The organism is Pseudomonas purpurea (assembly GCF_039908635.1).
GTDB lineage: Bacteria > Pseudomonadota > Gammaproteobacteria > Pseudomonadales > Pseudomonadaceae > Aquipseudomonas > Aquipseudomonas purpurea.
The window spans coordinates 5520362-5577534 of sequence record NZ_CP150918.1 but is presented as its reverse complement, the minus strand read 5'-3'; the positions used below and the strand labels follow the sequence as shown (position 1 = coordinate 5577534).

The following is a 57173-nucleotide window of genomic DNA, read 5'->3' as shown; positions in this document are numbered from 1 at the left end:
GCGCAATTCATGTGGGCGCGAGCTTGCTCGCGAATGGGGAGTGTCAGTTGATACTAATGTGACTGATACGCCGCCTTCGCGAGCAAGCCCGCTCCCACAGGTTCTGTGTTTTGGCTAACTAACCGTATAAATTGCCAGTGCCCCAACCCGTATTCATGAGGAGAGCGAGCGTGTCGCCAAGCCTGTTCCGACGATAACCATCAGCCCGCTGTGCGTTCAGTTTTGTCCTTTTATCGGCTGCTATTTATTACAGGCGCAGGTGTTATGCCCGAATACGTCAATTGGCTTCGTCACGCTTCCCCTTATATCAACGCTCACCGCGATTGCACCTTCGTCGTCATGCTGCCTGGCGACGGCGTGGAGCATCCGAACTTCGGCAATATGGTCCACGACCTGGTGCTGCTGCACAGCCTGGGTGTGCGGCTGGTGCTGGTTCACGGTTCGCGCCCGCAAATTGAAACCCGCCTCGCCGCGCGCGGCTTGACCCCGCATTACCACCACGGGATGCGCATCACCGATGCCGCGACCCTGGAGTGCGTGATCGACGCTGTCGGCCAACTGCGCATCGCCATCGAAGCTCGGCTGTCGATGGACATGGCGTCCTCGCCGATGCAGGGCTCGCGTCTGCGGGTGGCCAGCGGCAACCTGGTGACCGCACGGCCGATCGGCGTGCTGGAAGGCGTCGACTATCACCACACCGGCGAAGTGCGTCGGGTCGACCGCAAGGGCATCAACCGCCTGCTGGACGAGCGCTCCATCGTGCTGCTCTCGCCGTTGGGCTACTCACCGACCGGGGAAATCTTCAACCTGGCCTGCGAAGACGTCGCCACCCGCGCCGCCATCGACCTGGGTGCCGACAAGCTGCTGCTGTTCGGCGCGGACCTGGGGTTGATCGACGAGAACGGCCGTTTGGTGCGTGAACTGCGTCCGCAACAGGTGCCCGCGCACTTGGCGCGCCTGGGCGGCAACTATCAGGCGGAACTGCTGGATGCGGCGGCGCAGGCTTGCCGTGGCGGTGTCGGCCGTAGCCACATTGTCAGTTATGCCGAAGACGGCGCGCTGCTGACCGAACTCTTCACCCGTGACGGCGGCGGTACGCTGGTGGCGCAAGAGCAATTCGAACTGCTGCGCGAAGCGGCCATCGAAGACGTCGGCGGATTGCTGGATCTGATCAGTCCGCTGGAAGAGCAGGGGATTCTGGTGCGGCGCTCGCGTGAAGTGCTGGAGCGTGAGATCGAGCAGTTCAGCGTGGTCGAGCGTGAGGGCATGATCATTGCCTGCGCGGCGTTGTATCAGATCGCCGACTCCGAGGCGGGTGAGTTGGCGTGCCTAGCGGTGAACCCTGAGTACCGTCATGGTCGCCGGGGTGATGAACTGTTGGAACGGATCGAAACCCGTGCCCGCGCCCAAGGCCTGAAAACCCTGTTCGTTCTCACCACGCGCACTGCCCACTGGTTCCGTGAACGCGGGTTTGTGCCCAGCAGCGTCGAGCGCCTGCCGTCGGCCCGGGCGTCGTTGTACAACTATCAGCGTAATTCGAAGATCTTCGAAAAAGCCCTCTGATCCGATAACCGCAGCCTGCCTATCCCCTGGGTAGGCTGCGGTTTTCTGTGCCGTGCGCGGGCGTGAAAATGCGCAAAAGCGCGGCTCCCGGACAGGCAAACAAAAATTTCCGACGATATACAAACTGTAACAATTTGACGGGATCATGCGCGCTTCGCCATGATGGCGTCGCATTTTTGATCGGGATTGACGTATGCGGGATGTATCAATCCATAACGATCTAAAAAGCATCGGACGAATAGCATTTAGGAATTAGCTTGTTAGCCGATACGCTATGCCTCGGTCCGGTTAAGTTGTGCCGAGCTATATTCCTTAATGGTATGAAAAAGAATGAAATAATTCTTTTTGGGTTTATGAGAAATTCATTACCCTGCAAGGACCAAATTACGGTGGTTAGACCAAGGTCGTAGACACGATTGGTTACGATTGACTAATCAGTCACGGTCTGGCGCTAATCGCGCATCTGTGGATCCAGGGCATTCGACTCCGGACCAAAGAAACACAAAAATTAGAAACGAGAGGAGCGAAACATGAATAAGTCCACCTTGGCCCTGACTGTGGCCCTAGGGGTTTTGGCGCAGCAGGCAAGCGCCGCCGGTTTCATCGAAGACAGCAAGGCTACCTTGGGTCTGCGTAACTTCTACATCAACACTGACAACCGTGACTCCGGCACCAAAGCCGCAGGCGCGCAGAACAAGCAGGAAGAATGGGGCCAAGGCTTCCAGCTGAACTTCACCTCCGGTTACACCCAAGGCACTGTAGGCTTCGGTGTTGATGCCATTGGCCTGTTGGGCGTTCGTCTGGATTCCGGCGGTGGCACCAACGGCGCAAGCCCGAAGACCAAGACCAACTATGGTTCTTATGGCGGCACAGTTTTCCCGAGCGAGTCCAACGGCGAGGCAGTGAACGAGTTCTCCAGCCTGGGCCTGACCGCCAAAGCCAAGGTTTCCCAGACCGAACTGAAGCTCGGCACCCTGATGCCGAAACTGCCAGTCATCTCCTACAACGATGGTCGTCTGCTGCCGCAAACCTTCCAGGGCGGTCAGATCACCTCGAACGAGATCAAAGATCTGACCCTGGTCGGTGGTCAGATCGAGCACGTTAAAGGTCGTAACTCCAGCAACAACGAAGAGTTGTCGATTGCCGGTGCCAACGGTCGCACTGCATCGGGCCGTGACAGCAACAAGTTCATCTACGGTGGCGGTGACTACAAGATCACCAAAGACCTGACTGCCCAGTACTACTACGGCAACCTGGACGATTTCTACAAGCAACACTTCCTGGGCCTGGTACACAACTGGTCGATCGGCCCGGGCGTGTTGAAGTCGGACTTCCGTTACTTCAACAGCCGTGACGACGGTGCGAATGGTCACGACAAGAACTACTTCACTTCCGGCTACTACGGTGGCACCACCACCAAGGGTAAGGTCGACAACAACCTGTACAGCGGCTTGTTCCTGTACTCGGTTTCCGGTCACACCTTCGGTGGCGGTTACCAGGTCAGCAACGGTGACAGCGACTTCCCGTGGCTGAACCAGGGTGACGGTTCGTCGGCGTACCTGACGACTGACATGCAGATATCCAAGTTCGCCCGTGCCGGCGAGCGTACCTGGCAAGCTCGTTACTCGTACGACTTCGCCAAAGTGGGCGTCCCTGGCCTGACCGCTGGCGTGATTTACCTGCGTGGTGACAATGTTGACACCGCTGCAACGGTTAACAAGAAAACAGTTGTTGGCTCCGGCACCAGCGAGTGGGAACGCGACCTGACCGTGGCTTACGTGATTCCGGAAGGCCCGTTGAAAAACCTCGGCCTGACCTGGAAAAACGCCATGTGGCGCAACGACATCCCGGGTCAACGCGACCAGGATGAAAACCGCCTGATCGTCAGCTACTCGATCCCGCTGTTGTAAGAGCGACTTCGTGTAACGCTGCATCAAAAAGCCCCGCCCGGCGCAAGCCGTGCGGGGCTTTTGCGTTTGCAGCCGGGCCCGCCCCCGCAAGCCCTCCCTCGGTTCTCTCTTCTCAGCTGCTCAAGGCCTTCTCGAACCCTGCGAAGCAGGATCGTCTGCACGCATTCGCAGGTCCAGTGAACAGGTTTTTAATATTCCTTTTGGATCTTAATAAATCGATATTTATTCTTTTTAATAAATTCATGCGGCAGGCACAGTAGGCTCATCACGCACTCACCAGGAGCAGCACCATGAGCCTCAGACTTGGCGACATCGCCCCCGATTTCGAACAGGATTCCAGCGCCGGCACCATTCGTTTTCATGAGTGGCTGGGCGACAGCTGGGGCGTGCTGTTTTCCCATCCGGCGGACTTCACGCCGGTCTGCACCACGGAGCTGGGCTTTACCGCCAAGCTCAAGGACGAGTTCGCCCAGCGCGGGGTCAAGGCCATCGCCCTGTCGGTGGACCCGGTGGACTCGCACCACAAGTGGATCGAAGACATCAACGAAACCCAGCACACCCTCGTCAACTTCCCGATCCTTGCCGACGCCGACCGCAAGGTGTCCGACCTTTACGACCTGATCCACCCCAACGCCAACGACACCCTGACCGTGCGTGCGCTGTTCGTGATTGATCCGAACAAAAAGATTCGCCTGACCATCACCTATCCGGCCAGCACCGGGCGCAATTTCAATGAAATCCTGCGGGTGATCGATTCGCTGCAACTCACCGACAACTACAAAGTGGCCACCCCGGCCAACTGGCAGGACGGTGACGACGTGGTGATCGTGCCGTCGCTCAAGGACGAAGACGAAATCAAGAAACGCTTTCCCAAGGGCTACCGTGCGGTGAAGCCGTACTTGCGTCTGACCCCGCAACCCAATAAATAAGCTTCAACGACTTCGCTGAGGCTGAAATCCAATCGCGAGCAAGCTCGCTCCCACAGAGTTTTGTGTTTGGCTTGAAATCTGTGGTCAGGCTAAATCCACTGTGGGAGCGAGCCTGCTCGCGATAGCGCCATACCAGGCACCGCAAGATTCAGAGTCAACCACATCCACAAAGCAGGGGATTTCAGGCCGTTTCGACGGCCTGTTTTTTTTGCCTGGTGTTCAGTTTTTCTTATATTCATTTAACGAATAACCAAATGAATAAATATGATTTATAGATATATAAATCGGCTGTTAAGGTCTACCCGACACCGCGAGATCGCAAGCCGCGAATCGCCAACACCGCTTAAGGAATCGCCACATGTTGGTCGTCTCACTCGGTGGCAGTCCCAGCCAACGCTCCCGTTCCGGGGTGCTGCTGGATCGCTCCCAACGCTGGCTGCAACAGCACGGGGTGGAGGTGGTGAGTTACCAGGTGAGGGACTTCCCGGCCGAAGACTTGCTGCACGCCCGCTTTGACAGCCCGAAGGTCATCCATCTGCTGCAACAGATTGAAAACGCCGATGGCCTGCTGATTGCCACACCGGTCTACAAGGCTTCGTTCTCCGGCGCGCTGAAAACCGTGCTGGACCTGCTGCCCGAACGCGCCCTGAGCCACAAGGTTGTATTGCCCATGGCCACGGGCGGCAGCATCGCCCACATGCTGGCAGTGGATTACGCGCTAAAACCGGTGCTCTCGGCCCTCAAGGCCCAGGAAATGCTCCACGGGATTTTCGCCGAAGACAGCCAGATCGCGTACGGCGAAGGCAGTGCCCAGGCAAAGTTGGCTCCCGAGCTGGAGCAGCGTTTGAGCGAAGCCCTGGAGCAGTTTTTGAGCGCCATGGCCCGACGGCCAAAACCGCTCGACCCTCATCTGTTGAATGAACGTTTGTTGAGCGCTCGCTGGAGCATCTGAGCCCCAGCCGAACGTGATGTACTGGCCTTACTCGCCCGACAACGGGCAAGCAGGTGCAGCCAAAACCCAACTGCAAAAAGGAGAGCGCTATGCGCCCTGTCATTTTGCGTCGTGGTCTGGTCGCTCTGTTTGCTGCGGCTGTGTCCTTCGGCGTCATTGTTCAAGCTCAAGCGGCCGAGACCTTGCGTATCGGCTACCAAAAGTATGGCACCCTGGTGCTGCTCAAAGCTCGCGGCACACTGGAAAAACGCCTCGCCGCCCAAGGCGTGGACGTGCAATGGACTGAGTTCCCTGGTGGCCCGCAGTTGCTCGAAGGGCTGAATGTCGGCTCCATCGATTTTGGCGTGACCGGCGAAACCCCACCCGTATTTGCCCAGGCCGCTGGCGCCGATCTGCTCTACGTCGCCTACGAGCCACCGGCGCCGACCAGCGAAGCGATCCTGGTGCCGAAGGACTCCACGATCCAATCGGTGCAGGACCTCAAGGGCAAGAAAGTCGTCCTCAACAAAGGCTCCAACGTGCACTACCTGCTGGTGCGCGCCCTGGAAGACGCCGGCCTCACGTACACCGACATCCAAACCGTGTTCCTGCCACCGGCCGATGCCCGCGCCGCGTTCGAGCGTGGCAGCGTCGATGCCTGGGTGATCTGGGACCCGTACCAGGCGGCTGCCGAACAGCAACTGCAAGCACGTACCCTGCGTGATGGCAGCGGCATCGTCGACAACCATCAGTTCTATCTGGCGACCAAGCCCTACGCGCAAAAAAATCCGCAGGTCATCAAGACGCTGGTGGAAGAAGTGCGCGCCGTGGGCGAGTGGTCCAAGGCCAACCCTGTCGAGGTGACCAAACAAGTCGCGCCGCTGCTCGGCCTGTCGGCAGACATCACCCTGACCTCGGTGAAACGCCAGGGCTACGGCGCGTTGTTCCTCACGCCCGACGTGGTCGCGGCCCAGCAGAAAATCGCCGACAGCTTCTATCAGCTCAAGTTGATTCCCAAGCCCTTGAGCATCAAAGACGTGATCTGGACGCCGCCGGCAGCCGTTGCCACCGCGCCGTAATTCGATTTCCTTAGGAGACAACTCCATGAGCCTCAATATTTTCTGGTTCCTGCCTACCCATGGCGATGGCCATTACCTGGGCACCTCCGAGGGCGCTCGCGCCGTTGATCACGGTTACTTGCAGCAGATCGCCCAAGCGGCGGATCGCCTGGGCTTCGGCGGGGTGCTGATTCCCACCGGGCGTTCCTGCGAAGATTCGTGGCTGGTGGCCGCGTCGCTGATTCCGGTCACCCAGCGGTTGAAGTTTCTGGTCGCGCTGCGCCCCGGGATCATTTCCCCGACGGTGGCGGCGCGTCAGGCGGCGACCCTGGATCGCCTGTCCGGTGGCCGTGCGTTGTTCAACCTGGTCACGGGCGGCGATCCTGATGAACTGGCCGGTGATGGTCTGTTCCTCAGCCATGAAGAGCGCTATCAGGCCTCGGTGGAATTCACCCGCATCTGGCGCCGGGTGCTGGAAGGCGAAACCGTCGATTACGACGGCCAGCACATCAGCGTGAAGGGTGCGAAATTGCTCTATCCGCCGATTCAGCAACCGCGTCCGCCGCTGTACTTCGGCGGCTCCTCGGAAGCCGCTCAGGACCTGGCCGCAGAGCAGGTCGAGATGGTCCTGACCTGGGGCGAGCCACCGGCCGCCGTCGCCGAGAAAATCGAACAAGTGCGAGCCAAAGCCGCGAAGCTCGGCCGCACCGTGCGCTTCGGCATTCGGCTGCATGTGATCGTGCGTGAAACCAACGCTGAAGCCTGGCAGGCGGCGGACCGTTTGATCTCACATCTGGACGACGACACCATCGCCCGCGCCCAGGCTTCGTTGGCGCGCTTCGATTCGGTGGGTCAGCAACGCATGGCTGCCCTGCACGGCGGCAGCCGCGACAACCTGGAAGTCAGCCCGAACCTGTGGGCCGGTGTCGGCCTGGTGCGCGGCGGTGCGGGTACGGCACTGGTCGGCGACGGTCCGACCGTGGCGGCGCGCATGCAGGAATACGCAGACCTGGGCATCGACACGTTCATCTTCTCCGGTTATCCGCACTTGGAGGAGGCGTACCGGGTGGCTGAATTGCTGTTCCCGCACCTGGACATCGAGCGCCCGGAGCTGCCGAAAACCGGTGGTTACGTCAGCCCGTTCGGTGAAATGGTCGCCAACGACATCCTTCCCAAAGCCGCGTCGCAGAGCTGAGGCGCGTCATGAAGAGGGAAACGGTTATCCACAGCCTGGCGCCCTGGGCGTTGCCGGTGCTGCTGCTGGCGGTGTGGCAGTTGTCGGTGTCGGCGGGCTGGTTGTCGACGCGCATCCTGCCGGCCCCCAGCGCCGTGATCGAGGCTGGCGTGAGCCTGGTGCGCAGCGGTGAAATCTGGAAACACCTGGCTATCAGCGGTTGGCGCGCCGGCATCGGTTTTGTGATCGGCGGCGGTATTGGCCTGGTGCTGGGCTTCATCACCGGTCTGTCGAAGCGGGGTGAACGCCTGCTCGACAGTTCGGTGCAGATGATCCGCAACGTGCCGCACCTGGCGCTGATTCCACTGGTGATTCTGTGGTTCGGCATCGACGAGTCGGCGAAGATTTTTCTGGTGGCGCTGGGCACGTTGTTTCCGATCTACCTCAACACCTATCACGGTATTCGCAACGTTGACCCGGCGCTGGTGGAGATGGCGCGCAGTTACGGCTTGTCCGGTTTCAGCCTGTTCCGCCAGGTGATTCTGCCGGGGGCGTTGCCCTCGATTCTGGTAGGCGTGCGCTTCGCACTGGGCTTCATGTGGCTGACGCTGATTGTCGCGGAAACCATATCCGCCAGCTCCGGCATTGGTTACCTGGCGATGAACGCCCGGGAGTTCTTGCAGACCGACGTGGTGGTGCTGGCGATTGTTCTGTACGCGGTGCTCGGCAAGTTGGCCGACCTCGCGGCCCGTGCGCTGGAACGCATCTGGTTGCGCTGGCATCCGGCCTATCAAGTGGCCAAGGGCGGTGCAGCATGACGGCTCAACAACCACCGCGCTTGCTGCGCGGGATTCCGCTGGCGGTGCACACGCTGCAAAAAATCTTCGGGGCGCGGCAGGTGCTGCGCAAGATCGACCTGCACATTCCGGCCGGTCAGTTCGTCGCGGTGGTCGGGCGCAGCGGTTGCGGTAAAAGCACCTTGCTGCGGCTGCTTGCGGGCCTTGATCAGCCCACGGCCGGTGAGTTGCTGGCCGGTGCCGCCCCGCTCAGCGAAGCCCGGGAAGACACCCGGCTGATGTTCCAGGAAGCGCGTTTGCTGCCATGGAAAAAGGTCATCGACAACGTCGGCCTCGGGCTCAAGGGCCACTGGCGTCAGCAGGCACTGGATGCGCTGGACGCCGTGGGCCTGGCGGATCGCGCCGATGAGTGGCCGGCGGCGTTGTCCGGTGGGCAGAAGCAGCGTGTTGCACTGGCCCGGGCGCTGATCCACAAGCCGCGTTTGCTGTTGCTCGATGAGCCGCTGGGCGCGCTGGATGCGCTGACCCGGATCGAGATGCAGCAACTGATTGAGCGTCTCTGGCAGCAGCACGGTTTTACCGTGTTGCTGGTGACCCACGACGTCAGCGAAGCGGTGGCGATTGCTGACCGGGTGCTGCTGATCGAAGAGGGCGAGATTGGCCTGGACCTGCACGTCGAACTGCTGCGTCCTCGCGTCCGTGGCTCCCATCGGCTGGCGGCGCTGGAAACCGAAGTCCTCAACCGTGTTCTGTCGCTGCCTGGCGTACCGCCAGAGCCGGAACCCGTTTCACCGTTGCCCACGCAATTGCGCTGGGCTCAATAACCGTACTTCATCCTCAAGACAGGAATCAGCCTCATGACTATCAAAGCCATCAACGTCCGCAACCAGTTCAAAGGCACCATCAAGGAAATCGTCGAAGGCGATGTGTTGTCGGAAATCGACGTGCAGACCGCGTCCGGCATCGTCACCTCTGTGATCACCACGCGCTCGGTCAAAGAGCTGGAACTGGTGATCGGCAGCGAAGTGATTGCCTTCGTGAAATCCACCGAGGTGTCGATCGCCAAGTTGTAAGTCGTGCATAACGAACAACCCCGAAGGGTGTGAGCCCTTCGGGGTTTTTTCATGTGTGCCTGTCATGGAATCAGTGGTGTGGCCATCGCGAGCAAGCACGCTCCCACAGGGGATTTCTGTCGTACACAAAATCTGTGTCCGCTGAAGCGCTAATGTGGGAGCGAGCTTGCTCGCGATGAGGTCCGAGAAAACAATAGAAAATCAGGCCGCAATAGCACGTCTGGGCAGATAGGGCGGCAGGTACAGGCCCAGATAGGCATCAAATACGCGCATTCCTTCCTCGGCCATGCGCGGGGTGATCTGCCCATGTTGCTGCACCGAGCGGGCATAAACGCGGTCGCCCAGTTCCATGGCCAACGCAAAGACATCGACATCGTTGGGCAACGTCGGCAACTCGAAATGCTGATCGAACAGCTTGTGCATCAGATCGCCCAGTTCGATGTCGTGCTGACGGTCTGCCTGGGTGACTTCGGTCAGGCCATGCTGGGCGAGGATCAGTTGGCGGGCGGCGGCGTCTTCGTCGTAGATGGCGAGCATGCGCTGCTCGACCAGCCGCGACAGGTCGCGCCAATGGCTCAGTGAATCCGCTTGGATAGGCGCCAGCAGGCACGCGCGAAACGCGGCGTGGACGTCCGCGGTCAGGGCTTCAAGCAGCGCCGGGACGCTGGCGAAAAAGTGGTAGACGGAGGAGGGCGGGATCTCGGCGCGCTCGGCCACGCTATAGATCGACAAACTGGCCACGCCTTCGGCGGCCAGCAGCGTGCGGGCGGCATCGAGTATCGAATCGATCCGGGCCTGGCTGCGTGCGCGAGGCTTTCGAACAGTGGCGGTGCGCGTCATTGAAGTCTCCTGCGGGGCAGCGGGCATTGTACGCAGAGCGGGCAGATGTTCCATATCCCCTGTGGCGAGGGAGCTTGCTCCCGCTGGGTCGCGAAGCGGCCCTAAATCCGTCCATGCGGTGTGCCTGGCAGAACCGTATGGCCAATACAGAGAGTCCTTCGGCCTCCAGCGGGAGCAAGCTCCCTCGCCACAGGTTTGATGCCGGCCATAAAAAACGCCGTCGACCTTATCAGCCAACGGCGTTGTTTTTTACTGCAGCCGCTTACACGGTATGCAGGTACCAGTTGTACTCGAGGTCGGATATGGAGTGTTCGAACTCCTCCAGCTCGCTCTCTTTACAGGCGACAAAAATGTCGATGTATTTCGGATCGATGTACTTGGCCATGACTTCGCTGTCGTCCAGCTCGCGCAGTGCATCGCGCAGGTTGTTCGGCAGGCTCTGCTCGTTCTGCTCGTAGCTGTTGCCTTCGACCGGGGCGCCAGGTTCGATCTTGTTGACCAGGCCGTGGTGCACGCCCGCCAGCACCGAAGCCATCAGCAGGTACGGGTTGGCGTCGGCACCGGCCACACGGTGCTCGATGCGTACGGCATCGGAGGAACCGGTCGGTACGCGAATCGCCACGGTACGGTTGTCCAGGCCCCAGCACGGCGAGTTCGGCACGTAGAACTGTGCGCCGAAACGACGGTACGAGTTGACGTTCGGGCAGAGGAAAGCCATCTGCGCCGGTAGGGTCTCGAGCACACCGCCGATCGCGTGACGCAGTGCGGCGTTCTGCTCGGGATCCTCACTGGCAAAAATGTTCTTGCCGTCTTTATCAAGGATCGAGATGTGGACGTGCAGACCATTGCCCGCCTGGCCCGGGTAAGGCTTGGCCATGAAGGTGGTGTCCATTTCATGGTCGTAGGCGATGTTTTTGATCAGACGCTTGAGCAGTACCGCGTAATCGCAGGCCTTGATCGGGTCGGCTACGTGGTGCAGGTTCACTTCGAACTGCGCCGGGGCACTTTCCTTGACGATGGCGTCGGCCGGGATGCCTTGTTCTTTGGCACCTTCCAGAATGTCCTGGAGGCAGTCGACGTATTCGTCGAGGTCGTCGATCAGGTAGACCTGTGTCGAGTGCGGACGTTTGCCGGAGATCGGCGAGCGCGGAGGTTGTGGCCGGCCATTCACGTTCTCCTGGTCAATCAGGTAGAACTCCAGCTCGAATGCGGCGCAGATGGTCAGGCCCAGTTCGTCGAACTTGGTTACCACTTGACGCAGGACTTCGCGAGGGTCGGCGAAGAAAGGTTCACCTTCAAGTTCGTGCATGGTCATCAACAGTTGCGCGGTAGGGCGCTTCTGCCAGGGTTCATTGCACAGGGTGTCAGGGATTGGATAACAGATTCGGTCAGCATCGCCGATGTCCAGGCCCAGGCCGGTGCTTTCCACCGTCGAGCCATTGATATCCAGAGCAAATAAAGAGGCCGGCAGGTTGATGCCTTTCTCGTAAACCTTGTGGAGGCTGGTGCGTTCGATGCGCTTGCCGCGCACCACACCATTCATATCCGCAATCAGAAGGTCAACGTACAGAACCTCAGGATGTTCCTTAAGGAACGCGTTCGCTTCGTTAAGCTGAACGGCACGCGGGGGTACCGACATGATGCAACACCTTTGTTGTTAAAAATATCAATCATTGATCTCTTCAGATTCCAGTCAACCCGAACGGCATGCCGAAGTCAAGCGAGGCATTTTTTGCCCTGAAAAAGCGCCGCGAGGGCATTTTTGGGGCGGTTTAAGCCTTTTTTATGCCGTTGCCATCGTGGGCGCCCGCAGGCTTGAGCGGGCCGTGTTGTATTTTTTACGGGGGTGTTGTGTAAAAAAATGAACAAGGCTAAGCTCGATTCAAACCCATAACAGCAATAATACCGGGGTGCTTCATGTCTCGCCTGCCGTTAATCGGCGTCACCGCCTGCTCCAAACAGGTCGGCTTGCATGCTTATCACATCAGTGGCGACAAATACGTCCGAGCAGTGGCCATCGCTGCCAAGGGCTTGCCATTGATCCTTCCGTCACTGGCGGAGTTGTTCAGTCCGACCGATATTCTTGACGGTCTGGACGGCATCCTCTTTACCGGCTCTCCTTCCAATGTAGAACCTTTTCACTATAGCGGTCCTGCCAGTGCGCCGGGGACTGCTCATGATCCTGCACGTGATGCCACTACCCTCCCGTTGATTCGTGCCGCCGTTGTGGCCGGCGTTCCGGTGCTCGGCATCTGCCGGGGGTTTCAGGAAATGAACGTGGCATTCGGCGGCAGCCTGTATCAGAAGGTCCACGAGGTGCCTGGCTTCATGGACCACCGTGAAGACGATAGCCAGCCAGTCGAGGTGCAATATGCCCCGGCCCACGGGATGCACATCCAGCCGGGCGGCATCCTTGAAGGTCTGGGCCTGCCGAGCGAGATACCCGTCAACTCGATCCACGCCCAGGGCGTTGAGCGCCTGGCCCCGGGCCTGCGTGTCGAAGCCGTGGCGCCGGATGGCCTGATCGAGGCTGTCTCGGTCACCGAAGGCAAGGCTTTTGCTTTAGGAGTGCAATGGCACCCCGAATGGCAGGTAAGCTCCAACCCGCACTACCTCGCCATCTTCCAGGCATTTGGCGATGCCTGTCGAAAGCGTGCAGCACAACGCGACGCGGATGCGTCAAACAACGCCTGACTTATAAAAGTCAGGAAACTCAGCCCAGAGGCATTTATGAGTAACAACCTCGACCAGCTCACCGATTGGTTGAAAGACCACAAGATCACAGAAGTCGAATGCATGATTGGCGACCTGACCGGGATCACCCGCGGCAAGATCTCGCCGACCAACAAGTTCATTGCCGAAAAAGGCATGCGTCTTCCCGAAAGCGTCCTGTTGCAGACCGTGACGGGCGACTATGTTGAAGACGACATCTATTACGAGCTGCTCGACCCGGCCGACATCGACATGATCTGCCGCCCGGACTCGAACGCGGTGTTCCTCGTGCCGTGGGCCATCGAGCCGACCGCCCAGGTAATTCACGACACCTACGACAAGCAGGGCAACCCGATCGAGCTGTCGCCGCGCAACGTCCTCAAAAAGGTGTTGAAGCTGTACTCCGACAGAGGCTGGCAGCCGATTGTGGCGCCGGAGATGGAGTTCTACCTGACCAAGCGCTGCGAAGACCCGGACTTCCCGTTGCAGCCGCCGATTGGCCGCTCCGGTCGCCCGGAAACCGGTCGGCAGTCGTTCTCTATTGAAGCGGCCAACGAATTCGACCCGTTGTTCGAAGACGTCTACGACTGGTGCGAACTGCAAGAGCTGGACCTGGATACGCTGATCCATGAGGATGGCACGGCGCAGATGGAAATCAACTTCCGTCACGGCGATGCCCTGTCCCTGGCCGACCAGATCCTGGTGTTCAAGCGCACCATGCGTGAGGCAGCGCTCAAGCACAACGTGGCGGCGACCTTCATGGCCAAGCCCATGACCGGCGAGCCGGGCAGTGCGATGCACTTGCACCAGAGCATCATCGACATCGCAACCGGCAAGAACGTCTTCTCCAATGAAGACGGGAGCATGAGCGAGCTGTTCCTGCACCACATCGGCGGTTTGCAGAAGTTCATCCCCGAGTTGTTGCCGCTGTTCGCCCCCAACGTCAACTCGTTCCGTCGCTTCCTGCCCGACACCTCGGCGCCGGTCAACGTGGAATGGGGAGAAGAGAACCGCACCGTGGGCCTGCGGGTTCCAGACGCCGGCCCGCAAAACCGTCGGGTGGAAAACCGCCTGCCGGGCGCGGACGCCAACCCTTACCTGGCGATTGCCGCGAGCCTGCTCTGCGGTTTCATCGGCATGGTCGAAGGCATCAACCCGAGCGCACCGGTGGTCGGTCGGGGTTACGAGCGACGCAACCTGCGTTTGCCGCTGACCATCGAAGACGCACTGGAGCGCATGGAAAACAGCGCCACCATCGAGAAGTACCTGGGCAAGAAATTCATCACTGGCTACGTCGCGGTCAAGCGGGCCGAGCATGAAAACTTCAAGCGCGTGATCAGTTCGTGGGAGCGGGAATTCCTGCTGTTCGCCGTCTGACAACGCCGGGTGCGGCGGTCAAACGCCGCACTCTCACCTTATCAAGGAGAGCTTTATGACCAGCAACAACCCGCAAACCCGTGAATGGCAAACCCTGAGCAGCGAACATCACCTGGCGCCGTTCAGCGATTTCAAGCAGCTCAAAGAGAAGGGCCCGCGCATCATCACCCGCGCCAAGGGCGTGTACCTCTGGGACAGCGAAGGCAACAAGATCCTCGATGGCATGGCGGGGTTGTGGTGTGTGGCGATTGGTTACGGTCGCGATGAGCTGGCCGATGCCGCCAGCAAACAGATGCGCGAACTGCCTTATTACAACCTGTTCTTCCAGACCGCCCACCCGCCGGTGCTGGAGTTGGCCAAGGCAATCTCTGACATCGCGCCGCAAGGCATGAACCACGTGTTCTTCACCGGTTCCGGCTCCGAAGGCAACGACACCATGCTGCGCATGGTCCGCCACTATTGGGCGATCAAGGGCCAGCCGAAGAAGAAAGTCATCATCAGCCGCAAGAACGGCTACCACGGCTCCACCGTGGCCGGCGCGAGCCTGGGCGGCATGACCTACATGCACGAACAGGGCGACTTGCCGATCCCGGGCATCGTTCACATCCCGCAGCCTTACTGGTTCGGTGAGGGCGGCGACATGAGCCCCGAAGAGTTCGGTATCTGGGCGGCCAACACGCTGGAAGAAAAGATTCTCGAAATCGGCGTCGACAACGTCGGGGCTTTTATTGCCGAGCCGATCCAGGGCGCGGGCGGTGTGATCATTCCACCTGACAGCTACTGGCCGCGCATCAAGGAAATCCTCGCCAAGTACGACATCCTGTTCGTGGCCGACGAAGTGATCTGCGGTTTCGGCCGTACCGGCGAGTGGTTTGGTGCCGATTTCTACGGCTTGAAACCCGACATGATGACCATCGCCAAAGGCCTGACGTCCGGCTACATCCCGATGGGCGGCCTGATCGTGCGTGACGAAGTGGTGGCGGTGCTCAACGAGGGCGGCGACTTCAACCACGGCTTCACCTACTCCGGGCACCCGGTGGCGGCGGCGGTGGCACTGGAAAACATCCGCATCATGCGCGACGAGAAAATTATCGAGCGCGTGCATGCCCAAACGGCACCGTACTTGCAGAAACGTCTGCGGGAGCTGAATGATCACCCGCTGGTGGGTGAAGTCCGGGGTGTAGGCCTGCTGGGTGCCATTGAACTGGTTCAGGACAAGGCCACCCGCAAGCGTTACGAAGGCAAGGGTGTGGGCATGATCTGCCGGCAGTTCTGCTTCGATAACGGCCTGATCATGCGCGCCGTTGGCGACACCATGATCATCGCTCCGCCGCTGGTGATCAGCGAGGCCGAGATCGACGAATTGGTGGCCAAGGCGCGCAAGTGCCTGGACCTCACATTGGGTGCGCTGCAAGCCTGAGTGCTAGGCTTTGAGCGGGGTAGCGAAGCGGCTGTTCCGCGCAGGGCAGATTAAAGAGTGGGTCTTGCCTTGAAAGCCGGCCTTGTAACTTGCCAGACTACCCTCTGTTTTAGTTGTCCAGGAATCGGCCGTTGGCTCTTGGCTAACAAAAATGTGGTCAAAAAGAATAATTGGAGCGTTACGCATGAAGGCATTAGGTTTGAAAAAAACTGGCATGACCCTGCTCGCCTTGTCCCTGATGGGCGTGATGGCAGGGGCTGCCCAGGCCGATGATAAGGTCCTGCATGTTTACAACTGGTCTGACTACATCGCACCGGACACCATCGCGAACTTTGAGAAAGAGTCCGGGATCAAGGTCGTCTACGACGTGTTCGACAGTAACGAAACCCTGGAAGCCAAGTTGCTGGCCGGCAAGTCCGGGTATGACGTTGTTGTGCCGTCCAACAACTTCCTGGCCAAACAGATCAAGGCCGGTGTTTACCAGGAGCTGGACAAGTCCAAACTGTCCAACTACGGCAACCTGAACAAGTCGCTGCTCAAAGCGGTTTCGATCAGTGACCCGGACAACAAACATGCCTTCCCTTACATGTGGGGCTCGATCGGTATCGGTTACAACGCCGAGAAGGTCAAGGCCGCGCTGGGCGTCGACACGATTGACTCCTGGGACACCCTGTTCAAGCCCGAGAACATTGCCAAGCTCAAGAGCTGCGGCGTGAGCTTCCTCGATTCGCCGACCGAAATGCTGCCGGTCGCCCTGCATTACCTGGGCCTGCCAACCGACAGCCAGAAGAAAGAAGACCTGAAGAAAGCCGAAGAGCTGTTCCTGAAGATTCGTCCTTCGATCACCTACTTCCACTCATCCAAGTACATCTCCGACCTTGCCAACGGCAACATCTGCGTAGCGGTCGGCTACTCGGGTGACGTCCAGCAGGCCAAATCCCGTGCTGCCGAAGCCGGTGACAAGGTGAAAGTCAGCTACGCCATTCCGAAAGAAGGCGCTGGCAGCTTCTACGACATGGTCGCGATCCCCAAGGATGCGGAAAACGTCGACGGTGCCTACAAGTTCATGAACTACCTGTTGCAGCCAAAAGTGATGGCTGAAATCACCAACAGCGTGCGCTTCCCTAACGGCAACGCCGAAGCCACTCAGTACGTGAACAAGGAAATTACCTCGGACCCGGGCATCTACCCGTCAGCCGAAGTGCAGGCCAAGCTCTACGCAATCGCCGATTTGCCAGCGGCTACTCAGCGTGAGTTGACCCGCAGCTGGACCAAGATCAAATCCGGTAAATAAGCCGATTTGAGGCCTCCCCCTGCTGCCGTCGACGCCCGCGTGACGGCAGCAGGAATAATTAAATGACAGAAAGTTTTGCTGGAACGGTTTATCGAGGGTAAGTTGCGCGCCGGTTTTGTTGCTGGGCAGCCTCGGCTGTCATGTGACGCGGGGCAACTTGGGCCCAACTATTTAGAGGACCTCCACTTGCCTATTTCTTTGTTTCGCAACGCCATGCTGGTCGGTGCCGGCCTGACGTTGGCCGTCAGTGCTCAAGCCGCGCCCACCGTGCATATTTATAACTGGTCGGACTATATCGGTCAGACCACTTTGGCAGATTTTGAAAAAGCCACTGGCATCAAGCCGGTGTATGACGTGTTCGACTCCAACGAGACCCTGGAAGGCAAGTTGCTGGCCGGGCATACCGGTTATGACGTGGTCGTGCCGTCCAACCACTTCCTGGGCAAGCAGATCAAGGCCGGGGCGTTCCAGAAACTCGACAAGTTGCAACTGCCCAACTATTCGAACCTCGACCCGGTGCTGCTCAAGCGCCTGGAGAAGAACGACCCGGGCAACCAGTACGCCGTGCCATACCTGTGGGGTACCAACGGCATCGGCTATAACGTCGAGAAAGTAAAAGCCGTGCTGGGCGTCGACAAGATCGACTCCTGGGCGATGCTCTTCGAGCCGGAAAACATCAAGAAGCTCTCCAGTTGTGGCGTTGCGTTCCTCGACTCTGCCGACGAGATGCTCCCGGCCGTGCTGAATTACATGGGCCTGTCGCCCAACAGCCAGAACCCGGAAGACTACAAAAAGGCCGAAGCCAAACTGCTGGCGGTGCGGCCTTACGTGACCTACTTCAACTCGTCCAAGTACATCTCGGACCTGGCCAACGGCGAAATCTGCGTGGCCGCCGGTTTCTCCGGCGATGTGTTCCAGGCCCGTGCCCGCGCGGCCGAGGCCGGCAAAGGCGTGACCATTGCCTACGCCATTCCCAAGGAAGGCGGCAACCTGTGGTTCGACATGCTGGCGATCCCGCGCGATGCCACCAGCGTCAAAGAGGCGCACGCGTACATCAACTACTTGCTCAAGCCTGAAGTGATTGCGCAGGTCAGCGATGCCGTGGGCTATGCCAACCCGAACCCGAAAGCGGGCGATGTGATGGACCAGGCCGTACGCACCGATGAAGCGGTTTATCCACCGCAAGAGATCGTCGACAAGCTGTACGTCAACTCGGAGTTGCCACCCAAGATTCAGCGTCTCATGACCCGTAGCTGGACCAAGGTCAAGTCGGGCAAATAGCTTCAAGGCTCAAACTATCCAAGGTTCGCCTGCGTTGGGCGAACTGCAAATTTTGTTGGGAGTTTCGCAAATGGCAGTTGCCTCCGGCGCCTATAAGAAAGCCCTCGAGGGCGACCAGACACCTAAACAGGTGTTGGTCAAAATCGAACGGGTCACGAAAAAGTTCGACGAGACGATTGCCGTGGACGACGTGTCCCTGGAAATCAAGAAAGGTGAAATCTTCGCCTTGCTCGGCGGTTCGGGATCGGGCAAATCGACCTTGCTGCGAATGCTCGCAGGTTTCGAACGGCCCACGGAGGGGCGCATTCTGCTTGATGGCGTGGACATCACCGACATGCCGCCGTACGAACGGCCGATCAACATGATGTTCCAGTCCTACGCCTTGTTCCCGCACATGACCGTGGCGCAGAACATCGCTTTCGGCCTCAAGCAGGACAAGATCCCGTCTGCCGAGGTCGACGCCCGCGTGGCCGAGATGCTCAAACTGGTGCAGATGAGCCAGTACGCCAAGCGCAAGCCGCACCAGCTCTCTGGCGGTCAGCGTCAGCGTGTGGCGCTGGCCCGCTCGTTGGCCAAGCGGCCAAAGCTGTTGCTGCTCGACGAACCGATGGGCGCGCTGGATAAAAAACTGCGTTCGCAGATGCAGCTCGAACTGGTGGAGATCATCGAGCGCGTCGGCGTGACCTGCGTGATGGTGACCCATGACCAGGAAGAGGCCATGACCATGGCCGAGCGCATCGCGATCATGCACCTGGGCTGGATCGCCCAGATCGGCAGCCCGATCGACATCTACGAAACCCCGACCAGTCGCCTGGTCTGCGAATTCATCGGCAACGTCAACATCTTCGAAAGCGAAGTGGTGGACGATGCCGAAGGTCATGCCCTGCTGACCTGCAAGGACCTGGACCGCAATATCTATGTGGGCCACGGCATTGCGACCTCGGTGCAGGACAAGTCGGTGACGTACGCCATTCGCCCGGAAAAACTGCTGGTGACCTCTGACATGCCGACCTGCGAGTACAACTGGTCGAGCGGCAAGGTCCACGACATTGCGTATCTGGGTGGTCATTCGGTGTTCTACGTCGAGCTGCCGAACGGCAAACTGGTGCAGTCGTTCGTCGCCAACGCCGAGCGTCGCGGGCAGCGTCCGACCTGGGGCGATCAGGTCTACGTCTGGTGGGAAGACGACAGCGGCGTGGTACTGCGCTCATGAACCTGCGAAAGCTCAAACGCCAACTCAGTCGAATAATTCCCGGTGGCCGTCATCTGGTCATCGGGGTGCCGTTCATCTGGCTGTTTCTGTTCTTCATGCTGCCGTTCTTCATTGTCCTGAAGATCAGTTTTGCCGAAGCCGACGTGGCCATCCCGCCGTACACCGAGATCTACAGCTACGTTGACCAGAAGGTTCAGTTGCTGCTGAACCTGGGCAACTACACGATGCTGGGCGACGACGAGTTGTACATCGCCGCCTACCTGGGCTCGCTGAAGATGGCGCTGTTCAGCACCATCCTCTGCCTGCTGATCGGCTACCCGATGGCCTACGCCATCGCCAACGCCCGCAAGGAAATCCAGACCGTGCTGGTGCTGCTGATCATGATGCCGACCTGGACGGCGATCCTGATCCGCGTCTATGCGTGGATGGGCATCCTCAGCAACAACGGGCTGCTCAACGGCTTCCTGATGTCGATGGGCTGGATCAACGAACCCTTGCAGATCCTCAACACCAACCTCGCGGTGTACATCGGCGTGGTGTATTCCTACCTGCCGTTCATGATCCTGCCGCTGTATGCCAACCTCGTGAAGCATGACAACAGCTTGCTGGAAGCGGCGTCGGACCTGGGTTCGAGCACCTTCAACAGCTTCTGGAAGATCACCGTGCCGTTGTCGAAAAACGGCATCATCGCCGGCTGCATGCTGGTGTTCATCCCGGTGGTGGGCGAGTTCGTGATCCCGGAACTGCTGGGCGGCCCGGAAACCCTGATGATCGGTAAAGTGCTCTGGCAAGAGTTCTTCAACAACCGTGACTGGCCGGTGGCGTCCGCCTTGGCCGTGGTGATGCTGGCGATCCTGATCGTGCCGATCATCCTGTTCAACCGCAGCCAGGCCAAAGAAATGGAGGGCAGAGAATGAAACGCGTCGGTTTTTCCAGCGTGATGCTGGTACTGGGCCTGTTGTTCATCTACCTGCCGATGCTGATCCTGGTGATCTATTCGTTCAACGCCTCGAAACTGGTGACAGTCTGGGGCGGCTGGTCGATCAAGTGGTACGTCGGCCTGCTGGATAACACCCAACTGATGGGCTCGGTGGTACGCTCCCTGGAAATCGCCTGCTACACCGCGATTGCCGCCGTAGCGCTGGGCACCCTGGCCGCGTTCGTGTTGACCCGGATCACCCGATTCAAGGGCCGCACGCTGTTCGGTGGCCTGGTCACCGCGCCGCTGGTGATGCCGGAAGTGATCACCGGCCTGTCGCTGTTGCTGCTGTTCGTGGCAATGGCGCAGATGATCGGCTGGCCGCAGGAACGTGGCATCGTCACGATCTGGATCGCCCACACCACGTTCTGCGCCGCGTATGTGGCGGTGGTGGTGTCGGCGCGCCTGCGTGAGCTGGACCTGTCCATCGAAGAGGCGGCCATGGACCTCGGTGCGCGGCCGTGGAAGGTGTTCTTCCTGATCACCATCCCGATGATCGCGCCGTCGCTGGCGGCGGGCGGCATGATGTCGTTCGCCCTGTCGCTGGATGACCTGGTGCTGGCGAGCTTCGTGTCGGGGCCGGGTTCCACGACCTTGCCGATGGAAGTGTTCTCGGCGGTGCGCCTGGGTGTGAAGCCCGAGATCAACGCCGTGGCCAGCCTGATTCTGCTGGCCGTGTCGCTGGTGACCTTCCTGGTCTGGTTCTTCAGCCGCCGCGCCGAAGAAGCGCGCAAGCGTGCGATCCAGCAAGCCATCGAAGAAAGCGCCGCCGACTCCTGGAAACAACCGGACGTGCGCCGCGCGCAGGCACCGGAAGCCGCTTAAGCCTGGCAGCACAAAAGAACCTCGCTCCCTGCAAAGAGAGCGAGGTTCTTTTATGGGGACGGTTGGCGAATGAAGTGGGCTTTTGTGGCGAGGGAGCTTGCTCCCGCTGGAGTGCGCAGCACTCCCAAAGTCGGTGGGTGCGGTACACCTGTTACAACGCGGTTGCAGGTTTTTGGGCCGCTTCGCAGCCCAGCGGGAACAAGCTTCCTCGCCACAGGTTTGGTGCTCAGCCTTTCAGCGCGTCATGCGCTTCAAGTGCTCGCAGCGAGTAGATGTACGCCGCGCCGGCATTCAGTGAAATAGCTGTCGCCAGCGTAGCGGCAATTTCTTCGCGGCTGGCGCCGGCCTTGATCGCGGCATCGGTATGCACGCCGATGCAACCGTCACAGCGGGTGGTGATCGCCACGGCGATGGAAATCAGCTCGCGAGTCTTGGCATCCAGCACATCGTTTTCAGCGGCGGCATCCTCCAGGGCCATGTAGGCCTTGACCATCTTCGGGTTGCTCTTGCCCAGGGCGCCAAAGGCTTTCTGGATGGTAGGCAGCAGTTCGGACCAGTTATTGAACATAGCGTTAACTCCTGAACAGGTTGAGGGGCGCTGTTGCAACACATACAGTCTTGTCCATCCAGGCGGTTTGCGTTTGCCCGATCCGCTGAGTTGCTTGTCCACAACGCGCAAATGAGCCCGATCGATACCTTCATCGGCCTGGCCAAGCGGCGCGGCAGCCTGAACCTGCGTTGTCAGTTTCAGGACGACTGGACGCCGTACCCATCGTGCCGGCGGGAGAATGCCGGGCCGAACGCTTGCGGGGCAGGCGTGCTTGAGCCTGAGCCCGCGCTCAGCAAGAAGTTCAAGCAAACCTATGGCCGAGGCGCCGGGAAGGCTTCAGCGCGGGATCTAGAGCGTACTGAGCGCCTCAGGCGCCTTCCCGTGCGGTGCGCGGGAAGGCGAGTGCCGACTATCGGGCTCGAGCCGGCAGCAGCTTCAAGGTGCTGCGGGTGTTGGCCGTCACTTCTTCGTCGCTGAAGTGAGCCTGATGGTAGACCCCTTCGATGTAGGCTTCGGCCTGGTCGTCGAAGTGTGCGTCGAACGGCACGCCACTTTGGCCCACCGGGTTGATGGTCAGGCTGTGGGCCGGGTCGGCGAAGTCGATGATGCGCCGGGTCGAGGGGCCGTAGGTGACCGGCCACGGCGCCGGGCCGATTTTCGAGGTGAGGTTGTTCGGCACTTCGTGGGCACCGGGGGCGTCGAAGGGGCCGACATTGAAGATCCGCTCCAGCGGCTTTTGCGTGCCGAGTGGATGGCCGTGGGTCAGGGTGTGGGCCTTGCCCCATTGCCATTGCGCCGAGTCAGGGCCCAGGGTTGTTTTCAAATGGGCAATGGTTGCTCGCCACGCGGCGTTGACCGTGTCGGCGCGGCTTTCCTTGCCCAGGGTGTTACGGTTATCCCACCACGGCGAGTCGGGTGAAGCGGCGAGCCTTGGCAGCGCCGCATCGATGACCCGGGTCGACAGCAGTGTGTCGAAGAAGCCGTCGCCGAGTTCGTCGTGCAGCGCGGCGTCGGCCAGGTTGAACAGGAACTGGTTGAACACCGTGGCACTGGTGGACTCCAGCGGGTAATCGCCTTTCCACTGCGCCAGTTGTTCAACCAGTTTCAGTTCCAGCGGATCGCTGACCACCTCACGCAGCACTGGCAGCAAAGGCGCCAGCAGGCGCGGGCCATAAGCGGTGGTGGTGCCCAGTTGCAGGGCCTGGCTGGCCTCGATGTTCCACTTCACGCTTTTGTCGCTGAGCTGGCGATTGAGCTGCTGCCCACGGTCGGCCAGGTTGTAGTAACCGGGGATCTCCATGCCGGTGGGCGACACCGGCTGAAAGTTGGCCGAGACGATGTAGCCGCGTGCCGGGTTCTCTTCCTGCGGGTTGGCGCTGAACGGGTAGAAACCGTCCTTGTCCGGCTGGTTGCTGCTGCCGTCGAGGATAAACCCCGGCTTGACCCCGGCCGGGCGCTTGGGCAATTGCGCCGCAGCCCACCAGCCGATATCACCCTTGGCGTTGGCCCAGACAATGTTCAGCCCCGGCGCCTGAACCTTGGCCGAGGCGGCGCGGGCCTTGGCCAGGGTGTCGGCGCGGTTCAACTGGTAGAAACCTTCGAGGATCGGGTTCTGGGTCTCCAGGAACGCCCACCACATGGCGACCGGTGCCTTGCCGGCGTTGGCCCCGAGTACGTCGTTGATGATCGGCCCGTGGGGCGACTGACGCAGCGTCAGGGTGACGGGCGCCTGGCCTTTCACGGCAATCTGCTGCTCGGTGTTGATCAGGTCGACCCATTTGCCGCGATACCAGACCTGATTGGCGTTGTCCGGGTTGGCCTTCTCGGCGATCAGGTCGAGGTCATCGTTCTGGAACATCGTCAGGCTCCAGCCGAACTCCAGGTTGTTGCCCAGGAAGGCGAAGGGCACCAGCGCCTGATGATGGCCGTAGAGTTCAAAACCCGGCGCTGAAAGTTGAGCTTCGTACCACACCGATGGCACCGAGAACCGGATGTGCGGATCGCCCGCCAGCAGCGGCTTGCCACTTTGGGTCCGGGTGCCGGAGATGGCCCAGGCGTTGCTGCCCTCGAACTGCGGCAGGCCATTGTCGGCCAGCGCCTGCTCGCTCAGGCGGGCGATGGCGTTGAGGTCCTGCCAGTCCATGTTGGCCAGGGGCGGTGGCGTGGCGGCGCGCCCTTTGGCAAGTGCGCCCTTGGGCTGCCAGTCGAGGTCGAAGATGTTCAGGTAGTCGCTGCCCAGTTGATCGCGTACGTAGGTCAACAAGGGTTCGGTACGAAACGCCGCGGCAAAGCTGTAGGCCATGTACCCGGCGACGCTGATGGTGTCTTCGGCCGTGAACGGGCGTTTGCGGATGCCCAGCACGTCGAACTCCACGGGCGCCGCGTGGTTGTCCTGATACTGGTTGATGCCGTCCAGATAGGCTTGCAGGGCCTTCCAGGCCGGGGACTGGCGGTCGAGTGCGGCGACATAGGTTTCGGCGCGTTCACGAATGCGCAGGCTGCGGAACAGTTTGTCGGTGTCGAGCAGCTTCGGCCCGAGGACTTCGGCCAGCTCGCCACGGGCCAGGCGACGCATGGCTTCCATCTGGAACAACCGGTCCTGGGCATGCACGTAACCCAGGGCGCGATAGAGGTCGGTTTCGTTTTCGGCGCGGATATGCGCGATGCCGCGCTCGTCGTACCGCACGGTCACCGAACCTTGCAGTTGCTGCAACTCCACCAGGCCCTGACGCGTGGGCTGCTTGCTGTAGAGGTAGCCGCCCGCCGCGACGGCGAGGGCGACCAGCAGCAGGGCGAGGACGGTCAGGACGCGTTTCATGGTGACTCCTTGTGCGATCGGGGGTGCAGCCCTCGTGGCTACAAACAGTTAGCACAGACCTGCGGTGCCGGGCATCGGCGTCCTGGAAAAGTCTGCAATGCCTTAGTGCGTGTCGCCCGGCCACGGACAATAGCAGCCCACCGCCAGGGTGTGCGTGGCATCCACCGCACGGCCTTCGTTCAACGCTTGCAGGATCGGTTCGATAAAACTGTTGCTGGAATTGCAGGTCAGGCCTTCGCTGTACGGGCCGAAGTACGCCAGTTTGCCGCTGCGGTCCCAGATCGCCACGGCTGGGCTGGCGGGGATCTGTTCACTGCCGGGCAGCGCTTCGAGGTGTTTCAGGCTGCTCAAGGTGCCAGGCAACTGACCGTGAGTGCCGGGTTTTTGTACCGCGTAAAACTCCACGCCCTGCGGTGCATAGTGTTCGATCAGTTCGGCCAGGTGCTGCTGGTTGCCGACGTTGCATGGGCAGGCCGGGTCCCAGAAGTGCACCAGCCGCACGGCGCCGGGGCCGGCCAGTTCATCGGGCAGGCGCAGCGGGTCGCCGGAAAACACTGCCGTGTGGGAGCTGAATGCCCGCAGATAGCGCCCCTCAAACCAGTCATACGCTGCCCACAGCGCACCGGCGCACACAAGAACGAGCAGGCTGGCAAGCAGGGTCGTGCGGTAAGACGGGCGCATACGGATCGGTCCTCGAAGGTCGCGTAGCTTGCCATGCTTGCCGCGACAGATGAATATCGCAGGCTTATAAAGTCTGTTTTGCGCACTGCGCGTTTGCCTGGAATCCCCCTCATGTCAGCGACCTTCAACCCCGATCACTTGCGTGCCAGCCTGCGACCATTGGCCGAGCGGCAGCCGTTGTCGGAAGAGGCGTTGGCTTACCAGCGTTTTTATGGGCTGGACTTTGCCCGGCACAGCGTGCCGGTCAAACGTGCCCTGGGACGCTTCGCGGTGGGCGATTTCGAGGTGGTCAGCCAGGTCTGGTGGCCGCAGCAGCCAGTAGCGACGTTGTTTCTGCTGCACGGTTTCTACGATCACATGGGGCTCTACACGCATGTGATCGAATGGGCGCTGGAGCAGGGTTTCGTGGTAATCGCCTGCGACCTGCCGGGCCATGGCCTGTCCAGTGGCGAGCGTGCCAGCATCGACGACTTCGCCGACTATCAGGCCGCGTTGCAGGGCCTGTTCAACGAGGCCCGGTCTCTGGACCTGCCGCAGCCGTGGCACCTGTGCGGGCAAAGTACCGGTGGGGCGATTGTGGTGGATCACTTGCTTCATCATGGGCTCGACAGCCCGGCGCAGGGGCTGACGATTTTGCTGTCACCGCTGGTGCGGCCACGAGCCTGGGGCTGGTCGCAATTGAGTTACTACCTGCTCAGGCCGTTCGTCAACGGCATTGCCCGACGGTTCAGCGAGAACTCCAACGATCCGGGTTTCCTGCCGTTCCTGCTGGCCGATCCGTTGCAGCCACAGCGGTTGCCCACGGCGTGGGTCGGTGCGCTGGGCCGCTGGATCAAGCGTATTGAAGCGGCGCCGCGCAGCGCCCGGCGGCCGATTATCGTGCAGGGGCAGGCGGACATGACGGTGGACTGGCAGCACAACCTGGGCGTGCTCGAGGGCAAGTTCGATCAGCCGCAGGTGCTGATGATGCCCGAGGCGCGGCATCACCTGGCCAATGAGACCCAGGCGTTTCGCGATCAATATTTCGGCTATTTGACCCAGCGGATCAAAGGGCTGAATCCCTAGCGGTAGTTCCGGCCTCTTTGCCCGCGAAGGCGATTTATCAGGCGCCAAAGGTTACTGGCTGAGGTTCGACGCGCTTTGCCCCACCGCCAGACCTGCGCGAATGGCGGCCAACGCGGCCTGATAGTAAGCCTTGCCCTCGGTCGATTCGGCGAAGGTGGCAAACTCTTCCAGCTCCGGGTCGGACAAGTCGCGGTACACGTAAAGCAGGGTGTTGTTCAGGTCGGCGCCGATCTGTTCCATCAAGCGCTGGCGCTGACCGTTCAGCATACCTTGGGCCTGACCGCCTCCGAGCAGGCCGGGGATCATCTGGCTCAGGCTGTCGGCAGCCACGCCAGCGATGGCCAGGCTGACTTCGGCCCCTGCTTCGCGTGCGGGCAATGCCTGGGCCAGATGGCCGATGATGAGCTGGCGAGTGTCGCTGGCCTCCATCTTCGGCAGGCCCTTGGCGTTCTTGGCCAATTGATCGCGACGGGTCGCCAGCAGCTCGGCGGCGATAATCTTGCGTCCCAGCGGCGACTGAAAGAACGCCAGCGCCGGTTTCGGGTCGCTGAGGTTCTGGCGCAACTGCGCCTCGGCGCGACGATCCATGGCCTGGGGCGAAAAGCGCTGATTGCTGTTATTCACCAGCGCCTGGAACACGGCGGGCGGCAGGCTGTTTTGATAACGTTGCTGGGCGGCGGTGAGGGCATCACTGAAATGCGCGCGTTGTTCTGGCCAACCGGCGACCTTGTACAACTGGTCGTGGCCGTCTGCCCAGGCGGGCAACGTGCAGAACATCAACAGTGAGAAAAGCAAACGGCGCATAGGGACTCCTGTCAGCAGGCGACCATTCTCCGGGGCCAGACACACGTTGTCGAGAATTCGTATCAGCCCGCTACACGGCTCTGTCGGATTTTCAGGCACAGGAATACTATGCGCGGCATGCAAATACCCTCTGATCACCCGCTGCTGTTACGTATCGTCGACGACCTGGCTGAACGCGGCTGGTCGCAGCAGAATATTTTCCTGCCCCAGGACCTGACCCTGGAGCTGGCGGCCGAGTGCCGTAAACGTGCGGCTGAGGGTGAACTCGCCCCGGCGGCGGTGGGACGCGGGCCTTTTTCGGAGATTCGCGAGGGGATTCGCGGCGACCACATTCAGTGGCTCGAACCCGGCCAGGCCGAGCCGTGCGACAGCTACCTGGGGCTGATGGACAGCCTGCGCGAGGCCATGAATCGCGGGCTGTTCCTGGGGCTGGAGGATTTCGAAAGCCATTTCGCCCTGTACCCGCCCGGTGCGTTCTACCTCAAGCACGTCGACCGCTTTCGCGACGACGACCGGCGCATGGTCTCGGCGGTGATTTACCTCAATGACGCCTGGCTGCCGGAACATGGCGGCCAGTTGCGCATGTACCTGGAAGAGGGTGTTGAACACGACGTGGTGCCGACCGGCGGTTGCCTGGTGGTGTTCCTGTCGGGTGAAGTGCCCCATGAAGTCATGCCCGCGACCCGGGATCGCCTGTCGTTGACCGGCTGGTTTCGGCGGCGGGGCAACGAGCCGTTCTGACTATGCACAAAATCCTTGTGAGTCGCTGCCTGCTCGGCCACCGCGTGCGTTACGACGGCGGGGCGAGCGGGCCGTTCAACCAATTGGAGCAGTGGATTGCCGAAGGCCGGGTAGTGCCGCTGTGCCCGGAGGTCGCCGGCGGCTTGCCGACGCCAAGGGCTGCGGCGGAGATTCCGGGCGGGCAGGGTATTGAAGTCCTCGACGGCCGTGCACGGGTGATGACGAGCGAGGGCGAGGACGTCAGCGCCGAATTCCTCTCGGGCGCCCGGCAGGCACTGGAGCTGGTGCAAAGACACGCCATCCGGATCGCCGTGCTGAAGGCCAACAGCCCGTCCTGCGGCAACCTGCTGACGTATGATGGCACCTTCAGTGGGGTCAAGGTCAGCGGCGAGGGTGTTACCGCAGCCTTGTTGACCCGCCATGGCGTGCAGGTGTTCAGCGAGCTGGAGTTGGCTGAGGCGGCGGTCGCGTTGGCAGCGCTCATCCAATAGGGTTCACCTGTTCCTGTGGGTGCGAGCAGGCTCGTTCCCACATTGGGAATCCCCTTGCCTTACGGTTTTGGCGGCAAGCTCGCGTCCATGCCGAACCACTTCTCGGACAATGCCATCAACCGGCCATCAGCCTTGATCCGCTGCAAAGCGCTGTCGAGGCTGGCCTGGAAGGCCGGGTTACCCTTCTGGAAGGGAATGCCCAGACTCAGGGTCGGCCCGACCTTGGCGCCTTCCTTGACCGGTAAACGGCTTTCGCGGATCGCGTAGGGAATCAGCAGGCGATCACTGATGGCCGCGTCGATTTGCTTGTCGGCCACTTCCTTGATCGGTTGCTGGGCGTCGGGGTAGCTGCGCAGGTCGATGCCTTCCACGGTGCGTGCCTGGTCAACGAACTGGCTGCCTTGCGCCACGCCCAGCGCCTGCCCCTTGAGTGCCTGCAAAGTGCCGAGTGGGCGTTGCTCTTCCTTGCGCACAATCAATTGTGCGCTGGAATAGCTGTAAGGCTCGCTGAAGTCGAAACGGTCTTTGAGTTCCGGAGTCATTGCTATGTGGTTGATGGCGATGTCGTACTTGCCGCTCTCGACGCCTGGCAGCAGGTCTGACTCTTCGGCGACGACGAAGTCGGCCCGCACATCGAGTTCACCGGCCAGCAATTGCCCCAACTCCACCTCGAAACCGGTGAGTTTGCCGTCATCCTTGAAATTGAACGGTGGGGTATTGGCTTCCAGGGCGATACGCAGTTCGCCTCGGTCATTCACATCGTCGATCAGTTCGGCAAAAGCACAGGTGCTTACAAGCGGCAGAGACAGTAACAGGCCAGGCCAAAAACGCATGGTCACTCCTTTGTATTTTGATGGGCGATGCGCCGTTGCGGCTCGCTTTGCTATGGTGGTGGTTGCCTTCGACAACGAATTGCTACGAAGTTGTCATAACCGCACGGATTTTGCGAAAAACTGGAGAATAGTATGAAACCCTTTATGTCACGTGCCGCTTTGGCCGGTTTGCTCCTGAGTGCCTCGATGCTCGCGGGTGCTGCAGACGGGATTCCTCGTACCCCGGCCCCCAAGGATGCGAAAGTGTATATCGTCTCCCCGGCTGACGGCGCCACGGTCGGCGAATCTTTCAAGGTCAAGTTCGCGGTCGAGGGCGTTGCCCTGGCGCCAGCGGGCGACCAGACCAAAAACACCGGTCACCACCACTTGCTGATCGATGTCGACAAACTGCCGGCCGAGAACATGCCCATCCCGATGGACGCCAATCACATGCACTTCGGCAAGGCGCAAACCGAAGCCGACATCAAACTGGCTCCGGGCAAACATACACTGCAACTGGAGCTGGGTGACAAGAACCACGTGCCGTTCGATCCACCCATCGTGTCGGAAAAAATCACCGTGACGGTCAAGTAAGCAGTTTTCAGGCATGAAAAAGGGAGACCCGCGGGTCTCCCTTTTTATTGACGCTTGAGCGTTAGAACAACACGCGGCAACGAATGGTGCCGTTGATGTGTTGCAGCTTCTCTTGCGCCAGGTCCGAGTACTCGGCGTCGACGTCGATGACCACGTAGCCGACTTTCTCGTTGGTTTGCAGGAACTGACCGGAGATGTTGATACCGTTTTCGGCGAAAACCTTGTTGATCTCGCTCATCACACCCGGGATGTTCTCGTGGATGTGCAGCAAACGGTGCTTGCCAGGGTGAGCCGGCAGGGCCACTTCCGGGAAATTGACCGAAGACACCGACGTACCGTTGTCGCTGTACTTGACCAGTTTCTCTGCCACTTCCAGACCGATGTTGGCCTGCGCTTCAGCGGTAGAACCGCCGATGTGCGGGGTCAGGATCACGTTGTCCAGGCCACGCAGCGGGCTTTCGAACTCTTCGTCGTTGGAGCGTGGCTCCACCGGGAATACATCGATGGCCGCGCCGATCAGGTGCTTGTCCTTGATCGCGTCCGCCAGGGCTTGCAGTTCAACCACAGTGCCGCGAGCGGCGTTGATCAGGATCCCGCCCTTCTTGATGGCGCGGATTTCTTTCTCGCCGATCATCCACTGGGTGGCAGCGGTTTCCGGAACGTGCAGGGTCACGATGTCGGACATGCCCAGCAGTTCGTGCAGGTTGCCGACCTGGGTCGCGTTGCCCAGCGGCAGCTTGGTCACGGTGTCGTAGAAGTACACCTGCATCCCTAAGCCTTCAGCCAGGACCGACAGTTGAGTACCGATCGAGCCATAACCGACGATGCCCAGCTTCTTGCCGCGGATTTCGAAGGAGTTGGCTGCGCTCTTGATCCAGCCGCCACGGTGGCAGGAAGCGTTTTTCTCAGGGATGCCGCGCAGCAACAGGATCGCTTCGGCCAATACCAGCTCGGCCACCGAACGGGTGTTGGAGTACGGCGCGTTGAACACGGCGATACCGCGTTCGCGGGCAGCGCTCAGGTCGACCTGGTTGGTGCCGATGCAGAAACAGCCCACGGCGACCAGTTTCTTCGCGTGATCGAAGATTTCTTCGGTCAGTTGAGTACGGGAGCGAATGCCGATGAAGTGAGCATCAGCGATCTTTTCCTTCAGCTGGGCTTCCGGCAGAGAACCTGTGAGGTACTCGATGCTGGTGTAGCCCGCCGCCTTGAGGACGTCGACAGCTGATTGGTGGACGCCTTCGAGAAGAAGGAACTTGATCTTGCTCTTATCGAGAGAAGTCTTGCTCATCTGCGTAAACCTGTATCCCGGAGAAAAATGGCAGGGAATCGAGCAGCGCAAGCTGACCCGGACGGCAGGAAAGCCGTCACCGCAGAACGCCCTTGGGCACTATCCTGCGGGGTCGGTATGCTAGCATACGCTCCCCGCTAAACACTCATTCCTGCGACGTGAAGCGTTCTCAGGATGACCATGAATTGTTCGAGAGTTCTGTCGATGACCAATCCTGCCCTGATTGATGAGCTGAAGACCCTGGTTGAGCCTGGCAAGGTGCTGACCGATGCCGACTCCCTCAATGCTTATGGCAAGGATTGGACCAAGCATTTCGCCCCGGCCCCGACGGCCATTGTGTTTCCCAAGACCACCGAACAGGTCCAGGCCATTGTCCGTTGGGCCAATGAACACAAGGTCGCGCTGGTGCCGTCCGGTGGTCGCACCGGTCTGTCCGCTGCCGCCGTCGCCGCCAATGGCGAAGTGGTGGTGTCGTTCGACTACATGAACCAGATCCTCGACGTGAACCTGACCGACCGCACGGCGGTCTGCCAGCCAGGCGTGGTCACTGAACAACTGCAAAACCGCGCCGAAGAAAATGGCCTGTACTACCCGGTGGACTTCGCTTCTGCCGGTTCCAGTCAGATTGGCGGCAACATCGGCACCAATGCCGGTGGGATCAAGGTTATTCGCTACGGCATGACCCGTAACTGGGTCGCTGGCATGACAGTCGTGACCGGCAAGGGCGATGTGCTGGAGCTGAACCGTGACCTGATCAAGAACGCCACGGGTTACGACCTCCGTCAGCTGTTCATCGGCGCTGAAGGCACTCTGGGTTTTGTGGTCGAAGCGACCATGCGCCTGGACCGTGCGCCGAAAAACCTCACCGCGATGGTGCTTGGCACCGCCGATTTCGACTCGATCATGCCGGTGCTGCACGCTTTCCAAAGCAAGCTCGACCTGACGGCGTTTGAATTCTTTTCCGACAAGGCCCTGGCCAAAGTCCTGGCGCGCGGCGATGTGCCGGCGCCATTCGAATCCGACTGCCCGTTCTACGCGCTGCTGGAATTCGAAGCGACCACTGAGGAAGTGGCCAACCACGCCCTGGAAACCTTCGAGCATTGCGTGGAGCAGGGCTGGGTGCTGGACGGCGTGATGAGCCAAAGCGAATCGCAACTGCAAAACCTCTGGAAGCTGCGCGAATACATCTCCGAAACCATTTCCCACTGGACGCCGTACAAGAACGACATCTCGGTCACCGTGTCGAAAGTGCCGGCGTTCCTCAAGGAAATCGACGCGATCGTCGGCGAGCACTACCCGGACTTCGAAATCGTCTGGTTCGGGCACATCGGCGATGGCAACCTGCACTTGAACATCCTCAAACCAGAAAACCTGAGCAAGGATGAGTTCTTCGCCAAGTGCGCGACCGTCAACAAGTGGGTGTTCGAAACCGTCGAGAAGTACAACGGCTCGATTTCCGCCGAACACGGCGTGGGCATGACCAAGCGTGATTACTTGACCTACAGCCGTTCCCCGGTTGAGATCGAGTACATGAAAGCGGTCAAGGCGGTGTTCGACCCGAACGGCATCATGAACCCGGGCAAGATCTTCGCTGTTTGAAACTGCTGCACCTGATGAATCCATAAGGGAGTCGGTAATGAGCTATCAGCACCAGTATGTCGACGGTACGCGTATTCACTTCCCGCTCGGGAAAGTGGTGTGCATCGGGCGTAACTACACCGAACACGCCAAGGAACTGGATAACCCGGTACCGACCGAGCCGCTGTTGTTCATCAAGCCGGGCAGTTGCGTGGTACCGCTGGAAGGCGGTTTTACCATTCCGACCGAGCGTGGCTCGGTGCATTACGAGGCGGAAATCGCGGTGTTGATCGGCAAGCCCTTGTCGACCAAGCCGAGCCGCGAAGAAGTGCTCGATGCCATCTCCGGCTTCGCGCCCGCGCTGGACCTGACCCTGCGTGACAAACAGGCCGAGCTCAAGTCCAAGGGCCTGCCGTGGGAAATCGCCAAGTCGTTCGACGGCGCGGCGGTATTTGCACCGTTTGTGGCCGCCGGTACGTTTGCCGACCTGGCCGACATTGGCATTCGCCTGACCATCAACGGTGAGGTTCGCCAGGACGGCAACAGCAGCGCCATGCTCAATCCGATTGTGCCGATGATCCAGCACATGGCCGGCTGCTTCTCGCTGCAGGCCGGTGACGTGATTCTCACCGGCACGCCAGTGGGCGTCGGCCCGCTGAATGTCGGCGATGAACTGGTGTTGGAACTGCCCGGCGTCAGCCGTTTCACCAGCCGCGTTCGCTAGCCCAAACACCGAAAAACCCCGTGGGAGAGAGTCGGGCAGGCGTTCAGTCTGCTCGCTCCCACACTGGTTTTTGTGATCTGCAGTAAAAGGGCAATCCCGCCATTTGCCATTTTTTTTACATCAAATCTGGATAATTTTCGCTTCTGGGCGTCTTAGCCTGACTCCTTGTGCTATTACCCTTAGCCTGAATTTCTGGAACGCTTTCCTTGATGGACACTCAACCGCTGCCCGAACTCAAGATTTCTCGCCGCTCGCGTTTCTCCATGCGCTGGTATTCCTGGCTGTTGCTGGTCGGGGTGGTGGTGTATGGCGTATCGGTGGCGATGCATTGGGATGATCGTGGCCTGCTTTGGGTGTCGGAGCGCTTTGAAAGCCCGGCTGCACGCAAGGAAAGTATCTGGTTGCCGGATTACCGTGCGGTAGTCGACGCGAAACTGTTGCCGGGCATGGAAGGCGATGAAGCATCGGACCTGGCCTACAACCCGTTGAGCAAGACCCTATTCTCGGTCATGGGCAAAAAGCCGTTCCTGGCTGAGCTGACGCTGCAAGGTGATGTACTGCGCAAGATCAAACTGGTGGGCTGGGGTAACCCTGAAGGCGTGGCGGTGATGGAAAACGGCCTGATCGCCATCGTCGATGAACGCAAGCACGTGCTGTCCATCGTCAAGGTCGAGCCCGACACCCTTGAGCTGAACATCAACAACTTCCCCCAGTACGACCTCGGTCCGTCCAAGGATCAGAACAAGGCCTTCGAGGCGATTGCCTGGGACCCGCGCAAGCAGCAATTGCTGTTGGGTGAAGAGCGCCCACCGGCGCTGTTTACCTGGAAAAGCGACGGCAGCCAGACGCTGACGGGCGACAAGCAGAAACTGCCCAGCGACGAATTGGACCTGCGCAACCTGTCGGCCCTGGCGATTGATCCACGCACCGGACATACCCTGGTGTTGTCCGCCGACTCTCACCTGCTGCTCGAACTCGACGAGCAGGGCGAGCAGGTCAGCTTCATGACCCTGCTGGGTGGCTTTAATGGCTTGAAAGACACCATCCCGCGGGCTGAGGGCGTGGCCATGGACGAGGCCGGGACGCTCTATATCGTGAGTGAGCCGAACCTGTTCTATCGGTTCGAAAAGAAGTAGGGCCCTCGCGTTTTGGCTGTTGGCCGTTATGTTTGGATAAACATCGGCAGCCAATCTGATTCAGGATTAAGTTTGAATTCATGAAATCGTGGTATTTCATCCCACCCTTTTTGACTTTGAGCTTTCTGCGAATGCGCCGACTTGCCCGCCCCACCCCCATACTGCTGATCGTATGCTGCGTTGCCTTGTTGGTTTCGGGGTTCGCCGGGCAGCATTACCGTCTGTTCGAGCGGGCCTGGTTCAACTGGCAATCCTGGCTGGGGCCGGTCGACGAGCAGTCCATGGGCTTGGCTCAGTATCGGGTGACCCTTGAGGCGCAACCCATCGTCGGGCTGGACGATGACGTGTCGGCCCTGACCTACGACCCGGTGCGAAAAAGCCTGTTTACCGTCACCAATCAAAACGCCGAGCTGATCGAGCTGTCCCTCGACGGCCACATTCTGCGCCGCGTGGCGTTGGTCGGCTTCGGTGATCCAGAAGCCGTTGAGTTCATCAGCGCCAACACCTATGTCATCACTGACGAGCGCCAGCAACGCCTGATCAAGATTCACCTGCAAGACGACACGGTGTTTCTCGATGCCGCGGACGCCGAGCAAATCAGCCTCGGTGTGCACATGCGCAGCAACAAAGGGTTCGAAGGGTTGGCCTACGATTCGGTGGGCAAAAGGTTGTTCGTGGCCAAGGAACGCGACCCGATGCTGATCTATGAGGTGCAGGGGTTTCCCCACTACAACCCGGAGAAGTCCTACGCCGTGCATGTGATCAACAACCCCAAGCGCGATGCCGGGTTGTTCGTGCGCGATTTGTCGAGCCTGCAATACGACGAGCGCAGCGGTCATTTGCTGGCATTGTCGGATGAGTCGCGGCTGGTGATCGAGCTGGATGTCGATGGTCGGCCGCTGAGTACGATGTCATTGCTCAAGGGCCGCCAGGGGTTGCGTGAAACCGTGCCGCAAGCGGAAGGGATCGCCATGGACGATGACGGCACGGTGTACCTGGTGAGCGAGCCGAACCTGTTCTACGTCTTCAAGCAGCCGGCTCGCTAAGGCTTAGAACATCCACTGCACGCCGAGGGAGTAACCGGTCTGGCTGCCTTCGTCGTGACCGATGCGGCTGTTGACCTCCGCGAACACCCCAAGCTGTGGAGTGATTGCCAATTGGCTGCCGACTTGTGCGCGGCCAAAGCTCTTGTCCACGGAGCCCAGTTCGGCGACGCGCACCTGGCTGTCGGCGCGGCTGGTGAGGTCGAGGTCTTCCAGGCGCCCGTCACCCAACTCCTTGACCCACGCGATGTCGCCGTAAGGCAGCAGGCTCATGCCGTAAGGCAGGCCCAGCGTGCCGCGTACGCGCCAGCCGAGGCTGGCTTCCAGCGAATCGAAGCGTTGTTCCTGATAGCCGAGGGCGGTGCGCAAGTCCTGTTTCTCGTGGAAGCCGTCGATGCGGTAGTGATTGTAGTCGAGACCGGCGAAGGGGCCGCTCTTGACCGGGCCGAAGTCGAAGTCATAACCGCCGAGCACCCGCGCGCCGAGGGTCAGGGCGTCGGTGTCACCGGTGAGCTGTTGATTGAGCAACACCGGGCCGCCATTGGCCTGGATCACCAGGTTACGTTTCGAGTCGAAACGCGTACGGCCGGCGCTCAGGTCGCCCGCCAGCCATTGCGGCCCGCCATCGTTGAGCAAGGCGTAGACCGCTGCCTGCCAGGTGTCGCTGTCGAGTTTGCCGCCGTGCTCCAGTTTGTCGCGACCGCTGAGGTAGCTGAGGCTGGCGCCGATGTTCAGGCTTGAACTCAACTGATAATCGCCGAGTGCGTGCACGCCCAGGCGACGTGCTTCTGGGTTGGGCGCCGTGTCGAAACCGCTGTCGGGGTTGTATTCGCCGTCGACGCCGATTTCGCCATCAAAACTGCCGACCTCGCGGCTCATGGCTTGCAGCGTCAGCCAGCGGCGGTCATGCAGGCGCACCATGGCTTGATGCTGGCGTTGCAGGTTGTCCTGCTGATTGCGTGCTACCGCACCGCCCGAGGCGGTGGAAGCCAGCAGGTCGGCGTTGGTCAGTTCCAGCACGAGGCGGCTGAGCAGGCGCGAGTAATCGCGCAGGCGCTGGTCGATGCGTTCCTGGCCGAAGGCGTTGGTCAGGACTTTCTCGTTGTCTTCGGCCGGGTCATGCCAGGTCGAACCGCCGGGGATCGCCGGGTTGCTGGTCTGGGTGTAGCCGTCCATGGCGCCCAGTTCCCAGTTGGTGGCTTCTATATAGAGAATCGGGACGTTGAGCTTTTCAAAGGCCTCGCCGTCGCTGCAGCAACCGGTGCCTTTGGGGTAGGCCGGGTCGAGGCCAGGGTTGGTGAACAGGTTGATGTTCAGTTCCCTGGCGATTTTCAAGGTGTGTTCGCGCAAGGACGCCAAGGCCGGGTTGTCGATGCTGTTCTGGCCCGCGTGGGCGTACATCATGTCGCCAGTGATCAGGCTGTCGAGGTTGATCATGGCCAGCATGTTGGCGCGCTGGCTGGCGCTCAGGGATTCGACAAACGCCTTGGAACCGCGCAGGCCTTCTTCTTCGGCGCCGAAGCCGACCACTTGCAAGCCGTTCTCCAGTTTCAGGCCGCCGAGGTTGCGGGCGATTTCCGTCAGTACGCTGGCGCCGGAACCGTTGTCGTCCAGGCCTTGCAGGGTCGGGCGACCGAAGTAGGTGTCGAAGTGCGCACCGACCACGACGTACTGCGGTTTCGTGCCGGCAGCGTAGGCGACCACGTTCTGCGAACGGCGGCTGCCACTGTTCCAGCTGAAATCCTGACGGCTGATGCTGTAGGCGTTGCCCATCTGGCTTTGCATCCAGTCGGCAGCGCCGGCGAAGTTGGCGGTGCCGCGATAGCGGCCGGGGTAATCGTTGATCAGGCGATCCAGGGTGGTGGCGGCATGTTCGCCGTACTCGTAGGCCTGGCTTGGGAGGGAGAGCAGGGCGCTGGCAACACTGACAGCAAGCGCGAGGGGCTTAATCACAGGAATCTTCCTTGAGCATGGTGGGAAAAGTCGGGACGTTTGCACAATGCGCGCCTCATTCCGTGGGCGGCCGTGGTTTGGCGCATGGCTTATAGGGAGCGTCGCATGGCTGTAATTTGTAACGGTTTTGATACTGAATGTCGCGCGCCGGGCTGCGATGCACTGCGCAAAATCGGGCATTAGTTCGCCGAAATGCTGCGAAAAGTAGCACTTGTGATTGAGCCGGGGAGGGAGTGTGGCGGGGATGTATCGAAATGCTTACGTGATCGACCCCCACGCAGGGCGTGCGGGGTCGATCAGCGTGTCAGGCTCAGGCCTTGAGGGTTTTCACGCCTTCAGCGGTACCCAACAGCAGCAAGTCAGCCGGACGGGCGGCGAACAGGCCGTTGGTGACAACGCCGACGATGGCGTTGATTTGGGTTTCCAGTTCCACCGGGTTGGTGATCTGCATGTTGAACACGTCGAGGATGATGTTGCCGTTGTCGGTCAACACGCCTTCGCGATACACCGGGTCGCCGCCCAGTTTCACCAGCTCGCGGGCCACGTGGCTGCGGGCCATCGGGATCACTTCGACCGGCAGCGGGAACGCCCCGAGTACCGGCACCAGTTTGCTGGCGTCGGCGATGCAGATGAAGGTCTTGGCCACGGCCGCGACGATCTTCTCGCGGGTCAGGGCTGCGCCGCCACCCTTGATCAGGTTCAGGTGTTCGTCGCTTTCATCGGCGCCGTCGACGTAGAACTCCAGGTCGCTGACAGTGTTCAGTTCATACACTGGAATGCCATGGCCCTTGAGCCGTGCAGCGGTGGCTTCGGAACTGGCGACCGCACCGTCGAACGCGCCTTTGTGCAACGCCAGCGCATCGATGAAGCAGTTGGCGGTGGAGCCGGTGCCGACCCCGACGATGCTTTTGTCGTCGAGTTTCGGAAGGATGAAGTCGACAGCGGCCTGGGCTACTGCCTGTTTGAGTTGATCCTGGGTCATGCGGGCTCCGAGGTGCCAAAGGGTAACGAAAGGCCCGCATTATAAGCCCCGAGGTGGTGAAGGTCATTGCCCGATTGGCGGGGCGGCGGCGCACATTGGCTTTTGTGGCGAGGGAGCTTGCTCCCGCTCGGCCGCGCAGCGGTCGTAAAATCAGTGTGCAAGATCTTTCTGGTTTGTCTTGCGGTCTGGACCGCAGGGGAGCGCTTCGCGCTCCAGCGGGAGCAAGCTCCCTCGCCACAATGAATCAATGGTGGCCGGAAGAGGGCTAAAACCTCTGGATTCGTGTGGTCGCCCGGCCAAAAGCCGGGTTAGACTCGTTGGCCCTGCCCAACCCGCTCAGTGATGCTTTCCGATGCTCGAACAGTACGTCAAAAAGATCCTCACCTCGCGCGTTTATGACGTTGCCGTAGAAACCCCATTGCAGACTGCTCGCCAGCTCTCCGAGCGGCTGGGCAACAAGATTTGGCTCAAGCGTGAAGACTTGCAGCCGGTGTTCTCGTTCAAGATTCGTGGCGCCTACAACAAGCTGACCCAGTTGAGTGCTGAAGAGCGCGCCCGTGGCGTGGTCACGGCTTCGGCGGGCAACCACGCGCAGGGCCTGGCCCTGGCGGCCAAGGTGTTGGGCGTGAAAGCGACCATCGTCATGCCCAAGACCACCCCGGAAATCAAAGTCGAAGGCGTGCGCTCGCGCGGCGGCAAAGTGGTGCTGCACGGTGATTCCTTTCCGGAAGCGCTGGCCTACTCGCTGAAACTGGTCGACGAAAAAGGCTACGTCTACATTCACCCTTACGACGATCCCCACACCATTGCCGGGCAGGGCACTGTGGCGATGGAAATTCTGCGCCAGCACCCAGGGCCGCTGGACGCGATTTTTGTGCCGGTGGGCGGCGGTGGCCTGATTGCCGGGATCGCGGCGTACGTGAAATACCTGCGCCCGGAAATCAAAATCATCGGCGTCGAGCCCGACGACTCGAACTGCTTGCAAGCGGCCATGGCGGCCGGTGTGCGCGTGGTGTTGCCGACAGTGGGCCTGTTTGCCGATGGCGTGGCGGTGGCCCAGATCGGTCAGCACACGTTTGATATCTGCAAAGACTATGTCGATGAAGTGATCACCGTCAGCACTGACGAGATCTGCGCGGCGATCAAGGATATCTACGACGATACCCGCTCGATCACCGAGCCGGCCGGCGCACTGGGCGTGGCCGGGATCAAGAAGTACGTCGAGCTGCGTGGTGTTACCGGGCAAACCCTGGTGGCCATCGACTCCGGTGCCAACGTCAACTTCGACCGTTTGCGCCATGTGGCCGAGCGCGCCGAACTGGGCGAAGGCCGCGAAGCGATCATCGCCGTGACCATCCCCGAGAAACCGGGCAGCTTCAAGGCGTTCTGCGAAGCCATCGGCAAACGCCAGATCACTGAATTCAACTACCGCTACAGCACCGGCAGCGAGGCGCATATTTTCGTGGGCGTGCAGACGCATCCGGAGACCGACCCGCGCAGCGCATTGATCGCGAGCCTGGTGCAGCAGGGTTTCCCGGTGCTCGACCTGACCGACAACGAACTGGCCAAATTGCACATCCGTCACATGGTCGGTGGTCGCGCGGCGCATGTCGTGGATGAAGTGGTGTTGCGCTTCGAGTTCCCGGAGCGCCCGGGTGCGTTGTTCAACTTCCTGCATAAGCTTGGCGGGCGCTGGAACATTTCGATGTTCCACTACCGCAACCATGGCGCGGCCGATGGCCGGGTGGTCGCCGGCCTGCAAGTGCCTGATGACGAGCGTCACCTGGTGCCGGCGGCGTTGGCAGAAATCGGTTATCCGTACTGGGATGAGAGCAACAACCCGGCCTATAAGCTGTTTCTCGGCTGAACGGCTACGCTGATGAGCAGCCTTTAAGGAAATCAAACCATGGAAACATTAACCGCCCTCAAGGCTGCGCATGTCGCGGCGACGGTTGTGCTGTTGCTGAGTGCACTGGGGCTGGCGATCTGGGTCTGGCGTACGCGACGCAACGGTGACGCCTCGGCACCTGCGCGGACGTTGCAGCGGCCCTGGGTCTTTGTCTGGTTGCTGATGGGCCTGGCGTTGCTGAGCATGCCGTTCACCGGTTGGTGGCTGGTCCACCTGGTGGGTTGGCCGCTGGGGCAGACCTGGTTGCTGGCCTCCAGCGTGATCTACACCGTGGCGGCGCTGGCCTGGTTCTGGCTAGTGGTGCGGCTGAACAAGCTGCGCAAGGCTAAGGTGGGCGGCGGCAAGTTCACCTTCGCGTTGGCGGTGTTCAGTTTTGTGTGTTTTATCGCGATTGCGGGATTGATGGGCGCCAAGCCGGTTTAACCTGATTCACGCTATCAACTGTGGCGAGGGAGCTTGCTCCCGCTGGAGCGCGAAGCGCTCCTGAAGTCTGCAAGGACGTTTTTTCAGACGGAACGCGTTGGCCTGATTTGCGGCCGCTGCGCGACCGAACGGGAGCAAGCTCCCTCGCCACAGGTAAAGCGCTGACCTCAGTCGCGCAACGATATGACCGGCCAGCCACGCTTCTGGGCTTCAGCGCGCAAATTCGGATCAGGATCGACCGCCACAGCGTGAGTCACCTGCTCCAGCAGCGACAGGTCATTCATTGAGTCGCTGTAGAAATAGCTGTCTTCAAGCGACAACCCCGTCTCTTCCAGCCAACGATTCAAACGCGTCACCTTGCCTTCGCGAAAGCACGGCACGTCGGTGCTGCGCCCGCTGTAGCGGCCGTCGACCATTTCGCATTCGGTGGCGATCAGGGTTTCAACCCCCAGGCGCTCGGCAATCGGCCCGGTCACGAAGCGGTTGGTGGCGGTGATGATCACCAGTTTGTCGCCGGCAGCGCGGTGTTTGGCCAGCAGTTCGAGCCCCTTGGGCAACACGATCGGCTCGATGCAGTCGCGCATGTAGTCGCGGTGCCATTCATCGAGCTGGGCCATGTCGGTGCGGCCGAGGATCTCCAGGCAAAAGTTCAGGTACTCGGCGTTATCCAGCTTGCCAGCCAGGTAATCCTGGTAGAACTCGTCGTTGCGTGCCTTGTAGGCGACGGGGTCGAGAATTCCGCGCTCGCACAGGTAATCGCCCCAAGCGTGATCACTGTCACCGCCCAGAAGGGTGTTGTCCAAGTCGAATAAAGCCAGGCGCATTGCAGTTACCCGCTGAAAAGTCTGTAAAAAGGCCACAAGAATACGGTCTTTTCACAAGAGTGCACATAAGGTAGGAAGCTTCGTTGCCGCATTCACAACCTTTGTGGAACAATGCGGCGACATGCGTTTGCGAGGTTGTTGCCGTGATCGACCCCGATGGTTTCCGCCCCAATGTCGGGATTATTCTCACGAATGATGCTGGCCAGGTGCTATGGGCTCGCCGTATCAATCAAGATGCCTGGCAGTTTCCTCAAGGGGGGATCAACCCGCAGGAGACGCCGGAAGACGCCTTGTACCGCGAGCTGAACGAAGAAGTGGGTCTGGAGCGCGAAGATGTTGAAATACTCGCCTGCACCCGGGGCTGGTTGCGCTATCGTTTGCCGCAACGTCTGGTCCGAACCCACAGCCAACCGCTGTGTATCGGCCAGAAACAGAAATGGTTTCTCCTGCGCCTGGTCTCCAACGAGCAGCGGGTGCGGATGGATTTGACCGGTAAACCGGAGTTCGATGGCTGGCGCTGGGTCAGTTATTGGTATCCGTTGGGCCAGGTGGTGACATTCAAGCGCGAGGTGTATCGCCGCGCTCTCAAAGAGCTTGCCCCGCGCCTTTTAGCGCGCGACTGACGACGGAGTTCGACCCCGAGCCATGCTCAATACGCTGCGCAAGATCGTCCAGGAAGTTAACTCCGCCAAGGATCTCAAGGCGGCGTTGGGGATTATTGTGTTGCGCGTCAAAGAGGCCATGGGCAGCCAGGTCTGCTCGGTCTACCTGCTCGACCCCGAGACCAACCGTTTCGTGTTGATGGCCACCGAGGGCTTGAACAAGCGCTCGATCGGCAAGGTCAGCATGGCACCCAACGAAGGTCTGGTCGGCCTGGTCGGCACGCGTGAAGAACCCCTGAACCTCGAAAATGCCGCGGATCACCCGCGCTATCGCTACTTTGCCGAAACCGGTGAAGAGCGTTATGCCTCGTTCCTCGGTGCACCGATCATTCACCACCGCCGCGTCGTCGGCGTGTTGGTCATCCAGCAAAAAGAACGTCGCCAGTTCGACGAAGGTGAAGAAGCCTTCCTGGTGACCATGAGCGCCCAGCTCGCCGGCGTAATCGCCCACGCCGAGGCCACCGGCTCGATCCGTGGCCTGGGTCGCCAGGGCAAAGGCATTCAGGAAGCAAAGTTCGTCGGCGTACCAGGTTCGCCCGGCGCGGCGGTCGGGACCGCGGTGGTCATGCTGCCACCGGCCGACCTGGACGTGGTGCCCGATAAAACCATCCACGACATCGACGCCGAGCTGGGTCTGTTCAAGACCGCCATCGAAGGCGTGCGCGCCGACATGCGCGCCTTGTCCGCCAAGCTCGCCACCCAGTTGCGGCCCGAAGAGCGGGCGCTGTTCGACGTCTACCTGATGATGCTCGATGATGCCTCGCTGGGCAGCGAAGTGACGACCATCATCAAGACCGGCCAGTGGGCCCAGGGCGCGTTGCGTCAGGTGGTCACCGATCACGTCAACCGCTTCGAACTGATGGACGACGCCTACCTGCGCGAACGCGCTTCGGACGTCAAGGACCTAGGTCGTCGTCTGCTGGCGTACTTGCAGGAAGAGCGCCAGCAAACCCTGGTCTACCCCGACAACACCATTCTGATCAGCGAAGAACTGACGCCGGCCATGCTCGGCGAAGTGCCGGAAGGCAAGCTGGTGGGTCTGGTGTCGGTACTCGGTTCCGGCAACTCCCACGTGGCGATCCTGGCACGCGCCATGGGCATCCCGACGGTGATGGGCCTGGTCGACCTGCCGTATTCCAAGGTCGACGGCATCGACATGATCGTCGACGGCTACCACGGCGAGGTCTACACCAACCCCAGCGACGTGCTGCGCAAGCAGTTCGCCGAGGTGGTCGAGGAAGAGAAGCAACTGGCCCTCGGGCTGGATGCACTGCGCGACCTGCCGTGCGTGACCCTCGACGGCCACCGCATGCCGCTGTGGGTCAACACTGGCCTGTTGGCGGACGTGGCGCGGGCGCAAAAGCGCGGCGCCGAGGGTGTGGGCCTGTACCGCACCGAAGTGCCGTTCATGATCAATCAACGGTTCCCGAGTGAAAAGGAGCAGCTGGCGATCTATCGCGAGCAACTCGCCGCCTTCCACCCGCAACCGGTGACCATGCGCAGCCTGGACATTGGCGGCGACAAGTCACTGTCGTACTTCCCGATCAAGGAAGACAACCCGTTCCTGGGCTGGCGCGGGATTCGCGTCACCCTCGACCACCCGGAGATTTTCCTGGTACAGACCCGCGCCATGCTCAAGGCCAGTGAAGGCCTGAACAACCTGCGTATTCTGTTGCCGATGATTTCCGGCATTCACGAACTCGAAGAAGCCTTGCACCTGATTCACCGCGCCTGGGGTGAAGTGCGCGACGAAGGCACCGACGTGCCGATGCCACCGGTTGGTGTGATGATCGAGATTCCGGCGGCGGTGTACCAGACCAAGGAACTGGCGCGGCAGGTGGACTTCCTGTCGGTCGGCTCCAACGACCTGACCCAGTACCTGCTGGCCGTGGACCGCAACAACCCGCGAGTGGCCGACCTCTACGACTACCTGCACCCGGCAGTGCTGCAAGCGCTGCAAACCGTGGTGCGCGACGCCCATGCCGAAGGCAAGCCTGTGAGCATCTGTGGCGAGATGGCCGGTGACCCGGCAGCGGCGGTGCTGTTGATGGCGATGGGGTTCGACAGCTTGTCGATGAACGCCACCAACCTGCCGAAAGTGAAGTGGATGCTGCGCCAGATCAACCTGACGTGGGCCAAGGACCTGCTCGCTGAGCTGATGACCATCGACAACCCGCAAGTTATCCACAGCTCGCTGCAACTGGCGCTGAAGAACCTTGGGTTGGCGCGGATGATCAATCCGGCGGCGATCAAGACCCTCTGAAACGCTGGCGGCCCCTGTGGCGAGGGAGCTTGCTCCCGTCCGGCTGCGAAGCAGTCGTAAGCCGGCCAATGCGATCTTTCTGAAAGAGCGCATTGGCCGAATTGGGAGCGCTTCGCGCTCCAGCGGGAGCAAGCTCCCTCGCCACTATTTATGACCTGCCTTTAAATTCTCAACTCCACCTCCCCCAAATGCCCGCCATACGGCCCGAAGCTGCGCTCGACCATCACCCGCGTCCCATCCGCCTGAACAATCAGCGCGGTACTCGCTCGTGTCCCGTAACTTGGGCTGGCAATGAACACACTCGACAACAAACTCTCGGTCGCCAAGCCGACTCCAGTGTCCGGAAGTTCGGCGAATGGTGCGGTGTGCGGGTCGCTTAACAAGTCCAGCAACGCCTGCGGTTGAGGGTCGGCCAGCACTTCGCTCAACGCAGCCTTGGCCTTGAGCACTTTCGGCCAAGGGGTGTCGAGGCCGGCATTCGACAGGCCATAGACACCCGCCGCCAGCAACACCGGTTCAGGTGCCAGCGCGTGGTAGTGCCAGAGCTCCCTGGCGTTGCCGACCAACAGGTTGAAGCCGGCATATTCCAGTGAACGTCGAGAAACGTCGGTCAAATAGTCATCAATCGACATGTCACCACTGAGAAAACGCGCCACCAACTCGCCTCGGGATTTACGCGCGGGGGGTTGGTGCGGGTTGCGGATGTTGGTCAGCGCGGCAAAGCGCCCGTTGGCGCCAATGCCGAGCCAGGTGCCACCGGCCTCCAGGTCACGACCGGCGTACACCTGCGGGGCTTCGGGCCATTGGGCCAGCGGCAGGCTGGGGCGGGCATAAAACTCATCGCGGTTGGCCGCGACGATCAGCGGCGTTGCGTGGCCGGGGCGCCAGGCGAAAACGATCAGGCACATAAGGCTGTCCCTTGGTGTTTTTTTGCCACTCTACGCAGACATCGGCCGGGTATCCATCGCCATCCAGTGGAGCTTGGTGCCATGCATCCGTTACCATGCGGCGGCTATTTTTGAGAAGCGGATAAGGACGGTCATGGAATTTCTGCTCTACATGGTGCTGGGTGCCTGCGCAGGCGTGTTGGCCGGGCTGTTCGGGGTCGGTGGCGGGATCATCATTGTCCCGGTGCTGGTGTTCAGTTTCTCCTTGCAGGGCTTTGATCCGTCGGTACTCACCCACCTGGCGGTCGGCACGTCGCTGGCGACCATCATCTTTACCTCGGTCAATGCGGTTCGCGAGCATCAGCGCAAAGGCGCGGTGCGCTGGCCGATCTTTGTCTGGATGACCCTGGGGATTCTCCTCGGCGCAGGCTTTGGTGCGATGACCGCCGAAGCGATCTCCGGCCCGCACTTGCAGAAAATCATCGGCGTGTTTGCCCTGGTGATCGCCGTGCAAATGGCCCTGGAGCTCAAACCCAAGGCCAGCCGAACCGTTCCCGGCAAGGTGGGTCTGACCCTGGCCGGCAGCGTAATTGGCTGGGCCTCGGCGATTTTCGGGATTGGCGGCGGTTCGTTGACCGTGCCGTTCCTGACCTGGCGCAGCGTGCCGATGCAGCAAGCCGTGGCGACTTCATCGGCCTGTGGCCTGCCGATCGCATTGGCCAGTGCATTAAGTTTCATGATTCTGGGCTGGCACGATCCCCTGTTACCCGCCCATAGTCTGGGGTTCATTTATTTACCGGCGCTGCTGGGCATTGCCCTGACCAGCATGCTGTTCGCCCGTTTCGGCGCACGACTGGCCCACAAGCTGTCGCCGCGTTTGCTCAAAAGACTGTTTGCCGCTTTGCTGTTGTGCGTGGGCACCAGCTTTTTGCTCTGAGCCCTTTGCTTCGAGCCGTGGCGCAATCCTGGCTTAATCCCGGCGTGGCACGGTCGCGCCAGGAATTTTAGGTTTCAACTCTAACGAGGAGTCGTAATGCTGCCTTACCCGCAGATTGACCCGGTGGCCCTGGCCATCGGCCCGCTGAAAATCCACTGGTACGGCCTGATGTACCTGATCGGTATCGGCGGCGCGTGGTTGCTGGCGTCGAGCCGGATGAACCGCTTCGACCCGACCTGGACCAAGGAGAAGCTCTCCGACATGGTCTTCTGGATGTCGATGGGCGTGATTGTCGGCGGCCGCCTGGGTTATGTGCTGTTTTACGACCTGAGCGCCTACATCGCCAACCCGCTGCTGATTTTCGAGGTGTGGAAGGGCGGCATGTCGTTCCACGGAGGCTTCATCGGCGTGATGCTGGCGGCACTGTGGTTTGGCAAAAAGAACGGCAAGTCGTTCTTCCAGCTGATGGACTTCGTCGCACCGATGGTGCCGATCGGCCTGGGTGCCGGGCGCATTGGCAACTTCATCAACGCCGAGCTGTGGGGCAAGCCGACCGACCTGCCGTGGGCGATGATCTTCCCGACCGATCCGGCGCAGCTGGCGCGCCACCCGTCGCAGCTGTACCAGTTCGCCCTCGAAGGCGTGGCATTGTTTGTCATCCTTTGGCTGTACTCGCGCAAGCCTCGGCCGACCATGGCGGTCTCCGGGATGTTCGCGCTGTTCTACGGGATCTTCCGGTTCGTCGTTGAACTGGTGCGGGTGCCGGACGCGCAACTCGGCTACCTGGCATTCGGCTGGGTGACCATGGGTCAGGTGCTGTGCATCCCGATGATCGTCGGCGGCCTGTATCTGATCTGGCTGGCCTACAACCGCGCCCCGGCGACTCCCGCTACTCCGGCGCCTTGACGCGCCGCGCTCTACATTCGAAACGCAGGGCTGCGGCCCTGCGTTCAAGGACACAGGTAATTCATGAAGCAATATCTCGATCTGGTCGCCCACGTCATCAAGAACGGCACCAAACAAGCCAACCGTACCGGCGTGAACACCATCAGCTTCCCCGGCGCGATGCTGCGTTATGACCTGAAAGAAGGTTTCCCGGCGATCACCACCCGCAAGATGGCCTTCAAATCGGCCATTGGCGAGATGTGCGGTTTCCTGCGCGGCGTGAACAATGCAGCTGAGTTCCGTGCGCTGGGCTGCAAGGTCTGGGACCAGAACGCCAACGAAAACGCCCAGTGGCTGGCCAACCCGTTCCGTCAGGGCGAAGACGACCTGGGCGAGATCTACGGCGTGCAATGGCGCAAATGGCCGGCGTACAAGCAGATCCCGGTCAGCAATCAGGCGGCTATCGAGCAGACCTTGAGCCAGGGCTATCGGCAGATCGCCGAAGGCGAAGAAAACGGCCAGGCCTACGTGGTGCTGTACAAGGCCATCGACCAGATTCGCCAGTGCGTCGACACCATCATCAAGGACCCGGGCAGCCGCCGGATCCTGTTCCACGGCTGGAACGTTGCGCAGCTGGATGAAATGGCCCTGCCGCCGTGCCACCTGCTGTATCAGTTCCACCCGAATGTCGAGACCAGGGAAATTTCCCTGACCCTCTACATCCGTTCCAACGACCTGGGCCTGGGCACGCCGTTCAACCTCACCGAAGGCGCCGCGCTGCTGAGCCTCATCGGTCGCCTGACCGGCTACACGCCACGCTGGTTCACCTATTTCATCGGTGATGCCCACGTCTACGAAAACCATTTGGACATGCTCAACGAACAGCTCAAGCGCGAGCCGTTCCCGATGCCAAAACTGGTGATCTCCGACCGCGTGCCGGAGTTTGCCAAGACCGGTGTGTACCAGCCGGAGTGGCTGGAACAGATCGAGCCAAGCGACTTCTCGCTGGAAGGCTACGAACACCATGCGCCAATGACCGCGCCGATGGCGGTCTAAGCCTTAACACTGGCCCAATGTGGGAGCGAGCCTGCTCGCGAATGCAATCGGTCAGCTGATATCAATGTTGGCTGACACAGCGCTTTCGCGAGCAGGCTCGCTCCCACAGTCGTTTTGTGGTGTTGATCAGTGCCCGTGGCTACGCCCGACATGGGAAGGCTCGGTCTCACTGGCCACCACTCCGCCGCTGACTTCCAGCCGCTGCAAAATCCCGCACTGTTCGATATCCGGCCCTTCGCTGCAGCGTTGGCGCAGGTCGATGAGTTGTGCCTGCAAGGCCAGCAAACCGTCGATCCGTGCCTTGACGTGAAGGATGTGCTCGTCGACCAGCGCGTTGACGCTTTCGCACTGATCCTGCGGGCTGTCGCGCAGGGCCAGCAGGCTGCGGATTTCTTCGAGGGTCATGTCGAGGGTGCGGCAGTTGCGGATGAAGGTCAGGCGTTCGGTGTGGGCCTGGGTGTAGACACGGTAGTTGCCGTCACTGCGGGCGGGTTCCGGCAGCAGGCCTTCGCGTTCGTAATAGCGGATGGTTTCGACCGCGCAGTCGGTCAGTTTGGCCAGTTCGCCGATCTTCATCGTGGCAATCTCCGATTGGGTGCTTGACCCTATAGTGGCTACAGGGTCTTTACTTGGCAACAGGCACCTTCATGGACGCAACCCGATGAGCGATTCCCTGCACACCCACAAGCCCCACGCTGATCACGATCACGATCACAGCCACACGCTCAAGCCTGTGGAGAAACACGATCACGCCAGCCATGGCGGTTCTTGCTGTTCCAGCGCGGCGGCGCCCTCACTGATCAAACTCAGTGAAACGCCAACCGACGGTGCGCGCCTGAGCCGCTTCCGGATCGAGGCCATGGACTGCCCGACCGAGCAGACGCTGATCCAGAACAAACTCGGCAAACTAGCGGGTGTGCAGCAACTGGAATTCAACCTGATCAACCGCGTACTCGGCGTGACCCACGACCTGCCGACTACCGCGTCGATCATCGCCGCGATCAAGTCCATCGGCATGGTTGCCGAACCGATCGAGGAGGGCGCCGACGCGCAAGCCGGCAGCCTGGCCCCGGTGAAAAAGCCCTGGTGGCCGTTGGCGCTCTCGGGTGTCGGTGCCTTGGCGGCTGAAGTGATTCACTTCACCAGCGCCGCGCCGACCTGGGTGGTGGCCATCGTCGCGCTGGTGTCGATCCTCAGCGGTGGCTTGGGTACCTACAAAAAGGGCTGGATCGCCCTGAAGAACCTCAACCTGAACATCAACGCACTGATGAGCATCGCGGTGACCGGTGCGGTGTTGATTGGGCAGTGGCCGGAAGCGGCGATGGTGATGTTCCTGTTCACCGTGGCCGAGTTGATCGAAGCCAAATCCCTGGACCGCGCGCGCAATGCCATCAGCGGCCTGATGCAGATGACACCGGAAAAGGTCACCGTGCAGCAACAGGACGGTAACTGGGTCGAATCAGAAGCCAAAAACATCGAACTGGGTGCGCGGGTGCGGGTGCGTCCCGGCGAGCGCATTGGCCTGGACGGTGTCGTGGTGTCCGGCAACTCGACCATCGACCAAGCGCCGATTACCGGTGAAAGCCTGCCGGTGGAGAAAACCGTCGGCGACAAAGTCTTCGCCGGCACCATCAATCAGGCCGGTTCCCTGGAATACACCGTGACTGCGGCGGCCAACAACTCGACCCTGGCGCGGATCATTCATGCCGTGGAAGAGGCGCAAGGCGCACGGGCGCCGACCCAGCGCTTTGTCGACAGCTTCTCGAAAATCTACACCCCGGTGGTGTTCATCTTCGCCTTGGGCGTGGCGCTTGTCCCGCCGCTGTTCATGGGCGCGGCGTGGTTTGACTGGATCTACCGTGCGCTGGTGTTGCTGGTGGTCGCGTGCCCGTGTGCACTGGTGATTTCCACCCCGGTGACCATCGTCAGCGGCCTCGCGGCGGCGGCGCGCAAAGGCATCCTGATCAAGGGCGGCGTGTACCTGGAGGGCGGTTACAAACTCGATTACCTGGCGCTCGACAAGACCGGCACCATCACCCACGGCAAACCGGTGCAGACCGATTACCTGTCCCTGGACCCAACGGTGGAGGCCACCGCGCAAGTGCTCGCCGCCAGCCTGGCCGGGCGTTCGGATCACCCGGTGTCGCTGGCCATCGCCAACGCAGCGGTGGATAAACAGTTGGCGCTGCGTGCTGTGGATAACTTCGAAGCACTGACCGGCCGGGGCGTGCGCGGCGAGATCAACGGTCAGGTGTACCACCTGGGCAACCATCGCTTGGTCGAAGAACTGGGCCTGTGCTCGCCCGCGCTGGAAGAAAAACTGTTCGCCCTGGAAAAACAGGGCAAGACCGTGGTGTTGCTGCTCGACACCTCGGGCCCGTTGGCGCTGTTTGCCGTGGCGGACACGGTCAAGGAATCCAGCCGCGAAGCCATCCGGCAGTTGCATGACCTGGGTATCAAAACCCTGATGCTGACCGGCGACAACCCACACACCGCCCAGGCGATTGCCGCGCAGGTGGGGATTGATCAGGCCCGGGGCGACTTGCTGCCGACCGACAAACTCAACGCCATCGAAGCGCTGTACGCCCAAGGACACCGGGTCGGCATGGTCGGCGACGGCATCAACGACGCCCCGGCGCTGGCCCGTGCACAGATCGGTTTCGCGATGGCCGCCGCTGGCACCGACACGGCGATTGAAACCGCCGATGTCGCCCTGATGGACGACGATCTACGCAAGATTCCCGCCTTCATTCGCCTGTCGCGCCAGACCTCTACGGTCCTCACGCAAAATATCGCCTTGGCATTGGTCATCAAGGCGATCTTTCTTGGGGTAACCTTCGCAGGGCTCGCCACCATGTGGATGGCGGTGTTCGCCGACATGGGCGTGGCCCTGCTGGTGGTGTTCAATGGTCTGCGCCTGTTGCGCAAATAAATGAAGTGAGGGTGTTGTGCTGAGTGCCGAGCTGAAGGCGTTTTACATGGTCGCGCGTTTGGGCAGTATTACCCTGGCGGCGAAAAAGCTTGGCCTGAGCCAGCCCACGGTAACGACTCAGATTCGGCATCTGGAAAGCCAGTATTCGGTTGAGTTGTTCTATCGCGGCGGTCGTCGGCTGACAGTCAGCGACGAAGGGGCGCGGTTGCTGCCGATGGTCAAGACGCTGATGCAGCAGGAGGCCGACATCGAGTTTTTCCTGCGCAACAGCGGCCAGGTCCAGGGCGCGTTGCGCATCGCCGCGACCGCACCGTATTACATTCTGGATCTGGTAAAGGCGTTCCGTGAGCGCTTGCCGCAGGTGGAAGTCTCGGTGGAAATCGGCAACTCCCAGCAGGTGCTCGAAGCGCTTGAGGACTACCGGGTCGACCTGGCCGCGTCTTCGCAGTTGCTGGAGGACGCGCGATTGATCCGCCGCGTACTCGGCACCGACCCGCTGGTGCTGGCGGTGCATCGCAACCATCCGCTGGCGGTGCATGATCATGTGCAGCTCAGTGCGCTGGCCGGGCACACTTTATTGATGCGTGAAACCGGCTCGACCACCCGGCGCCTGACGGAAGAACTGCTGGCCAGCGCGGGGGTGAGTTTTGGCCCGTTGCTGGAGATCGGCAGCCGTGAATCGATCCGTGAAGCGGTGCTGCGCAACATCGGCATCAGCATCATCGCCCGCCAGGAAGTGCCCCACGATCCGCAGTTGCGGGTGCTGACCCTCGAAAACGCGCCGCAGATCCCCGAATACCTGTACTGCCTCAAGGAACGCAAAAACGCCCGTCTGCCGGCAGCATTCCTCGGCCTGGCCCAGGAAATGTCCCCGGCCTAGAGATCGTTCCACTTTGTGGCGAGGGAGCTTGCTCCCGCTCGGCTGCACAGCAGTCGTAAACCCAGCGAATGCGTTTTACCTGACAGTACTCTGCTGCTGATTTTGGACCGCTGCGCGGTCCAGCGGGAGCAAGCGCCCTCGCCACAATGTACCCGCAGGTAGCTCCTGAAGTCTCCAACAACCCAAATCCCCGAATACCACTATCGGCCGTTTTTGCCTCACTGCCACATGACGGACGCATTACAGCTCTAGGATGGCCTGCATCTGCTAGATGAGGTCCGTCCATGAACCACCCGAACGCAACTGCCCAGGTCTTTCCCGGCGCGCCGATGAAGGTGCGCGGTATCGAGAAACGCTTCGGCGCCTTCACCGCGCTGGATAACGTGTCGCTGGATGTCGAGGCCGGTGAACTGGTATGCCTGCTCGGGCCTTCGGGTTGCGGCAAAACCACCTTGCTGCGCTGCATCGCCGGGCTGGAACGTCAGGATCGCGGCGAGTTGTACCTAGGTGATCGCGACGTTTCCCTGCTGGCACCGCAGGCTCGGGACTACGGCATTCTGTTCCAGTCTTACGCGCTGTTCCCCAACCTCACCGTTGAAGCCAACATTGCCTACGGCCTCGCTGGCAGTGGTCGCGATGAAGTGCGCAAGCGTGTCGGCCAGATGCTGGAACTGGTGGGCCTGATCGGCAGTGAGAAAAAGTACCCCGGCCAATTGTCCGGCGGTCAACAGCAACGGGTCGCACTGGCCCGGGCCTTGGCGCCGGCCCCGTCGTTGTTGCTGCTGGACGAACCGATGTCGGCCCTCGACGCCCGGGTTCGCGAGCACCTGTGCACCGAGTTGCGCCAGTTGCAGCGCAACCTCGGCATCACCACGTTGATGGTCACGCACAACCAGGACGAGGCCATGCTGATGGCCGACCGTATCGCCGTGATGAACAACGGCAAGGTCGAGCAGTACGCCACGCCCCAGGAAATCTACAATCGCCCGGCCACGCCGTTCGTGGCCGAGTTCGTCGGGCAGGGCAACTGGTTGCCGTTCCAACGCAACAGCGACAGCCATGCGCAGGTCGGCGGGATGAACCTGCGCCTGGCCGATAACAGCGGCAACGCCGCGTCGGGCCGACTGTTCTGTCGCCCGGAAGCCATCAGCATCAACCCGTTGGTGCATGAAGAAAACCTGTTCCCGGCCAAGGTCCGCGAGATCACGTTCCTGGGCAACCGCTGCCGGATGAGCTTCGAGTTAAACCATCTGCCCGGTCATGCACTGCTCGCCGAACTGTCGCCCGAAGCCATGCCGCGCCTCGGTGCCCAGGACATCATGGTCGCCTTGCCGCCGCGCAGCTTGCAGGTGTTTGCCTGATGAGCGCGCCCATCGCGCTGCCGATACCGCACAAGCAGGTTCGGCAGGCCTCCCGCGCAGAAATCGGTGACCGGGTGTTCGTGGTCGGCGGCAAGGTCCTGCTGCTGTGCCTGCTCAGCGTCGCGGTGTTGATGCCGCTGCTGGCGATCTTCTGGCGTGGCTTCAGCTCCGAAGCCGGGCAGGGCGGTGGCCTGGTCGCCGCCCGTGAATTGGTGACCAGCGCCAATTTCCACTGGCTGCTGGGCAATAGCCTGAAAGTCTCCCTCAGCGTCGCGGCTATTGTCGTGCCGTTGGCGTACCTGTTTGCCTACGCCCTGCAACGCACGTTGATTCCCGGCAAAGCGATCTGGCGCGGTATGTCGTTGCTGCCGTTGATGGCGCCGTCGATGCTGCCGGGCATTGCGCTGGTCTACCTGTTCGGCAACCAAGGCATGTTGCGCGGTTTGCTCTCGGAGAACATCTACGGCTTCTGGGGCATTGTGCTGGGCGAGGTGATTTACACCTTTCCCCACGCCTTGATGATTCTGCTGTCGGCGCTGTCCCTGGCCGATGCGCGGTTGTTCGACGCCGCGTCGAGCATGGGTGCCAGCCCGGCCAAGGCGTTTCACAGCATTACCTGGCCGGCGACCCGGCAAGCGGTATTCGCCGCATTCTGTCTGGTGTTCACCCTGACCATCACCGATTTCGGTGTGCCGGTGGTGGTCGGTGGCGGCTATCAAGTACTGGCGCTGGAAGCCTACAAAGCCGTGGTCGGCCAGCAGCAATTCGGTCGCGGCGCGCTGATCGGCATGGTGCTGTTGCTGCCGGCCCTGTTCAGTTTTGGCGTCGATGCCTGGCTGCGCCGTCGTCATGGCGATTCCATGAGCGGTCGGGCGCAAGTCTTCCAACCGGCGCCGTCGCGGCTGCGCGATGGCTGCTACCTGACTGTCGTGCTGCTGATCTGCGCCGCGCTGTTGCTGGTGTTCGGCATGGCGGTGTACTCCTCGCTGGTGAAGTTCTGGCCGTACAACCTGTCGCTGTCGCTCAATCACTACCAGTTCGGCGACACCGCCGGCGGTGGCTGGCTGGCCTACGGCAACAGCGTGAAGATGGCCCTGTGCACGGCGTTGATCGGCAGCGGCTTGATCTTCACCGGTGCCTACCTGATGGAAAAAACCAAAGGCCAGCGCGGCTTGAACCTGGCGCTGCGCATGCTCAGTTTCGTACCGATGGCGGTGCCGGGGTTGGTGCTGGGCCTGGGCTACGTGTTCTTCTTCAACCTCACCGGCAACCCGTTGCATGTGCTCTACGGGACCATGACCCTGCTGGTGGTCTGCACCATTGCGCACTATTTGACCACCGCGCAAATGACCGCCACCACTGCGCTGCGCCAGCTCGACGCCGAATTCGAAGCCGCCGCGCTGTCGCTCAAGGCGCCGCTGTACCGCCACTACTTGCGCGTCACCGTGCCGATCTGTCTGCCGGCGCTGCTGGACATCGTGCGCTATCTGTTCGTCTCGGCGATGACCACCGTTTCAGCGGCGATCTTCCTCTACAGCCCCGACACCCTCCTCGCGGCGGTGGCGGTGCTGAACATGGACGACGCCGGCAATGTCGGCGGCGCGGCCGCCATGTCCACCCTGATTCTGTTCACCTCGGCGGGCGTTTCCCTGCTGCTGGCCTGGGCTTCGCGCGGCTTGCTGCGCCGCTCCCAGGCCTGGCGGCAAACCGTGCCCGGCAACTGATTTGCCCATCCCTCCACACTGATCTGCATTCACACAGGAACCGCACCATGTTCAAGCCCCTGGCTCTTGCCGCTGCTGTCCTCACTGCTTTCAGCCTGAACGCCTTTGCCGCGAAAACCGAACTGACGGTGTACACCGCCCTTGAAGCCGAGCAACTGAAGACCTACAAAGAAGCCTTCGAAAAGGCCAACCCGGACGTGGAGATCAAGTGGGTGCGCGATTCCACCGGGATCATCACCGCCAAACTGTTGGCCGAAAAAGCCCGCCCGCAGGCTGATGCAGTGTGGGGCCTGGCGGCGTCGAGCCTGGCGATCCTTGATCAGCAAGGCATGCTGCAAAGCTACGCGCCGAAGGACTTGGGCAAGATCGGCGGCAACTACCGCGACGCCGCCAACCCGCCAGCCTGGGTGGGCATGGACGTGTGGGCCGCGACCATTTGCTTCAACACCGTCGAAGCCCAGAAGCAAGGCCTGACCAAACCGGTGAGCTGGCAGGACCTGACCAAGCCTGAATACAAAGGCAAGATCGTCATGCCGAACCCGGCATCGTCCGGCACCGGTTTCCTCGACGTCAGCGCCTGGCTGCAAACCTTCGGCGAGAAGCAGGGCTGGCAGTACATGGACGACCTGCACCAGAACATCGGCCAGTACGTTCACTCCGGTTCCAAGCCATGCAAGCTGGCGGCTGCGGGTGAATTCCCGATTGGCATTTCCTTCGAGTACCCGGCCGTGCAGCTCAAACGCCAGGGCGCTCCGCTGGACATCGTGTTGCCGAAAGAAGGCCTGGGCTGGGAAATCGAAGCCACCGCCGTGATCAAGGGCACGCCCCATGAAGACGCCGCGAAGAAACTCGCCGACTTCTCCGCAAGCCCTGCCGCGATGGAGCTGTACAAGGAAAACTTCGCCGTCCTCGCCCAGCCTGGCATCGCCAAGCCACAGACCGAGCTGCCGGCCGACTACGAGCAACGCCTGATCAAGAACGACTTCGCCTGGGCCTCGAAAAACCGCGACGAGATCCTCACCGAATGGCGCAAGCGATATGACGGCAAGTCCGAGAAGGTCGTTGCCAAGTAACTGATGAAACCCTCTGTGGCGAGGGAGCTTGCTCCCGCTCGGCTGCGTAGCAGTCGTAAACCGGTTGACGCGTGGTATCTGAATAATCGCGGTATCAAGGTTTTTGGACCGCTTTGCGGTCCAGCGGGAGCAAGCTCCCTCGCCACAAAGGACTGTGTTGTACGCAGGATTTTTGCAGGACAAAGCTCAATGACACACCACAGCGACATGCTGATCGTCGGCGCCGGCATTCTGGGCTTGTCCCACGCCTATGCCGCCGCCAAACGCGGCCTTAAGGTCAGCGTTTTCGAACGCAGCGCCACGCCGCTGGGCGCTTCGGTGCGCAACTTTGGTCAAGCACTCGTCACCGGCCAACCGCCGGGCCAGATGCTTGAACTGGCCAAGGCCAGCCGCGAGATCTGGGGCCAATGGGCGCAGCTCGCGGGTTTGCAACTCAAACGTAACGGTTCGTACCTGTTTGCCCGCACCGAGGCTGAAGAACACCTGCTGGAAGCTTTCTGCAAAGGGCGCGCCATCGAGCACGGCTACCGCGTCGATCTGCTGCGCGGTGCTGCACTGCGCGATCTGTACGGCGGCCAGTTCAGCCATCACCGCGCCGCGTTGCACGGCATGGACGATCAGCAACTGTATTCCCGTGAAGCCATCCCGGCGCTGATCGATTACTTGCGCCGCGAACTCGGCGTGGCGTTTCACTTCTCCACCCTGGTGCGCGATATCG

51 protein-coding genes (1 of these 51 cut by a window edge) are annotated in these 57173 nt (G+C 60.9%); 38 read left to right on the top strand and 13 right to left on the bottom strand.

Going from position 1 to position 57173, the window contains the following annotated elements; translation table 11 throughout:
- Positions 1 to 264: 264 nt before the first annotated feature.
- The 9 genes from argA to AABM54_RS25160 all read left to right on the top strand — a co-directional run bounded on the left by argA (position 265) and on the right by AABM54_RS25160 (position 9435).
- Positions 265 to 1563 (top strand): amino-acid N-acetyltransferase, encoded by a 1299-nt coding sequence (gene argA, locus AABM54_RS25200; RefSeq protein WP_347902605.1) that lies wholly within the window; start codon positions 265 to 267, stop codon positions 1561 to 1563.
- Positions 1564 to 2093: 530 nt separating this feature from the next.
- Positions 2094 to 3473 carry an OprD family porin gene (locus AABM54_RS25195; protein ID WP_347902604.1) on the top strand — a complete coding sequence of 460 codons (1380 nt, stop codon included), beginning with the start codon at positions 2094 to 2096 and terminating at the stop codon, positions 3471 to 3473.
- A gap of 290 nt (positions 3474 to 3763) precedes the next feature.
- On the top strand, positions 3764 to 4402 hold the full coding sequence (locus AABM54_RS25190; protein ID WP_347902603.1) for a peroxiredoxin: 639 nt from the start codon (positions 3764 to 3766) through the stop codon (positions 4400 to 4402).
- Between the two features lie 358 nt (positions 4403 to 4760).
- Complete coding sequence (gene ssuE, locus AABM54_RS25185; RefSeq protein ID WP_347902602.1) at positions 4761 to 5354, top strand: NADPH-dependent FMN reductase; 594 nt, start codon at positions 4761 to 4763, stop codon at positions 5352 to 5354.
- An 89-nt stretch (positions 5355 to 5443) separates the two neighbouring features.
- Entirely contained in the window at positions 5444 to 6412 is a 969-nt protein-coding gene (locus tag AABM54_RS25180; RefSeq protein WP_347902601.1) for a sulfonate ABC transporter substrate-binding protein, read from the top strand.
- A gap of 25 nt (positions 6413 to 6437) precedes the next feature.
- Positions 6438 to 7586, top strand: a complete 1149-nt coding sequence (gene ssuD / locus AABM54_RS25175) for an FMNH2-dependent alkanesulfonate monooxygenase (RefSeq protein WP_347902600.1) — start codon at positions 6438 to 6440, stop codon at positions 7584 to 7586.
- Between the two features lie 8 nt (positions 7587 to 7594).
- Positions 7595 to 8383, top strand: coding sequence for an aliphatic sulfonate ABC transporter permease SsuC (gene ssuC, locus AABM54_RS25170; protein WP_347902599.1), 789 nt, complete (start codon positions 7595 to 7597; stop codon positions 8381 to 8383).
- A complete protein-coding gene (gene ssuB / locus AABM54_RS25165) occupies positions 8380 to 9186 on the top strand; it encodes an aliphatic sulfonates ABC transporter ATP-binding protein (protein WP_347902598.1) in 807 nt (268 codons plus the stop codon). Before ssuC ends, ssuB begins: the two co-directional genes overlap by 4 nt.
- 33 nt (positions 9187 to 9219) lie before the next feature.
- Entirely contained in the window at positions 9220 to 9435 is a 216-nt protein-coding gene (locus AABM54_RS25160) for a molybdopterin-binding protein (RefSeq protein WP_003213899.1), read from the top strand.
- Between the two features lie 201 nt (positions 9436 to 9636).
- Here the strand turns inward: AABM54_RS25160 and AABM54_RS25155 are convergent, their stop codons facing one another.
- Positions 9637 to 10275 carry a TetR/AcrR family transcriptional regulator gene (locus AABM54_RS25155; RefSeq protein WP_347902597.1) on the bottom strand — a complete coding sequence of 213 codons (639 nt, stop codon included), beginning with the start codon at positions 10273 to 10275 and terminating at the stop codon, positions 9637 to 9639.
- 262 nt (positions 10276 to 10537) lie between these two features.
- Positions 10538 to 11914, bottom strand: coding sequence for a glutamine synthetase family protein (locus AABM54_RS25150; RefSeq protein ID WP_071552890.1), 1377 nt, complete (start codon positions 11912 to 11914; stop codon positions 10538 to 10540).
- 278 nt (positions 11915 to 12192) lie between these two features.
- Here AABM54_RS25150 and AABM54_RS25145 point away from each other — a divergent pair, with 278 nt between their 5' ends.
- From AABM54_RS25145 to AABM54_RS25110, 8 genes are all read left to right on the top strand, one after another.
- Positions 12193 to 12969: a gamma-glutamyl-gamma-aminobutyrate hydrolase family protein gene (locus AABM54_RS25145; protein ID WP_347902596.1), complete on the top strand. Its 777-nt coding sequence runs from the start codon at positions 12193 to 12195 to the stop codon at positions 12967 to 12969.
- 36 nt (positions 12970 to 13005) lie between these two features.
- Positions 13006 to 14364 carry a glutamine synthetase family protein gene (locus tag AABM54_RS25140; RefSeq protein WP_347902595.1) on the top strand — a complete coding sequence of 453 codons (1359 nt, stop codon included), beginning with the start codon at positions 13006 to 13008 and terminating at the stop codon, positions 14362 to 14364.
- Between the two features lie 55 nt (positions 14365 to 14419).
- On the top strand, positions 14420 to 15784 hold the full coding sequence (locus AABM54_RS25135; protein ID WP_347902594.1) for an aspartate aminotransferase family protein: 1365 nt from the start codon (positions 14420 to 14422) through the stop codon (positions 15782 to 15784).
- 199 nt (positions 15785 to 15983) lie between these two features.
- Positions 15984 to 17078 carry a polyamine ABC transporter substrate-binding protein gene (locus AABM54_RS25130; RefSeq protein ID WP_347906295.1) on the top strand — a complete coding sequence of 365 codons (1095 nt, stop codon included), beginning with the start codon at positions 15984 to 15986 and terminating at the stop codon, positions 17076 to 17078.
- A gap of 186 nt (positions 17079 to 17264) precedes the next feature.
- Complete coding sequence (locus AABM54_RS25125; RefSeq protein ID WP_347902593.1) at positions 17265 to 18359, top strand: polyamine ABC transporter substrate-binding protein; 1095 nt, start codon at positions 17265 to 17267, stop codon at positions 18357 to 18359.
- Positions 18360 to 18429: 70 nt separating this feature from the next.
- Positions 18430 to 19572, top strand: coding sequence for a polyamine ABC transporter ATP-binding protein (locus AABM54_RS25120; protein ID WP_347902592.1), 1143 nt, complete (start codon positions 18430 to 18432; stop codon positions 19570 to 19572).
- 35 nt (positions 19573 to 19607) lie between these two features.
- The gene (locus AABM54_RS25115; RefSeq protein WP_347906294.1) at positions 19608 to 20489 is read left to right on the top strand and encodes an ABC transporter permease subunit; all 882 of its coding nucleotides are present in this window, start codon (positions 19608 to 19610) and stop codon (positions 20487 to 20489) included.
- Positions 20486 to 21376, top strand: coding sequence for an ABC transporter permease subunit (locus tag AABM54_RS25110; protein ID WP_347902591.1), 891 nt, complete (start codon positions 20486 to 20488; stop codon positions 21374 to 21376). Before AABM54_RS25115 ends, AABM54_RS25110 begins: the two co-directional genes overlap by 4 nt.
- A gap of 226 nt (positions 21377 to 21602) precedes the next feature.
- Here the strand turns inward: AABM54_RS25110 and AABM54_RS25105 are convergent, their stop codons facing one another.
- The 3 genes from AABM54_RS25105 to AABM54_RS25095 form a co-directional block, all read right to left on the bottom strand.
- Positions 21603 to 21944 carry a carboxymuconolactone decarboxylase family protein gene (locus AABM54_RS25105; protein ID WP_347902590.1) on the bottom strand — a complete coding sequence of 114 codons (342 nt, stop codon included), beginning with the start codon at positions 21942 to 21944 and terminating at the stop codon, positions 21603 to 21605.
- 391 nt (positions 21945 to 22335) lie between these two features.
- Complete coding sequence (locus tag AABM54_RS25100; RefSeq protein ID WP_347902589.1) at positions 22336 to 24744, bottom strand: penicillin acylase family protein; 2409 nt, start codon at positions 24742 to 24744, stop codon at positions 22336 to 22338.
- Positions 24745 to 24846: 102 nt separating this feature from the next.
- Positions 24847 to 25425 carry a DUF6436 domain-containing protein gene (locus AABM54_RS25095; RefSeq protein ID WP_347902588.1) on the bottom strand — a complete coding sequence of 193 codons (579 nt, stop codon included), beginning with the start codon at positions 25423 to 25425 and terminating at the stop codon, positions 24847 to 24849.
- Positions 25426 to 25536: 111 nt separating this feature from the next.
- On the opposite strand from AABM54_RS25095, the gene AABM54_RS25090 reads away from it, so the two are divergent.
- Positions 25537 to 26490, top strand: a complete 954-nt coding sequence (locus AABM54_RS25090) for an alpha/beta hydrolase (protein ID WP_347902587.1) — start codon at positions 25537 to 25539, stop codon at positions 26488 to 26490.
- A 51-nt stretch (positions 26491 to 26541) separates the two neighbouring features.
- On the opposite strand, the gene AABM54_RS25085 is transcribed toward AABM54_RS25090, so the two are convergent.
- Positions 26542 to 27294 (bottom strand): DUF2059 domain-containing protein, encoded by a 753-nt coding sequence (locus AABM54_RS25085; protein WP_347902586.1) that lies wholly within the window; start codon positions 27292 to 27294, stop codon positions 26542 to 26544.
- Between the two features lie 108 nt (positions 27295 to 27402).
- Here AABM54_RS25085 and AABM54_RS25080 point away from each other — a divergent pair, with 108 nt between their 5' ends.
- Both AABM54_RS25080 and AABM54_RS25075 read left to right on the top strand, forming a co-directional pair.
- Positions 27403 to 28035, top strand: coding sequence for a 2OG-Fe(II) oxygenase (locus AABM54_RS25080; RefSeq protein WP_347902585.1), 633 nt, complete (start codon positions 27403 to 27405; stop codon positions 28033 to 28035).
- A 2-nt stretch (positions 28036 to 28037) separates the two neighbouring features.
- Positions 28038 to 28526 (top strand): DUF523 domain-containing protein, encoded by a 489-nt coding sequence (locus AABM54_RS25075; protein WP_347902584.1) that lies wholly within the window; start codon positions 28038 to 28040, stop codon positions 28524 to 28526.
- A 59-nt stretch (positions 28527 to 28585) separates the two neighbouring features.
- Here AABM54_RS25075 and AABM54_RS25070 read toward each other — a convergent pair whose 3' ends face one another.
- On the bottom strand, positions 28586 to 29359 hold the full coding sequence (locus tag AABM54_RS25070; RefSeq protein WP_347902583.1) for a transporter substrate-binding domain-containing protein: 774 nt from the start codon (positions 29357 to 29359) through the stop codon (positions 28586 to 28588).
- A gap of 132 nt (positions 29360 to 29491) precedes the next feature.
- On the opposite strand from AABM54_RS25070, the gene AABM54_RS25065 reads away from it, so the two are divergent.
- Positions 29492 to 29932 carry a DUF4399 domain-containing protein gene (locus AABM54_RS25065; protein WP_347902582.1) on the top strand — a complete coding sequence of 147 codons (441 nt, stop codon included), beginning with the start codon at positions 29492 to 29494 and terminating at the stop codon, positions 29930 to 29932.
- Positions 29933 to 29993: 61 nt separating this feature from the next.
- On the opposite strand, the gene serA is transcribed toward AABM54_RS25065, so the two are convergent.
- Positions 29994 to 31223, bottom strand: coding sequence for a phosphoglycerate dehydrogenase (serA, locus tag AABM54_RS25060; protein ID WP_347902581.1), 1230 nt, complete (start codon positions 31221 to 31223; stop codon positions 29994 to 29996).
- Positions 31224 to 31427: 204 nt separating this feature from the next.
- Here serA and AABM54_RS25055 point away from each other — a divergent pair, with 204 nt between their 5' ends.
- The 4 genes from AABM54_RS25055 to AABM54_RS25040 all read left to right on the top strand — a co-directional run bounded on the left by AABM54_RS25055 (position 31428) and on the right by AABM54_RS25040 (position 35707).
- Complete coding sequence (locus AABM54_RS25055) at positions 31428 to 32822, top strand: FAD-binding oxidoreductase (protein ID WP_347902580.1); 1395 nt, start codon at positions 31428 to 31430, stop codon at positions 32820 to 32822.
- Between the two features lie 37 nt (positions 32823 to 32859).
- Entirely contained in the window at positions 32860 to 33525 is a 666-nt protein-coding gene (locus AABM54_RS25050; RefSeq protein ID WP_347902579.1) for a fumarylacetoacetate hydrolase family protein, read from the top strand.
- Between the two features lie 209 nt (positions 33526 to 33734).
- Positions 33735 to 34661: an SdiA-regulated domain-containing protein gene (locus AABM54_RS25045; protein ID WP_347902578.1), complete on the top strand. Its 927-nt coding sequence runs from the start codon at positions 33735 to 33737 to the stop codon at positions 34659 to 34661.
- 131 nt (positions 34662 to 34792) lie between these two features.
- On the top strand, positions 34793 to 35707 hold the full coding sequence (locus tag AABM54_RS25040) for an SdiA-regulated domain-containing protein (protein WP_347902577.1): 915 nt from the start codon (positions 34793 to 34795) through the stop codon (positions 35705 to 35707).
- A gap of 3 nt (positions 35708 to 35710) precedes the next feature.
- On the opposite strand, the gene AABM54_RS25035 is transcribed toward AABM54_RS25040, so the two are convergent.
- Positions 35711 to 37657 carry an autotransporter domain-containing protein gene (locus tag AABM54_RS25035; RefSeq protein ID WP_347902576.1) on the bottom strand — a complete coding sequence of 649 codons (1947 nt, stop codon included), beginning with the start codon at positions 37655 to 37657 and terminating at the stop codon, positions 35711 to 35713.
- A 310-nt stretch (positions 37658 to 37967) separates the two neighbouring features.
- Positions 37968 to 38639, bottom strand: a complete 672-nt coding sequence (gene rpiA, locus AABM54_RS25030) for a ribose-5-phosphate isomerase RpiA (RefSeq protein WP_347902575.1) — start codon at positions 38637 to 38639, stop codon at positions 37968 to 37970.
- 352 nt (positions 38640 to 38991) lie between these two features.
- On the opposite strand from rpiA, the gene ilvA reads away from it, so the two are divergent.
- A complete protein-coding gene (ilvA, locus tag AABM54_RS25025) occupies positions 38992 to 40506 on the top strand; it encodes a threonine ammonia-lyase, biosynthetic (RefSeq protein ID WP_347902574.1) in 1515 nt (504 codons plus the stop codon).
- 39 nt (positions 40507 to 40545) lie between these two features.
- Positions 40546 to 40971: a DUF2269 domain-containing protein gene (locus AABM54_RS25020; protein WP_347902573.1), complete on the top strand. Its 426-nt coding sequence runs from the start codon at positions 40546 to 40548 to the stop codon at positions 40969 to 40971.
- Between the two features lie 167 nt (positions 40972 to 41138).
- Here the strand turns inward: AABM54_RS25020 and AABM54_RS25015 are convergent, their stop codons facing one another.
- Complete coding sequence (locus tag AABM54_RS25015) at positions 41139 to 41795, bottom strand: HAD family hydrolase (protein ID WP_347902572.1); 657 nt, start codon at positions 41793 to 41795, stop codon at positions 41139 to 41141.
- Between the two features lie 143 nt (positions 41796 to 41938).
- On the opposite strand from AABM54_RS25015, the gene AABM54_RS25010 reads away from it, so the two are divergent.
- Both AABM54_RS25010 and ptsP read left to right on the top strand, forming a co-directional pair.
- On the top strand, positions 41939 to 42418 hold the full coding sequence (locus tag AABM54_RS25010; RefSeq protein WP_008064982.1) for an RNA pyrophosphohydrolase: 480 nt from the start codon (positions 41939 to 41941) through the stop codon (positions 42416 to 42418).
- 22 nt (positions 42419 to 42440) lie between these two features.
- Positions 42441 to 44720 carry a phosphoenolpyruvate--protein phosphotransferase gene (gene ptsP / locus AABM54_RS25005; RefSeq protein ID WP_347902571.1) on the top strand — a complete coding sequence of 760 codons (2280 nt, stop codon included), beginning with the start codon at positions 42441 to 42443 and terminating at the stop codon, positions 44718 to 44720.
- A gap of 161 nt (positions 44721 to 44881) precedes the next feature.
- Here the strand turns inward: ptsP and AABM54_RS25000 are convergent, their stop codons facing one another.
- Complete coding sequence (locus tag AABM54_RS25000; protein ID WP_347902570.1) at positions 44882 to 45628, bottom strand: NRDE family protein; 747 nt, start codon at positions 45626 to 45628, stop codon at positions 44882 to 44884.
- Between the two features lie 133 nt (positions 45629 to 45761).
- Between AABM54_RS25000 and AABM54_RS24995 the strand changes: the two genes are divergently transcribed.
- The 3 genes from AABM54_RS24995 to AABM54_RS24985 all read left to right on the top strand — a co-directional run bounded on the left by AABM54_RS24995 (position 45762) and on the right by AABM54_RS24985 (position 48485).
- Positions 45762 to 46544 carry a sulfite exporter TauE/SafE family protein gene (locus AABM54_RS24995; protein ID WP_347902569.1) on the top strand — a complete coding sequence of 261 codons (783 nt, stop codon included), beginning with the start codon at positions 45762 to 45764 and terminating at the stop codon, positions 46542 to 46544.
- A 96-nt stretch (positions 46545 to 46640) separates the two neighbouring features.
- Positions 46641 to 47450: a prolipoprotein diacylglyceryl transferase gene (gene lgt, locus AABM54_RS24990; protein WP_347902568.1), complete on the top strand. Its 810-nt coding sequence runs from the start codon at positions 46641 to 46643 to the stop codon at positions 47448 to 47450.
- 63 nt (positions 47451 to 47513) lie between these two features.
- The gene (locus tag AABM54_RS24985) at positions 47514 to 48485 is read left to right on the top strand and encodes a thymidylate synthase (RefSeq protein WP_347902567.1); all 972 of its coding nucleotides are present in this window, start codon (positions 47514 to 47516) and stop codon (positions 48483 to 48485) included.
- Positions 48486 to 48611: 126 nt separating this feature from the next.
- Here the strand turns inward: AABM54_RS24985 and cadR are convergent, their stop codons facing one another.
- The gene (gene cadR, locus AABM54_RS24980; protein WP_347902566.1) at positions 48612 to 49061 is read right to left on the bottom strand and encodes a Cd(II)/Pb(II)-responsive transcriptional regulator; all 450 of its coding nucleotides are present in this window, start codon (positions 49059 to 49061) and stop codon (positions 48612 to 48614) included.
- Positions 49062 to 49146: 85 nt separating this feature from the next.
- Between cadR and AABM54_RS24975 the strand changes: the two genes are divergently transcribed.
- The 6 genes from AABM54_RS24975 to AABM54_RS24950 form a co-directional block, all read left to right on the top strand.
- The gene (locus AABM54_RS24975) at positions 49147 to 51417 is read left to right on the top strand and encodes a heavy metal translocating P-type ATPase (RefSeq protein ID WP_347902565.1); all 2271 of its coding nucleotides are present in this window, start codon (positions 49147 to 49149) and stop codon (positions 51415 to 51417) included.
- A gap of 16 nt (positions 51418 to 51433) precedes the next feature.
- Complete coding sequence (locus AABM54_RS24970) at positions 51434 to 52297, top strand: LysR family transcriptional regulator (RefSeq protein ID WP_347902564.1); 864 nt, start codon at positions 51434 to 51436, stop codon at positions 52295 to 52297.
- A 284-nt stretch (positions 52298 to 52581) separates the two neighbouring features.
- Complete coding sequence (locus AABM54_RS24965; RefSeq protein WP_347902563.1) at positions 52582 to 53658, top strand: putative 2-aminoethylphosphonate ABC transporter ATP-binding protein; 1077 nt, start codon at positions 52582 to 52584, stop codon at positions 53656 to 53658.
- Positions 53658 to 55382 (top strand): putative 2-aminoethylphosphonate ABC transporter permease subunit, encoded by a 1725-nt coding sequence (locus AABM54_RS24960; RefSeq protein ID WP_347902562.1) that lies wholly within the window; start codon positions 53658 to 53660, stop codon positions 55380 to 55382. Before AABM54_RS24965 ends, AABM54_RS24960 begins: the two co-directional genes overlap by 1 nt.
- Positions 55383 to 55429: 47 nt before the next feature.
- A complete protein-coding gene (locus tag AABM54_RS24955; RefSeq protein WP_347902561.1) occupies positions 55430 to 56455 on the top strand; it encodes a putative 2-aminoethylphosphonate ABC transporter substrate-binding protein in 1026 nt (341 codons plus the stop codon).
- Positions 56456 to 56644: 189 nt separating this feature from the next.
- On the top strand, positions 56645 to 57173 hold the 5' portion of the coding sequence (locus AABM54_RS24950) for a TIGR03364 family FAD-dependent oxidoreductase (RefSeq protein ID WP_347902560.1). Its footprint extends 605 nt past the window's final position; 529 of the gene's 1134 nt are visible here — the first part of the coding sequence; it begins with the start codon at positions 56645 to 56647; its stop codon lies beyond the right edge, outside the window.

Bases quoted from the DNA above. Each gene is read 5' to 3' on its own strand.
- argA (WP_347902605.1), top strand. From the start codon at position 265: ATGCCCGAATACGTCAATTGGCTTCGTCACGCTTCCCCTTATATCAAC.
- AABM54_RS25195 (WP_347902604.1), top strand. From the start codon at position 2,094: ATGAATAAGTCCACCTTGGCCCTGACTGTGGCCCTAGGGGTTTTGGCG.
- AABM54_RS25190 (WP_347902603.1), top strand. From the start codon at position 3,764: ATGAGCCTCAGACTTGGCGACATCGCCCCCGATTTCGAACAGGATTCC.
- ssuE (WP_347902602.1), top strand. From the start codon at position 4,761: ATGTTGGTCGTCTCACTCGGTGGCAGTCCCAGCCAACGCTCCCGTTCC.
- AABM54_RS25180 (WP_347902601.1), top strand. From the start codon at position 5,444: ATGCGCCCTGTCATTTTGCGTCGTGGTCTGGTCGCTCTGTTTGCTGCG.
- ssuD (WP_347902600.1), top strand. From the start codon at position 6,438: ATGAGCCTCAATATTTTCTGGTTCCTGCCTACCCATGGCGATGGCCAT.
- ssuC (WP_347902599.1), top strand. From the start codon at position 7,595: ATGAAGAGGGAAACGGTTATCCACAGCCTGGCGCCCTGGGCGTTGCCG.
- ssuB (WP_347902598.1), top strand. From the start codon at position 8,380: ATGACGGCTCAACAACCACCGCGCTTGCTGCGCGGGATTCCGCTGGCG.
- AABM54_RS25160 (WP_003213899.1), top strand. From the start codon at position 9,220: ATGACTATCAAAGCCATCAACGTCCGCAACCAGTTCAAAGGCACCATC.
- AABM54_RS25155 (WP_347902597.1), bottom strand. From the start codon at position 10,275: ATGACGCGCACCGCCACTGTTCGAAAGCCTCGCGCACGCAGCCAGGCC.
- AABM54_RS25150 (WP_071552890.1), bottom strand. From the start codon at position 11,914: ATGTCGGTACCCCCGCGTGCCGTTCAGCTTAACGAAGCGAACGCGTTC.
- AABM54_RS25145 (WP_347902596.1), top strand. From the start codon at position 12,193: ATGTCTCGCCTGCCGTTAATCGGCGTCACCGCCTGCTCCAAACAGGTC.
- AABM54_RS25140 (WP_347902595.1), top strand. From the start codon at position 13,006: ATGAGTAACAACCTCGACCAGCTCACCGATTGGTTGAAAGACCACAAG.
- AABM54_RS25135 (WP_347902594.1), top strand. From the start codon at position 14,420: ATGACCAGCAACAACCCGCAAACCCGTGAATGGCAAACCCTGAGCAGC.
- AABM54_RS25120 (WP_347902592.1), top strand. From the start codon at position 18,430: ATGGCAGTTGCCTCCGGCGCCTATAAGAAAGCCCTCGAGGGCGACCAG.
- AABM54_RS25110 (WP_347902591.1), top strand. From the start codon at position 20,486: ATGAAACGCGTCGGTTTTTCCAGCGTGATGCTGGTACTGGGCCTGTTG.
- AABM54_RS25105 (WP_347902590.1), bottom strand. From the start codon at position 21,944: ATGTTCAATAACTGGTCCGAACTGCTGCCTACCATCCAGAAAGCCTTT.
- AABM54_RS25100 (WP_347902589.1), bottom strand. From the start codon at position 24,744: ATGAAACGCGTCCTGACCGTCCTCGCCCTGCTGCTGGTCGCCCTCGCC.
- AABM54_RS25095 (WP_347902588.1), bottom strand. From the start codon at position 25,425: ATGCGCCCGTCTTACCGCACGACCCTGCTTGCCAGCCTGCTCGTTCTT.
- AABM54_RS25090 (WP_347902587.1), top strand. From the start codon at position 25,537: ATGTCAGCGACCTTCAACCCCGATCACTTGCGTGCCAGCCTGCGACCA.
- AABM54_RS25085 (WP_347902586.1), bottom strand. From the start codon at position 27,294: ATGCGCCGTTTGCTTTTCTCACTGTTGATGTTCTGCACGTTGCCCGCC.
- AABM54_RS25080 (WP_347902585.1), top strand. From the start codon at position 27,403: ATGCGCGGCATGCAAATACCCTCTGATCACCCGCTGCTGTTACGTATC.
- AABM54_RS25075 (WP_347902584.1), top strand. From the start codon at position 28,038: ATGCACAAAATCCTTGTGAGTCGCTGCCTGCTCGGCCACCGCGTGCGT.
- AABM54_RS25070 (WP_347902583.1), bottom strand. From the start codon at position 29,359: ATGCGTTTTTGGCCTGGCCTGTTACTGTCTCTGCCGCTTGTAAGCACC.
- AABM54_RS25065 (WP_347902582.1), top strand. From the start codon at position 29,492: ATGAAACCCTTTATGTCACGTGCCGCTTTGGCCGGTTTGCTCCTGAGT.
- serA (WP_347902581.1), bottom strand. From the start codon at position 31,223: ATGAGCAAGACTTCTCTCGATAAGAGCAAGATCAAGTTCCTTCTTCTC.
- AABM54_RS25055 (WP_347902580.1), top strand. From the start codon at position 31,428: ATGACCAATCCTGCCCTGATTGATGAGCTGAAGACCCTGGTTGAGCCT.
- AABM54_RS25050 (WP_347902579.1), top strand. From the start codon at position 32,860: ATGAGCTATCAGCACCAGTATGTCGACGGTACGCGTATTCACTTCCCG.
- AABM54_RS25045 (WP_347902578.1), top strand. From the start codon at position 33,735: ATGGACACTCAACCGCTGCCCGAACTCAAGATTTCTCGCCGCTCGCGT.
- AABM54_RS25040 (WP_347902577.1), top strand. From the start codon at position 34,793: ATGCGCCGACTTGCCCGCCCCACCCCCATACTGCTGATCGTATGCTGC.
- rpiA (WP_347902575.1), bottom strand. From the start codon at position 38,639: ATGACCCAGGATCAACTCAAACAGGCAGTAGCCCAGGCCGCTGTCGAC.
- ilvA (WP_347902574.1), top strand. From the start codon at position 38,992: ATGCTCGAACAGTACGTCAAAAAGATCCTCACCTCGCGCGTTTATGAC.
- AABM54_RS25020 (WP_347902573.1), top strand. From the start codon at position 40,546: ATGGAAACATTAACCGCCCTCAAGGCTGCGCATGTCGCGGCGACGGTT.
- AABM54_RS25015 (WP_347902572.1), bottom strand. From the start codon at position 41,795: ATGCGCCTGGCTTTATTCGACTTGGACAACACCCTTCTGGGCGGTGAC.
- ptsP (WP_347902571.1), top strand. From the start codon at position 42,441: ATGCTCAATACGCTGCGCAAGATCGTCCAGGAAGTTAACTCCGCCAAG.
- AABM54_RS25000 (WP_347902570.1), bottom strand. From the start codon at position 45,628: ATGTGCCTGATCGTTTTCGCCTGGCGCCCCGGCCACGCAACGCCGCTG.
- AABM54_RS24995 (WP_347902569.1), top strand. From the start codon at position 45,762: ATGGAATTTCTGCTCTACATGGTGCTGGGTGCCTGCGCAGGCGTGTTG.
- lgt (WP_347902568.1), top strand. From the start codon at position 46,641: ATGCTGCCTTACCCGCAGATTGACCCGGTGGCCCTGGCCATCGGCCCG.
- AABM54_RS24985 (WP_347902567.1), top strand. From the start codon at position 47,514: ATGAAGCAATATCTCGATCTGGTCGCCCACGTCATCAAGAACGGCACC.
- cadR (WP_347902566.1), bottom strand. From the start codon at position 49,061: ATGAAGATCGGCGAACTGGCCAAACTGACCGACTGCGCGGTCGAAACC.
- AABM54_RS24975 (WP_347902565.1), top strand. From the start codon at position 49,147: ATGAGCGATTCCCTGCACACCCACAAGCCCCACGCTGATCACGATCAC.
- AABM54_RS24965 (WP_347902563.1), top strand. From the start codon at position 52,582: ATGAACCACCCGAACGCAACTGCCCAGGTCTTTCCCGGCGCGCCGATG.
- AABM54_RS24960 (WP_347902562.1), top strand. From the start codon at position 53,658: ATGAGCGCGCCCATCGCGCTGCCGATACCGCACAAGCAGGTTCGGCAG.
- AABM54_RS24955 (WP_347902561.1), top strand. From the start codon at position 55,430: ATGTTCAAGCCCCTGGCTCTTGCCGCTGCTGTCCTCACTGCTTTCAGC.